Annotated in this window: 49 protein-coding genes and 1 riboswitch (1 of these 50 running past the window's edge); of the genes, 24 read left to right on the forward strand and 25 right to left on the reverse strand. The window is 67.2% G+C overall.

Annotated features, from left to right (window positions below; translation table 11 throughout):
- On the reverse strand, positions 1-314 hold a 314-nt coding region (locus tag A5747_RS02945; protein WP_139333049.1), incomplete at its 3' end, for an SDR family oxidoreductase.
- Between the two features lie 72 nt (positions 315-386).
- Positions 387-1,091 (reverse strand): histidine phosphatase family protein, encoded by a 705-nt coding sequence (locus A5747_RS02950; protein ID WP_076122183.1) that lies wholly within the window; start codon positions 1,089-1,091, stop codon positions 387-389.
- A gap of 94 nt (positions 1,092-1,185) precedes the next feature.
- Between A5747_RS02950 and A5747_RS02955 the strand changes: the two genes are divergently transcribed.
- Complete coding sequence (locus A5747_RS02955) at positions 1,186-2,058, forward strand: MaoC family dehydratase (protein WP_076122184.1); 873 nt, start codon at positions 1,186-1,188, stop codon at positions 2,056-2,058.
- 8 nt (positions 2,059-2,066) lie between these two features.
- On the opposite strand, the gene otsB is transcribed toward A5747_RS02955, so the two are convergent.
- Entirely contained in the window at positions 2,067-3,329 is a 1,263-nt protein-coding gene (otsB, locus tag A5747_RS02960; RefSeq protein ID WP_142245435.1) for a trehalose-phosphatase, read from the reverse strand.
- Between the two features lie 52 nt (positions 3,330-3,381).
- Between otsB and A5747_RS02965 the strand changes: the two genes are divergently transcribed.
- A complete protein-coding gene (locus tag A5747_RS02965; RefSeq protein ID WP_076122186.1) occupies positions 3,382-6,681 on the forward strand; it encodes an error-prone DNA polymerase in 3,300 nt (1,099 codons plus the stop codon).
- Between the two features lies 1 nt (position 6,682).
- On the opposite strand, the gene A5747_RS02970 is transcribed toward A5747_RS02965, so the two are convergent.
- Entirely contained in the window at positions 6,683-7,093 is a 411-nt protein-coding gene (locus A5747_RS02970) for a TIGR03667 family PPOX class F420-dependent oxidoreductase (RefSeq protein ID WP_076122187.1), read from the reverse strand.
- 33 nt (positions 7,094-7,126) lie between these two features.
- Here A5747_RS02970 and A5747_RS02975 point away from each other — a divergent pair, with 33 nt between their 5' ends.
- Positions 7,127-7,771 carry a nitroreductase family protein gene (locus A5747_RS02975; RefSeq protein ID WP_076122188.1) on the forward strand — a complete coding sequence of 215 codons (645 nt, stop codon included), beginning with the start codon at positions 7,127-7,129 and terminating at the stop codon, positions 7,769-7,771.
- A 23-nt stretch (positions 7,772-7,794) separates the two neighbouring features.
- On the opposite strand, the gene A5747_RS02980 is transcribed toward A5747_RS02975, so the two are convergent.
- Positions 7,795-8,739: an NADP-dependent oxidoreductase gene (locus A5747_RS02980; protein WP_076122189.1), complete on the reverse strand. Its 945-nt coding sequence runs from the start codon at positions 8,737-8,739 to the stop codon at positions 7,795-7,797.
- Between the two features lie 135 nt (positions 8,740-8,874).
- On the opposite strand from A5747_RS02980, the gene A5747_RS02985 reads away from it, so the two are divergent.
- Positions 8,875-9,360, forward strand: coding sequence for a MarR family winged helix-turn-helix transcriptional regulator (locus tag A5747_RS02985; protein WP_076122190.1), 486 nt, complete (start codon positions 8,875-8,877; stop codon positions 9,358-9,360).
- 10 nt (positions 9,361-9,370) lie between these two features.
- Here A5747_RS02985 and A5747_RS02990 read toward each other — a convergent pair whose 3' ends face one another.
- Positions 9,371-9,835, reverse strand: a complete 465-nt coding sequence (locus A5747_RS02990) for a tRNA (cytidine(34)-2'-O)-methyltransferase (protein ID WP_076122191.1) — start codon at positions 9,833-9,835, stop codon at positions 9,371-9,373.
- Positions 9,836-10,112: 277 nt separating this feature from the next.
- Here A5747_RS02990 and A5747_RS02995 point away from each other — a divergent pair, with 277 nt between their 5' ends.
- From A5747_RS02995 to A5747_RS03015, 5 genes are read left to right on the forward strand one after another with little or no spacing between them, the layout of a single operon-like run.
- Positions 10,113-13,034 (forward strand): sensor histidine kinase, encoded by a 2,922-nt coding sequence (locus A5747_RS02995; protein WP_076122234.1) that lies wholly within the window; start codon positions 10,113-10,115, stop codon positions 13,032-13,034.
- Positions 13,031-13,432: a serine protease inhibitor gene (locus A5747_RS03000; protein WP_076059635.1), complete on the forward strand. Its 402-nt coding sequence runs from the start codon at positions 13,031-13,033 to the stop codon at positions 13,430-13,432. The genes A5747_RS02995 and A5747_RS03000 overlap by 4 nt, the downstream gene beginning before the upstream one ends.
- A gap of 6 nt (positions 13,433-13,438) precedes the next feature.
- Positions 13,439-13,813 carry a DUF742 domain-containing protein gene (locus A5747_RS03005; protein WP_076122192.1) on the forward strand — a complete coding sequence of 125 codons (375 nt, stop codon included), beginning with the start codon at positions 13,439-13,441 and terminating at the stop codon, positions 13,811-13,813.
- Positions 13,794-14,393, forward strand: a complete 600-nt coding sequence (locus tag A5747_RS03010; RefSeq protein ID WP_076122193.1) for an ATP/GTP-binding protein — start codon at positions 13,794-13,796, stop codon at positions 14,391-14,393. The genes A5747_RS03005 and A5747_RS03010 overlap by 20 nt, the downstream gene beginning before the upstream one ends.
- A gap of 5 nt (positions 14,394-14,398) precedes the next feature.
- Positions 14,399-14,959, forward strand: coding sequence for a pentapeptide repeat-containing protein (locus A5747_RS03015; RefSeq protein WP_076122194.1), 561 nt, complete (start codon positions 14,399-14,401; stop codon positions 14,957-14,959).
- A 22-nt stretch (positions 14,960-14,981) separates the two neighbouring features.
- Here A5747_RS03015 and A5747_RS03020 read toward each other — a convergent pair whose 3' ends face one another.
- The 3 genes from A5747_RS03020 to A5747_RS03030 are packed head-to-tail and all read right to left on the reverse strand — an operon-like array spanning position 14,982 to position 21,386.
- On the reverse strand, positions 14,982-17,498 hold the full coding sequence (locus A5747_RS03020) for an ATP-binding cassette domain-containing protein (protein WP_076122195.1): 2,517 nt from the start codon (positions 17,496-17,498) through the stop codon (positions 14,982-14,984).
- A 7-nt stretch (positions 17,499-17,505) separates the two neighbouring features.
- Complete coding sequence (locus A5747_RS03025; RefSeq protein ID WP_076122235.1) at positions 17,506-20,151, reverse strand: FHA domain-containing protein; 2,646 nt, start codon at positions 20,149-20,151, stop codon at positions 17,506-17,508.
- A gap of 29 nt (positions 20,152-20,180) precedes the next feature.
- The gene (locus tag A5747_RS03030) at positions 20,181-21,386 is read right to left on the reverse strand and encodes an NADH:flavin oxidoreductase (RefSeq protein ID WP_076122236.1); all 1,206 of its coding nucleotides are present in this window, start codon (positions 21,384-21,386) and stop codon (positions 20,181-20,183) included.
- A gap of 39 nt (positions 21,387-21,425) precedes the next feature.
- Here A5747_RS03030 and A5747_RS03035 point away from each other — a divergent pair, with 39 nt between their 5' ends.
- Together A5747_RS03035 and A5747_RS03040 are read left to right on the forward strand one after the other, a co-directional pair.
- Positions 21,426-22,271, forward strand: a complete 846-nt coding sequence (locus A5747_RS03035) for a bifunctional methylenetetrahydrofolate dehydrogenase/methenyltetrahydrofolate cyclohydrolase (protein WP_076122196.1) — start codon at positions 21,426-21,428, stop codon at positions 22,269-22,271.
- Positions 22,268-22,549, forward strand: coding sequence for a DUF3017 domain-containing protein (locus A5747_RS03040; RefSeq protein WP_076122197.1), 282 nt, complete (start codon positions 22,268-22,270; stop codon positions 22,547-22,549). The genes A5747_RS03035 and A5747_RS03040 overlap by 4 nt, the downstream gene beginning before the upstream one ends.
- Here the strand turns inward: A5747_RS03040 and A5747_RS03045 are convergent.
- On the reverse strand, positions 22,546-23,043 hold the full coding sequence (locus tag A5747_RS03045) for a DUF732 domain-containing protein (RefSeq protein WP_175611151.1): 498 nt from the start codon (positions 23,041-23,043) through the stop codon (positions 22,546-22,548). The two genes, A5747_RS03040 and A5747_RS03045, sit on opposite strands and share 4 nt — an antisense overlap.
- Before the next feature lie 261 nt (positions 23,044-23,304).
- Here A5747_RS03045 and A5747_RS03050 point away from each other — a divergent pair, with 261 nt between their 5' ends.
- Positions 23,305-24,741 carry an FAD-binding oxidoreductase gene (locus A5747_RS03050; protein ID WP_076122237.1) on the forward strand — a complete coding sequence of 479 codons (1,437 nt, stop codon included), beginning with the start codon at positions 23,305-23,307 and terminating at the stop codon, positions 24,739-24,741.
- Between the two features lie 103 nt (positions 24,742-24,844).
- Positions 24,845-26,221 carry an HNH endonuclease signature motif containing protein gene (locus tag A5747_RS03055; RefSeq protein WP_076122199.1) on the forward strand — a complete coding sequence of 459 codons (1,377 nt, stop codon included), beginning with the start codon at positions 24,845-24,847 and terminating at the stop codon, positions 26,219-26,221.
- A gap of 4 nt (positions 26,222-26,225) precedes the next feature.
- Here A5747_RS03055 and A5747_RS03060 read toward each other — a convergent pair whose 3' ends face one another.
- From A5747_RS03060 to A5747_RS03080, 5 genes are all read right to left on the reverse strand, one after another.
- Complete coding sequence (locus A5747_RS03060; RefSeq protein ID WP_076122200.1) at positions 26,226-26,543, reverse strand: DUF3761 domain-containing protein; 318 nt, start codon at positions 26,541-26,543, stop codon at positions 26,226-26,228.
- A 120-nt stretch (positions 26,544-26,663) separates the two neighbouring features.
- Complete coding sequence (locus tag A5747_RS03065) at positions 26,664-27,398, reverse strand: class I SAM-dependent methyltransferase (protein WP_076122238.1); 735 nt, start codon at positions 27,396-27,398, stop codon at positions 26,664-26,666.
- 5 nt (positions 27,399-27,403) lie between these two features.
- Positions 27,404-28,543, reverse strand: coding sequence for a homoserine O-acetyltransferase (locus tag A5747_RS03070; RefSeq protein ID WP_369804982.1), 1,140 nt, complete (start codon positions 28,541-28,543; stop codon positions 27,404-27,406).
- A gap of 28 nt (positions 28,544-28,571) precedes the next feature.
- Positions 28,572-29,732 carry a homoserine O-acetyltransferase gene (locus A5747_RS03075; protein WP_076122201.1) on the reverse strand — a complete coding sequence of 387 codons (1,161 nt, stop codon included), beginning with the start codon at positions 29,730-29,732 and terminating at the stop codon, positions 28,572-28,574.
- An 11-nt stretch (positions 29,733-29,743) separates the two neighbouring features.
- The gene (locus tag A5747_RS03080) at positions 29,744-31,132 is read right to left on the reverse strand and encodes a bifunctional o-acetylhomoserine/o-acetylserine sulfhydrylase (RefSeq protein WP_076122202.1); all 1,389 of its coding nucleotides are present in this window, start codon (positions 31,130-31,132) and stop codon (positions 29,744-29,746) included.
- A gap of 37 nt (positions 31,133-31,169) precedes the next feature.
- A riboswitch (SAM riboswitch) is annotated at positions 31,170-31,289 on the reverse strand.
- A gap of 201 nt (positions 31,290-31,490) precedes the next feature.
- On the opposite strand from A5747_RS03080, the gene A5747_RS03085 reads away from it, so the two are divergent.
- A complete protein-coding gene (locus A5747_RS03085) occupies positions 31,491-33,737 on the forward strand; it encodes an NADP-dependent isocitrate dehydrogenase (protein WP_076122203.1) in 2,247 nt (748 codons plus the stop codon).
- 38 nt (positions 33,738-33,775) lie between these two features.
- On the forward strand, positions 33,776-35,017 hold the full coding sequence (locus A5747_RS03090; protein WP_076122204.1) for an NADP-dependent isocitrate dehydrogenase: 1,242 nt from the start codon (positions 33,776-33,778) through the stop codon (positions 35,015-35,017).
- Here A5747_RS03090 and A5747_RS03095 read toward each other — a convergent pair.
- Positions 35,014-35,814, reverse strand: a complete 801-nt coding sequence (locus tag A5747_RS03095; RefSeq protein ID WP_076122240.1) for an alpha/beta fold hydrolase — start codon at positions 35,812-35,814, stop codon at positions 35,014-35,016. The two genes, A5747_RS03090 and A5747_RS03095, sit on opposite strands and share 4 nt — an antisense overlap.
- A gap of 174 nt (positions 35,815-35,988) precedes the next feature.
- On the opposite strand from A5747_RS03095, the gene trpS reads away from it, so the two are divergent.
- Together trpS and yhjD are read left to right on the forward strand one after the other, a co-directional pair.
- A complete protein-coding gene (gene trpS, locus A5747_RS03100; RefSeq protein ID WP_076122205.1) occupies positions 35,989-37,008 on the forward strand; it encodes a tryptophan--tRNA ligase in 1,020 nt (339 codons plus the stop codon).
- Between the two features lie 4 nt (positions 37,009-37,012).
- Complete coding sequence (gene yhjD, locus A5747_RS03105) at positions 37,013-38,014, forward strand: inner membrane protein YhjD (protein WP_076122206.1); 1,002 nt, start codon at positions 37,013-37,015, stop codon at positions 38,012-38,014.
- Between the two features lie 4 nt (positions 38,015-38,018).
- Here the strand turns inward: yhjD and nagA are convergent, their stop codons facing one another.
- Entirely contained in the window at positions 38,019-39,152 is a 1,134-nt protein-coding gene (nagA, locus tag A5747_RS03110) for an N-acetylglucosamine-6-phosphate deacetylase (RefSeq protein WP_076122207.1), read from the reverse strand.
- Entirely contained in the window at positions 39,149-40,531 is a 1,383-nt protein-coding gene (locus A5747_RS03115; protein ID WP_076122208.1) for a sugar porter family MFS transporter, read from the reverse strand. Before A5747_RS03115 ends, nagA begins: the two co-directional genes overlap by 4 nt.
- Before the next feature lie 118 nt (positions 40,532-40,649).
- Here A5747_RS03115 and A5747_RS03120 point away from each other — a divergent pair, with 118 nt between their 5' ends.
- Positions 40,650-41,972 carry a hypothetical protein gene (locus tag A5747_RS03120; protein WP_076122209.1) on the forward strand — a complete coding sequence of 441 codons (1,323 nt, stop codon included), beginning with the start codon at positions 40,650-40,652 and terminating at the stop codon, positions 41,970-41,972.
- A gap of 8 nt (positions 41,973-41,980) precedes the next feature.
- Here the strand turns inward: A5747_RS03120 and A5747_RS03125 are convergent, their stop codons facing one another.
- From A5747_RS03125 to A5747_RS03135, 3 genes are all read right to left on the reverse strand, one after another.
- On the reverse strand, positions 41,981-44,884 hold the full coding sequence (locus tag A5747_RS03125) for an RND family transporter (protein ID WP_076122210.1): 2,904 nt from the start codon (positions 44,882-44,884) through the stop codon (positions 41,981-41,983).
- A complete protein-coding gene (locus A5747_RS03130) occupies positions 44,881-45,318 on the reverse strand; it encodes an MmpS family transport accessory protein (RefSeq protein ID WP_076122211.1) in 438 nt (145 codons plus the stop codon). Before A5747_RS03130 ends, A5747_RS03125 begins: the two co-directional genes overlap by 4 nt.
- Positions 45,319-45,451: 133 nt before the next feature.
- The gene (locus A5747_RS03135; RefSeq protein ID WP_076122212.1) at positions 45,452-46,699 is read right to left on the reverse strand and encodes a D-alanyl-D-alanine carboxypeptidase family protein; all 1,248 of its coding nucleotides are present in this window, start codon (positions 46,697-46,699) and stop codon (positions 45,452-45,454) included.
- 184 nt (positions 46,700-46,883) lie between these two features.
- Here A5747_RS03135 and A5747_RS03140 point away from each other — a divergent pair, with 184 nt between their 5' ends.
- Together A5747_RS03140 and A5747_RS03145 are read left to right on the forward strand one after the other, a co-directional pair.
- Positions 46,884-47,120, forward strand: a complete 237-nt coding sequence (locus A5747_RS03140; RefSeq protein WP_076122241.1) for a hypothetical protein — start codon at positions 46,884-46,886, stop codon at positions 47,118-47,120.
- 107 nt (positions 47,121-47,227) lie between these two features.
- Entirely contained in the window at positions 47,228-48,469 is a 1,242-nt protein-coding gene (locus A5747_RS03145) for a hypothetical protein (protein WP_076122213.1), read from the forward strand.
- Here the strand turns inward: A5747_RS03145 and A5747_RS03150 are convergent.
- A complete protein-coding gene (locus tag A5747_RS03150) occupies positions 48,466-51,363 on the reverse strand; it encodes an RND family transporter (RefSeq protein WP_076122214.1) in 2,898 nt (965 codons plus the stop codon). The two genes, A5747_RS03145 and A5747_RS03150, sit on opposite strands and share 4 nt — an antisense overlap.
- Before the next feature lie 85 nt (positions 51,364-51,448).
- A complete protein-coding gene (locus A5747_RS03155; RefSeq protein WP_076122215.1) occupies positions 51,449-52,777 on the reverse strand; it encodes an aspartate aminotransferase family protein in 1,329 nt (442 codons plus the stop codon).
- A 29-nt stretch (positions 52,778-52,806) separates the two neighbouring features.
- On the opposite strand from A5747_RS03155, the gene A5747_RS03160 reads away from it, so the two are divergent.
- Complete coding sequence (locus tag A5747_RS03160) at positions 52,807-53,721, forward strand: sigma-70 family RNA polymerase sigma factor (RefSeq protein WP_076122216.1); 915 nt, start codon at positions 52,807-52,809, stop codon at positions 53,719-53,721.
- A gap of 34 nt (positions 53,722-53,755) precedes the next feature.
- Positions 53,756-54,250, forward strand: a complete 495-nt coding sequence (locus tag A5747_RS03165) for a PPOX class F420-dependent oxidoreductase (protein ID WP_076122217.1) — start codon at positions 53,756-53,758, stop codon at positions 54,248-54,250.
- Here A5747_RS03165 and A5747_RS03170 read toward each other — a convergent pair.
- Positions 54,217-55,302, reverse strand: a complete 1,086-nt coding sequence (locus tag A5747_RS03170) for an alpha/beta hydrolase (protein ID WP_076122218.1) — start codon at positions 55,300-55,302, stop codon at positions 54,217-54,219. The genes A5747_RS03165 and A5747_RS03170 overlap by 34 nt on opposite strands.
- Before the next feature lie 66 nt (positions 55,303-55,368).
- Positions 55,369-56,124 (reverse strand): helix-turn-helix transcriptional regulator, encoded by a 756-nt coding sequence (locus A5747_RS03175; protein ID WP_083700063.1) that lies wholly within the window; start codon positions 56,122-56,124, stop codon positions 55,369-55,371.
- Between the two features lie 153 nt (positions 56,125-56,277).
- On the opposite strand from A5747_RS03175, the gene A5747_RS03180 reads away from it, so the two are divergent.
- Positions 56,278-57,396 (forward strand): PPE family protein, encoded by a 1,119-nt coding sequence (locus A5747_RS03180; RefSeq protein ID WP_076122220.1) that lies wholly within the window; start codon positions 56,278-56,280, stop codon positions 57,394-57,396.
- Between the two features lie 101 nt (positions 57,397-57,497).
- Positions 57,498-57,671, forward strand: partial view of a 6-carboxytetrahydropterin synthase QueD gene (queD, locus tag A5747_RS03185; RefSeq protein WP_255376688.1) — the 5' portion only. It continues 303 nt past the right edge of the window; only the first 174 of its 477 coding nucleotides appear in the window; the start codon lies at positions 57,498-57,500; the stop codon falls past the right edge of the window.

Below are 57,671 nucleotides of genomic sequence, written 5' to 3' on the forward strand. Positions count from 1 at the left end.
ACGGCGCGGGTTCCCTCCACGTTGGCGGCCCGCTGCGCGGCCTCGCCGGCGGTGAGGTCGTAGATCGCCGCGCAGTGCACGACGTGGGCGACTCGACCCAGCTCGGCCACGGTCTCGTCGCTGAGTGCCAGCTCCGGAAGCTCGCCGACCAGTGGTTTCGCCCGCTCCCCCCACTGCGCGGCGAGGCGCTCGAAGCGTCCCAGCGACTGGCGGCGGACCAGCACCCACACCTCGGCATCGGCGCGCTCGTCCAACAGGCGAGCTACGACGCGGCGACCAATAAACCCGGTACCGCCGGTAACGACATACCGCATGCAGCCATCGTGGCGGTTGGTGCGGCGCACGTCAACCGTGATCTGTACCGCTCTCGGGCGGCCAGGCGTCGCTCAGGCCGTGAAGTTGCGGATGCCGTCCCAGTCCACCAGCGTCCAGCCGTCCACCGGGTTGCCGGTGACGACCACGCGCCCGATGTTCGGCAGGGGATGGCTGCTCAGCAGGCTGGTCTTGGCGTTCTTCGTGTTCATCAGCGTCCAGACCATGATCGCCGTGCCCTGCGAGAACACCGCCGGGCTGTGGTGGCCGCTGTTGTAGATCTTCTGGATCGCGGCGGTGAACTGGTCGTTGAACTGTTTGCCGCTGACCGACCCCGGGATGCTGTTCTGCAGGTCGCCGTTGATCCAGTCCGCCGGCGCCAGCATGTACGTCGAGCTTGACATCGTTTCGGGTTTGCCGTTGTACCAGCCGGCATTGATCGACTGCAGGCCGTTCAGCACCTCGACCTGCTTGCCTAGTTCACTGGCCAGCGGCCCGGCGGTCTGCTGGGCTTCCGCCATCTCCGAGGCGTAGACGCTGTCGAACTGGTTGTGGCCGGCCTGGTGTACCAGTTGCTGGGCCTGCCCCTTGCCCTCGGCGGTGAGGCTGGGGCCGGGGATACCGGTGTCGATGACCCCGTCCGCATTCGCCTGGGACTGCGCGTTGCGGATGAAGGTCAGGGTGATGCTGTGCGCCTGCGCCGAGCCGCCGCAGGCACCGACGATTACCGTTGCGGCAAGCACGCTGGCCGCCTTCCAGATCATGCTGCGATTGCGCATGGCGATAGCCTGCCCTGCCCACCGTGTCGGTGGGAAGGGTTTGCGATGGTTGAGTGCAGAAAAAGGCCGAATTTCCACGGGAGAGGATGCTCGTATGGCGATTGATCCGAGTGCCGTCGGTGCGGTGACCGAACCGATGACCTTCGAATGGACGGACCGGGACACGTTGCTGTATGCCCTCGGCGTCGGTTGCGGGATCGACGACTTGTCGTTCACCACCGAGAACAGCCACGACACCCCCCAACAAGTGCTGCCCACCTATGCGGTGATCTGCTGCCCGGCGTTCGGGGCGGCGGGCAAGATCGGAAAGTTCAACTGGGCCATGCTTTTACACGGATCGCAGGGCATCCGGCTGCATGCGCCGCTGCCGGCGGCGGGAAAGCTGTCGGTGGTCTCCGAAGTCACCGACATTCAGGACAAGGGCGAGGGCAAGAACGCGGTCGTGATGCTGCGCTCTCGCGGTACGGACCCGGACTCGGGGACGCTGATCGCCGAAGCGTCGACCACCTTCGTCATCCGGGGCGCGGGCGGTTTCGGGGGGCAGCCGGGTCAGCGGCCAGTCGCGCCGGAATTTCCGGACCGCGAGCCCGACGCCCGGATCCCGCTGCCCACCCGCGAGGACCAGGCGCTGATCTATCGGCTGTCCGGTGACCGCAACCCCCTGCATAGCGACCCGTGGTTCGCCCGTGAGCTGGCCGGGTTCCCCAAGCCGATCCTGCACGGGCTGTGCAGCTACGGAGTGTCGGGCCGGGCGCTGGTCGCCGAGCTCGGCAAGGGCGTCGCCGCCAACGTCACCTCGATCGATGCGCGGTTCAGCTCGCCGGTGTTTCCCGGCGAGACGCTGACCACGCTGATCTGGCGGACCGAGCCGGGCAAGGCGGTGTTCCGCACCGAGGCGTCGGGCGCCGAAGGCAACCCGGCGCGCGTGGTGCTGGACGACGGCGCGGCGGAATACGTGGACGGCTAGCTGGTCGGCTAGCCCACGTGCGCGTCGCTGAGCTGACGCGCCAGCCGGTCGGTGAACTCGGTGACCCGCGCGGGGCTGTCCAGCGCGAACAGCGCCGCGGTGGCGCGGTCACCATCGTCGGTGTGCCGCACCACAATTGGGACGCCGTCGTGGCGCACCGCGTCGAACGCGTCCTCGTCGGTGATGTCGTCGCCGAGATAGATGGGCGTCAGGTTCGCGCCCGCGTGAGGCCCGGCGTGGCGCAGGTGGTCGATCACCCACCGAAGGGTTTTCCCCTTGTCCCAATCGATGTCCGGGCGCAACTCGATGACTTCGCGGCCGGTGGTCACGCGCAGGGCGTGGCGCTGACCCGCCGCGCGCACCGCCGCCGTCACCTCCCCGACGCGATCGCGGGCGGCGTTGCGATAGTGCACCGCCACGCCGAATCGCTTGTGCTCCACCACAACACCGGGAAGCGACCCGAGCTGGTCGCGCAGCTGGCCGGCGACGCGCTCCAGCACCGGTATGGCCGCCGCAGCCGCGTCGTTTTGGTGATGCGTTCCGTCGGGTGCGGTCAGCTCGAAACCGTGGCTGCCCGCATACCAGATGCCGGGCAGGCCGACCCGCTCGGTCACGTCGGCGAGGTCGCGGCCGGACAGCACCGCGACCGGGCAGTGCGCGGCCAATTTCCGCAGCGCCTCGGCCGCGCCGGCGGCCGGCCGGGCCGCGTCCGGATCGTCGACGATGTCCGACAGCGTGCCGTCGAAGTCGAAGAACACCGCCGGCTGCCGGGCGGTCAGGCCCGCGGCCAGGCCGAGGGCCTGCAGTGCGTCGGGAAGCTGCGAGAGCCGTCGGTCCCCGGTCCGCACGGTCACTTCCTGTAGCCCGGCCACGACCGCGTCGGCGCCCAACCGGCGTAGCTCGTCGCGGTGACCCGTGGGGTCGACCCCGATGACCAACGCGAATCCGCCGTCGCTCCCGGCCGTGACGCCGGCCGCGTCGTGCGCGACGACGACGCACCGACCGGGTCGCGCGCCCAGCTCGCCGGCCGCCTCGGCCGGGCCGCCCACGTGCACGTCACCCAGATCGCCGATCCCGGCCTTAGCCAGCGCGTCTCGGCGGTCGGGGTGGTGGGAAAAAACGGCGGTGCCGGCACCGATCTCGTGCAGCAGCCGGATCAGCGTCACCGCCGCGTCCGCCGCGCTGCCCTCGGCCGTCACCACCGCGTCGAGGTCGAACAGCACCGCGTCATGGCGGCGCGGGTCGATGATGACCTGCCCCAACTTGCGCACGACCAACCTTCTCACGGAGCGGTATCGAACATACATTCGATATACTCGGGGCGTGGGCTGGTTCAACGGGCCGCCGAGTTGGGCGGAAATGGAGCGGGTGCTCGATGGCAAGCCGCGCCGTGCGGGTGGCCCGGCCCCGGTCGAGCCGGCTTACGAAGCCGGGGGAGATGTCCCCACGTCGCGCAAGCGCGGGGCGTATGAGCCGCCGGACGACAACCGGAGGGTCCGCTCGTCCGTCGCCTACGCCGAGCTGCACGCGCATTCGGCGTACAGCTTCCTCGACGGGGCCAGCACGCCGGAGGAGCTGGTCGAGGAGGCGGCCCGGCTGGATCTGCGCGCTCTGGCATTGACCGACCACAACGGGCTGTACGGGGCGGTGCGGTTCGCCGAAGCGGCCGCGGAACTCGACGTGCGTACCGTCTTCGGCGCCGAACTGTCTTTCGCGCCCGTCGCCCGCACCGAGGAGCCCGATCCGCCCGGCCCGCATCTGCTGGTGCTGGCCCGTGGCCCGGAGGGCTACCGTCGGCTGTCGCGGCAGCTGGCCGCTGCGCATCTGGCCGGCGGCGAGAAGGGCAAGCTGCGCTACGACTTCGACGCGCTGACCGAGGCGGCGGGCGGGCACTGGCACATCCTGACCGGGTGCCGCAAAGGCCATGTGCGCCAAGCGCTTTCCGACGGCGGCCCGGACGCGGCGGCCAGCGCGCTGGCCGACCTGGTGGACCGGTTCGGCGCGGCGCGGGTCAGCATCGAGTTGACCCATCACGGTCATCCGCTCGACGACGAACGCAACGAAGCGCTGGCCGCACTCGCGCCGCGGTTCGGTGTCGGTGTCGTCGCCACCACCGGCGCGCACTTCGCGGGGCCGTCGCGGCGCCGGCTGGCCATGGCGATGGGGGCGATCCGGGCCCGGCAGTCGCTGGATTCCGCCGCGGGATGGCTGGCCCCGCTGGGTGGTTCGCATCTGCGCTCCGGCGAGGAGATGGCCCGGCTGTTCGCGCAGCGGCCCAAGGCGGTGACCGCCGCGGCCGAGCTTGGCGAGCAGTGTGCGTTCGGGCTGGCGCTCATCGCCCCGCAGCTGCCGCCGTTCGACGTGCCCGACGGGTACACCGAGGACAGCTGGCTGCGGCAGCTGGTGATGGCCGGGGCGCGCGACCGTTACGGACCGGCCGAAGCCGCGCCGCGGGCCTACTCCCAGATCGAGCACGAGCTGAAAGTCATTGCCCAACTGCAGTTTCCGGGGTACTTCCTGGTGGTGCACGACATCGCCCGGTTCTGCCGGGACAACAACATCCTGTGCCAGGGCAGGGGATCGGCGGCCAACTCCGCGGTCTGCTATGCCCTCGGCGTCACCGCGGTGGACCCGGTGACCAACGAGCTGTTGTTCGAGCGCTTCCTGTCGCTCGCCCGTGACGGTCCGCCCGACATCGACATGGACATCGAATCTGACCAGCGCGAAAAGGTCATCCAGTACGTCTACGACAAATATGGCCGGGACTACGCCGCACAGGTCGCCAACGTCATCACCTACCGGGGGCGAATCGCGGTGCGCGACATGGCCCGCGCCCTGGGTTTCTCGCAGGGACAGCAGGACGCGTGGAGCAAGCAGGTCAGCAGCTGGAACGGGCTGGCCGACTCGCCCGACATCGAAGACATTCCGCCGCAGGTGATCGACCTGGCCACCCAGATCCGGAACCTGCCGCGGCACATGGGAATCCACTCCGGGGGCATGGTGATCTGCGACCGTCCGATCGCCGACGTGTGCCCGGTGGAGTGGGCCCGCATGGAGAACCGCAGCGTTCTGCAATGGGACAAAGACGACTGCGCCGCAATCGGTTTGGTGAAGTTCGACCTGCTCGGGCTGGGCATGCTCTCGGCGCTGCACTATGCGAAGGACCTGGTGGCCGAGCACAAGGGCATCGAGGTCGATCTGGCCAGGCTCGATCTCTCCGAACCGGCGGTGTACGAGATGCTGGCGCGCGCCGATTCCGTCGGCGTGTTCCAGGTGGAGTCGCGGGCGCAGATGGCGACGTTGCCGCGGCTGCGGCCGCGTGAGTTCTACGACCTGGTGGTGGAGGTGGCGCTGATCCGTCCCGGGCCCATCCAGGGCGGGTCGGTACACCCCTACATCCGGCGGCGCAACGGCATCGACCCCGTCGTCTACGACCACCCCTCCATGGAACCGGCGCTGCGAAAGACGCTGGGGGTTCCGCTCTTTCAGGAGCAGCTGATGCAGCTCGCGGTCGACTGCGCCGGCTTCTCGGCCGCCGAGGCCGACCAGCTGCGGCGCGCCATGGGATCCAAGCGTTCGGCCGAGCGCATGCGACGCCTGCGCGGCCGGTTCTACGACGGCATGCGCGCGTTGCACGGCGCCACCGACGAAGTGATCGAGCGGACCTACGAAAAGCTGGAGGCATTCGCCAATTTCGGCTTCCCGGAAAGCCACGCGCTGTCCTTCGCGTCGCTGGTGTTCTACTCGTCGTGGTTCAAGCTGCACCACCCGGCGGCGTTCTGCGCGGCACTGCTGCGCGCACAGCCGATGGGTTTCTATTCCCCGCAGTCGCTGGTGGCCGATGCGCGCAGGCACGGGGTGGTGGTGCACGGTCCGTGTGTCAACGCCAGCCTGGCGCACGCCACGTGTGAGAACTCCGGGACGGAGGTGCGGCTGGGTTTGGGCGCCGTCCGTCATATCGGCGACGATCTCGCCGAACAGCTGGTCGAGGAGCGAAAAGCCCACGGCCCGTTCGCTTCTCTGCTGGATCTGACGGCCCGGCTCCAGCTATCCGTGCCGCAGACCGAAGCGCTGGCGACGGCCGGGGCGCTGGGCTGCTTCGGGATGTCCCGCCGCGAGGGTTTGTGGGCGGCCGGGGCGGCGGCCACTCAGCGGCCCGACCGGTTACCCGGCGTGGGGTCGTCGTCGCACATTCCGGCGCTGCCGGGGATGAGTGAGCTGGAGCTGTCGGCCGCCGACGTGTGGGCCACCGGGATCTCGCCGGACAGTTATCCGACGCAGTTCCTGCGGGATGATCTCGACGCGATGGGTGTGGTTCCCGCCGAGAGGCTGCTGAGCGTGCCCGACGGCGACCGCGTGCTGGTCGCCGGCGCGGTGACCCATCGGCAGCGACCCGCGACGGCCCAAGGGGTGACCTTCCTCAATCTCGAGGACGAGACCGGGATGGTCAACGTGCTCTGCACGCCGGGAGTGTGGGCCCGGCAGCGCAAGCTGGCCAATACGGCGCCGGCACTGCTGGTGCGCGGCCAAGTCCAAAACGCCAGTGGCGCAGTCACTGTCGTGGCCGAGCGGTTGGGCCGCATCACCTTGGCGGTCGGCTCGCGCTCGCGTGACTTCCGCTGATTCAGCCCGTTGGCGTCGTCCACACTTTGGTCGGGGTGATGGTCAGCCGGGTGCTGTAGGAGCCCATCGCCTCGGTCAGGCCGAACTTCGCGGCCTCCTCGCTGTACTTCGCCCAGTACGGCTCATCCTCGCGGCAGTCGACGTCGGTGGCGTCCACCGTGGCGACGCCGCCGACCACGATGATGCTGCCGCCGTTGCCGTCGGAATCCAGGTTGAGGCTCACCTTGGGGTGCGACTTGATATGTGCCACCTTGGCCGCCTGCGGCATGGAGTACACCGTCAGCGCGGCGCCGTCGAAGTAGAACCAGATCAGCCGCGGCACCGGTTGGCCCGATTTCGCGACGGTCGTCAGCCACCCGTAGTGGTCGGAGATAAGCCTGCTGGAAACCTCTTGTGTCAGTTCGACGCTCATGGCACGAATCTAGCCCGCAGGTAGTCTCCACCCATGACCCTCAACCTGTCCGTCGACGAAGTTCTCACCACCACCCGCTCGGTCCGCAAGCGCCTCGATTTCGACAAGCCAGTATCCCGCGAGGTGTTGATGGAATGCCTCGACTTGGCGCTGCAGGCGCCCACCGGCTCGAACTCGCAGGGCTGGCAGTGGGTCTTTGTCGAGGACGCCGAGAAGAAGAAGGCGATCGGCGACATCTACCTGAAAAATGCCCGCGGCTACCTCGCCTCGCCGTCACCCGAGTACGCCGAGGGGGATACCCGCGGTGAGCGGATGGGCAAGGTGAGGGATTCCGCGACCTATCTGGCCGAGCACATGCACGAGGCGCCGGTGCTGATGATTCCCTGCATCGAAGGCCGCGAGGACAAGACGCCGCTGGGCGGCGTGTCGTTCTGGGCGTCGCTGTTCCCGGCGGTGTGGAGCTTCTGCCTGGCGCTGCGCTCCCGCGGCCTGGGCTCCTGCTGGACGACGCTGCACCTGCTGCGCGATGGCGAAAAGCAGGCCGCCGAAGTGCTCGGCATCCCCTACGACCGGTACAGCCAGGGCGGGCTGTTCCCGATCGCCTACACCAAAGGCACCGACTTCCGGCGGGCCAAGCGGCTGCCCGCCGAGAGCCTCACGCACTGGAACAGCTGGTAGACCCCCGCGCGGGACTCATCGGGCTACTGGTCGGCCGGCAGGAGGATGGTCTTGCCGTGCAGGCGGCCGGCGTCGGAGTCGGTATGCACGGCCGCGGCCTGATCGAGAGGGCGCCGGTCGGCGACGTCGATGCGCAGTTGCCCGGCGTCGACGCGGCTGACCAGCCCGGCCAGCTGTGCGGCGTCGCTTCGGACGAAGACGCGCTGCGTGCGGACCTGGCGGCCGGGGTTTTCCGGCCCCGAGGTCATGGTGCCGACGTGGCAGCCGCCGTCGGCGACGACGCCGATGAGGGCTTCGGTCTCCTCCGGCGAGGTGCTGACCAGGTTGAGCACCACGTCGAACGGTGCACCATCGACGTCGATCGGCGAGTGCGTGTAGTCGATGTAATCGACGATCCGGTCGGCGCCCAGGGCGCGCAGACGTTCGGCGTCACGCGTCTTTGCGGTCGCGGTCACGACGGCACCGGCCTGCTTGGCCAACTGAATCGCATAGCCGCCGACCGCACCTGACGCGCCATTGATCAGGATCGTCCGCCCCGCCGTCAAACTGGCGATCTCGAACAGCGCTTGCCACGCCGTCAATGCGGGCTCCGGCAGCGCAGCCGCATCCGCTAGATCCACCGACTGCGGTGCGGCGGCCAGCGACTCGGCCGGCGCTATCGCGTACTCCGCGGCGGCGCCATCGGCATCCAGCGGCAGAAACGCCACGACCGCATCGCCGACGTTCCATCGCTGAACCCCGTCACCGAGTTCGGCGATTGTGCCCGCGACGTCGACGCCGGGGATGTGCGGGAAGCTGATTTCGTACACCTCGGACAGGTAGCCGCCGCGGATGCCGGCATCCACCGGATTGAACGAGGTGGCGGCCACTTTCACCAGCACCTGCCGCGGGCCCGGCACCGGTCGCGGCGCCTCCTCGTACCGCAGAACGTCGCTATCGCCGTATCGGTGGTATCGCACAGCCTTCATGAATTTCTCCTTCCTTGATTGCTTCGATGTTGAAGCAGTTATGCCTGGAGTAACTTGCTTCAATATCGAAGCAATTCCGAGGACGGCTGTGACGGTCGTCTCATTGCTTCGATGTTGAAACATTAAGATGACGGGATGGCCGCAGGCCTCAAGCCCGTGCAACTGCGCACTTACTTCGCCCTGACCGAGGCGACCAGCTTGCTCCAGTACGCCGTGCGACAGCAGTTGCAGGCCGAGGGCGGCCTCAGCTACGTGCAGTTCGAGGTCTTGGCCAAACTGGTCGACGCCGGCCAACCGCTCACCATGACTGAGCTCGCCGATGGCGTGGTCTATAGCCGCAGCGGCCTGACCCATCAGGCGGGACTGCTGGAAAAGGCGGGGCTCATCACCCGCCAAGTCAGTACCCATGACAAGCGCGCCACGGGCGTCGAGATCACCGAGGCGGGTCGAGCCCTTGTCGCCAAGGTTCTACCCGGCCACATCCAGGTCGTGCGCGACCTCCTGTACGGCTCACTGTCCGATCAGGACGCGCAGATCCTCGGCGAGCTCATGAGTCGCGTCCGCGATCACATGCGTGGTCGGCCCCCCCGCTCGGCCGCTCCGCGCAAACGCACCGGCTGATCGACCGCGTCTAGACCGCGCCCGAGTAGCCGTGCTGCCGCCAGGCCTCGTACACGGCGATCGCGGCCGCGTTGGCAAGGTTCAGGGAGCGCCGGCCGGCCAGCATGGGAATACGCACCTGCTGCGTGACGTGGGGGTCGGCCAGGGTCGCCGCGTCCAGTCCGTCGGGTTCCGGCCCGAACATCAGCACGTCGCCGGGCCGGTAACCGATGTCGGCGAACGAGGTGCTCGCGTGCGCGGTGAACGCGACCACCCGCGCCGGCAGCAGCGCGTCCCACGCCGCCGGCAGCGACGGGTGCACGGTGACCGACGCCAGGTCGTGGTAATCCAGCCCGGCCCGCCGCAGCTTGGGCTCGGACAGATCGAAACCCAGCGGCTCGACCAGGTGCAATTCGGTGCCGGTGGCGGCCGCCGTCCGGATGGCGTTGCCGGTGTTGGGGGCGATGCGGGGGCTATAGAACAGCAGCCGAAACATCTGCCGATCATTGCAAAACCGTCCGCGCCGCTGACCCGCCGTGTTTGCCAGATTTGCTCGCCGGTGTAGGCAGAAACCTTAAAGGGCTCTGTCTGCTCAGTAACAATTCTGGTGACCTGAGGCTTGGGCTGTCATACTCGTCGGATTGCCAGGCGTTCTCCGCTCGCGCCTTTCTGTGCGGGGTGGGTGCGAATAAAGCAGGAAGTTTCATGAGGCTCTTTTGTTCAGCGCTGAATGTCAGCGCAGCGGCCCTTCGTGCGGCCGCGATCACGTGACCATGTTCGCCCGCCCGGCCGACTCGGTCGAGGCGGTTCCCCCCGAGTTCGCCGACGCCCCCGCCGCCGCGGCGCCGGTCAAGCGTCCGCCGGCCTGGTCGCTGACCAACTGGCCGGTGCGGTGGAAAGTCCTGGCGATCGTGCTGGTCCCGCTGGTTTTGGCGTCGCTTTTCGCCGCGTTGCGCGTCAACGCCGCGATGGCCAACTCCAGCGGCCTGCGGCTGGCCGCGGCCCGGGCCGACGTCCTACCGGCGATCACCAAGTACATGTCCGCGCTCGACGTCGCGCTGATGGCGAGCTCGGCCAACCGCGACCAGGAAGGCGCGAAGAAGAACTTCGAGGCCCGCAAGGGCGAGCTCGCGGCGCGGCTGGCCGACACCGATGTGACTCCCGACGTCCGGTCGGCGGTGACCAACCTGCTCAACGGCGGGCAGGCGCTGTTGAGCAAGGTGGCCGACAACAGCATCGGTTTGCGGGAGCGAGTGACGACCTATGCGCCGCTGCTGTTGACGGCCGAGGACGTCATCAACGCGTCGGTCCGGGTCGACGACGAGAAGATCCGCGCCGAGGCACAGGGCCTGAGCCGCGCGGTCGGGGCCCGCGGGCAGATGACCATGCAGGAGATGCTGGTCACCCGGGGCGCGGACCTGCCCGAGCCGCAATTGCGCACCTCGATGATCACCCTGGCGGGTACCGAGCCGTCGACGCTGTTCGGGATGAGCGAAGTGCTGGGTGCGGGCTCGCCGGAAGCCAAGACACTGCAGCAGCAAATGGTGACCCGGATGGCGATGATGTCCGACCCCGCCAGCGCGCTGGTCGACAATCCCGAGCTGCTGCGTTCGATACGGACCACCGACGGGATCGCCGAACAGGTCATCAAGGACGCCACCGCGTCGGTGACCAAGTCGGTGCACGCCCAGGCCGATGATCGGCGCCGCGCCGCCATCCTCGACAGCATCCTGGTGCTGGCCGCCATCGTGGTCGCGCTGGCCATCGTCTTGCTGGTGGCGCGCGCGCTCGTCGTGCCGCTGCGGGTGCTGCGCGACGCCGCCCTCAAAGTCGCGCACACCGACCTCGAGGAAGAGGTCGCGCTGGTCAAAGGCGGTGGCGCCGAGCCGATCCCGCAGCCGTTGCCGGTGTACACCACCGAGGAAATCGGCCAGGTCGCCCACGCCGTCGACGAACTGCACACCCAGGCCCTTTTGCTCGCCGGCGACGAGGCGCGCCTGCGGCTGCTGGTCAACGACATGTTCGAGACCATGTCGCGGCGCAGCCGGTCGCTGGTCGACCAGCAGCTGCAGCTCATCGACCGACTGGAACGCAACGAGGAGGATCCCGACCGCCTCGACAGCCTCTTCCGGCTGGACCACCTGGCCGCCCGGCTGCGCCGCAACAGCGCCAACCTGCTGGTGCTGGCGGGCGCGCAGCTGGCGCGCGACCAGCGCGAGCCGGTGCCGCTCGCGACGGTCATCAACGCCGCCGTTTCCGAGGTCGAGGACTACCGCCGCGTCGAAATCGCCCGCGTACCCGAGTCCACGCTGATCGGTGCGGCCGCCGGTGGTGCCATCCATCTGTTCGCCGAGCTGATCGACAACGCCCTGCGCTACTCGCCGCCGACGACGTCGGTGCGGATCTCCGGGGCGCCCGGCGGCGACGGCGGGGTGCTGGTGCGGATCGCCGACGCGGGTTTGGGCATGAACGACGCGGATCGGCGCATCGCCAACATGCGGCTGCAGGCCGGCGGCGAGGTCACCCCCGACAATGCCCGCCACATGGGGCTGTTCGTGGTCGGCCGGATCGCCGCCCGGCACGGCATCCGGGTCGGGCTGCGCGGTCCAGGTCCCAACGAGGCGGCGACCGGTACGACGGCGGAGATCTACCTACCGGCGACGGTGCTCGTGGGGGCCGCCTCGCGGGCGGCCGCAGCGCGAGCGCGGGCCCGGGGCGTGTCCTCCCCGAGCACCCAACTCGCCAACGCGATGGCGACGACGGACCCCGGCGGCGAGGCCGCCCTGCGGGACGCCGACGTGGCGACGACGTCCACCCACAACGGCGCTCACACGGCTGTCCCACCGGATTCCCACACGCCGGTTCCGCCGATCACCCTGTTGCCGCGCCGCGACCCGGGTTCCAGCGGCATCACCGAAGTTCCCGCCCAACCTCCCGAGAAGCCGCGCCGGCACCGGCGCGAGCTGGCCACCCCCTGGTGGGAGACCCAGAAGCAGCCGGAGCCGAAACCGGCGCCGCCCGCGGAGCCCGAAACCCCGGCCGCGGCGGTGTCGGACACCTCGGCATTCTTCGCCGCCCGGTCGCGGGAGGTCATTGAGCCCGAGGAGACGCCGACCGCCGAAGCGGACAGCGTGCAAGCCGACGCGTCCGTCACCCCGATCCGGTCGGTCCCGTCAATCCCGTCGATCCCCGAGGCGGCAGAGGCTCCGGATGCCGCGGAGACCCCGAGCGAGGACGACGTGATCTACCGGCGGATGCTCTCGGAGATGCTGGGCGACCCGCACGACCTGGTCAACAGCGCCGACCTGGATTGGCAGTCGGTGTGGGACCGTGGCTGGTCGTTGGCCGCCGAGGCCGAGGACAAGCCCGTCGAGTCGCACACCGCCGAGCACGGCCTGCCGGTGCGGACCCCCGGCGCCCGGCTGGTGCCGGGGGCGGCCAACGGTGTCGGCCTCGCCGCGCACGACCGGCCGGACGAGGACGGCCCCGACGAGGACCGCCCCGGCCAGGACGAAGGCTCCCTCGTAGGATCGAATGGCGGATCCGGTTCCAGCCGGTCCGAGCGGCGGCCGCAACATGCGGCCGCGGTGCGCGATCCCGACGCGGTTCGCGCCTCCTTCAGCAGCCATTTCGGTGGCGTGCGCACCGGCCGCTCGCATGCCCGTGAATCGAATCAAGGACCCGATCAGGAATGACGTCACCGGATAACTCACTGGACTGGCTGGTGACGAACTTCGCCCGCGAGGTCCCCGGGGTGGCGCACGCGCTGCTGGTGTCCGTCGACGGGCTGCCCATAGCCGCCAGCGAGCATTTGCCCCGCGAGCGGGCCGACCAGTTGGCCGCGGTGGCCTCCGGGCTCGCGAGCCTCGCGACCGGGGCCGCGCAGCTGTTCGAGGGCGGGCAGGTGCTGCAATCCGTGGTCGAGATGCAGAACGGCTATCTCTTGCTGATGCGCGTCGGTGACGGCTCACACCTGGCCACACTGGCGGTGACGTCGTGTGACATCGGTCAGATCGGTTACGAGATGGCCATCCTTGTCGAACGGGTGGGCGGCGTCGTGCAGTCCTCCCGCCGATCCGCTGCACACTCGTGAGCCGCGATGGACAAGCGCGAGTCCTGGCCGCCCTCACGTGAGGCGAGCCTCGTCCGTCCGTACACCCTGACGTCCGGACGGACCGGAACCAAAGTCGACCTTCCGCTGGAAGCGCCGATTCAAGCGTTGCAGGCCGGACTGGCGCACCGATGGCCGCCCAACGACGCGAGAGGCAAGATCATCCAACTGTGCGTCAAAAGCCTGTCCGTCGCGGAAATCTCCGCCCGGCTCGATTTGCCGGTCGGTGTCACGCGCGTCTTGATCGGCGATCTGGTGCTATCCGAATACGTTCGGGTACATCGAACGTTGACCGAGCGTTCGACCCGCGATGAGCGCCACGATCTCATAGGAAGGACGCTGCGTGCCCTACGCGCACTCTGAGCCGCACCCCGATGCGCACTCCGATGAGGGAGCCACCGCGTCGACGAAAATCGTCATCGCGGGTGGGTTCGGCGCCGGCAAGACGACGTTCGTCGGGGCGGTCTCGGAGATCATGCCGCTGCGCACCGAGGAGATGGTCACCGACGCCTCGGCCGGCGTCGACATGCTCGAGGCCACTCCCAACAAGCGGACCACCACGGTCGCGATGGACTTCGGCCGGATCACCCTGGAAGAGGACCTGGTGCTCTACCTGTTCGGCACCCCGGGCCAGCGCAGGTTCTGGTTCATGTGGGACGACCTGGTCCGCGGCGCCATCGGGGCGATCGTCCTGGTTGACTGCCGGCGGCTGCAGGACAGCTTTGCCGCTGTCGACTTCTTCGAGCACCGCAACCTGCCGTTCTTGATCGCGGTCAACGAATTCGAAGGCGCGCCACGCTATCCCGTCGACGAGGTGCGCGAGGCGCTGACCCTGCCCCGCCACATCCCGGTGATCTCCGTCGACGCACGGGATCGCAGATCGGCGACCGACGCCCTGATCGCGGTCAGCGAGTACGCACTGGAAACGCTGGCCGCGAGCTGACCGCTTTGCAGCCCTGGGTCGACTGCGAATTCTCCGGCAGGGATTTTCGCGACGAGGACCTCAGCCGGTTGCGCACCGAACGGGCCGTGTTCACCGAATGCAATTTCAGCGGCGCCAACCTGGCCGAATCGCAGCACCGCGGATCCGCCTTTCGCAACTGCACGTTCGAACGAACACTGTTGTGGCACAGTACATTTGCGCAGTGCAGCATGCTGGGTTCGGTCTTTGTGCAATGCCGGCTGCGGCCCATGACCTTCGACGAGGTGGACTTCACACTCGCGGTGCTGGGCGGCAACGACCTGCGCGGTGTCGACCTGAGCGGCTGCCGGCTGCGCGAGACCAGCCTGGTGGAAACCGACCTGCGCAAGGCCGTGCTGCGTGGCACCGACCTGTCCGGGGCGCGGACCGCCGGCACCCGGCTCGACGACGCCGACCTGCGCGGCGCGACTGTCGACCCGTCGTTGTGGAGAACCGCCACGCTGGCCGGGGCGCGTGTCGACGTCGGCCAGGCCGTCGCCTTCGCGGCCGCCCACGGGCTGCGGTTGGACGGGGGCCCGGACGGCTGAGCCGTCGCTATCGCTCGAGCCGCTATCGCTTGAGCCGCATGCGCCACCACACGACGCCGGTATAGAACGCCGACAACGCCGCGAGCATGGCCATGTCGAAGAGCCAGGTGCCGGACGTGTGCTGGAAGTGACGGTCGCGGGGACTCTGCGGACCGGGGGCCACCGTCCACAAATCCACCGTCGATCCCGACGCCGCGTACCCCCACCGGGAGGGCACCACCCAGGACAGCTGATCGAGAAAGATCCGGTTCGTGATCGGAACCATGCCGCCGGAGAGCACCATCTGCATCATCAACGACACCACGAGCAGCGGCATGATCTGCTCATTCGAGCGGGCCAGCGACGACAGCAGCAGGCCGAGCATCGCCGAAGCCACACAGGTCGCCGCGACGGTGACGTACAACTCGAAGGTGGCATTGCCGAGCAGCACGGCCGGCCGCGTCGGCGCGCCCTTGCCCACTATCACGATGGTGGTCGCGATCACCGCCTGGACGATGGCGAACACGCAGAACACGACGACCTTGGCGCCCAGATAGGCCCCGGTCGACAGACCGACCGCCTGCTCTCGCCGGAAGATCGCGCGCTCGCCGATGAGGTCGCGCAGCGTCAGCGCCGTACCCATGAAGGCGGCGGCCATGGTCAGCAGCATCAAGATCGTCGCGGCCTCGCCGGCGGAGGCGCTCGTCGGGTCGGCGATGCCGAAACCGGTGTCGCCGGGAACGGTCAGCGACAGCGCACCCATGACGAACGGCAACAGCGCCAGGAACACGAAATACGCACGGTCGGACACGATCAGGCGAACCTGGCGCCGCGCGATCGTGGAGAACTGACGGCGCACGCTGGTGTGTGCCGAGTCGCCGAGTTCGGCCGCGGGCGCTTCGGCTTCCGGCGGCGGCGGGGGTTTGTTCTGGGCGAGGAACCGGCGATTGGCCTCGTCCGGGTCGGCACCCACCTTCGCGAAAATGTGGGCCCAGTTGGTGGTCCCCATGACCTCGCCGATCTGGTCGGGTGCGCCCAGGAACGCGGTTTTGCCGCCGGGGGCCATCAGCAGCACCTGATCGCAGATGTCCAGATACGTCAGCGAGTGGGTGACCACCAGCACCACGCGGCCGGCGTCGGCCAGTTGCCGCAGCATCGTCATGACTTGCAGGTCCAGCGCGGGGTCAAGGCCCGAGGTCGGTTCGTCGAGGATCAGCAGCGACGGCCCGGTGAGCAGCTCGAGCGCGACCGACGCGCGTTTGCGCTGGCCGCCGGAGAGCTTGTCGACCCGGGTGTCCGCGTGCTGCGTCAGCCCCAGCTCGTCGAGGACCTGCGCGACGACCTCTTCGCGGTCGGCCTTGCTGGTATCCGGCGGCAGGCGCAGCTCGGCGGCGTAGCCGAGCGCCTGGTTGACGGTCAGCTGGCGGTGCACGACGTCGTCTTGGGGCACCATCCCGATCCTGGTGCGCAGCGTCGCGTAGGCGGTGTGGATGTTGTGGCCCTCAAACGTGACGGTGCCGGCTGTGGGGGTGGCGTACCCGGCGATCAGCCGCGACAGCGTGCTCTTGCCGGCGCCGGATCCGCCGATGATGGCGGTCAGGGTGCCGGGCCTGGCGGTCAGCGAGATCTTCTCGAGCAGGCTCTTGCCGTCGACGCTGAAGTCGACGTGTCGGACCTCCAGGCCGCCGGTGCGCGTCGCCGCTTCCTGGCGGCGCAGCAGGACGCCGCCGGTGAAGACCAGGTCGACGTTGCCGATGGTGACGACGTCGCCCTCGGACAGCAGCGCGGACCCGACCCGGAGCCCGTTGACGAACGTCCCGTTGATGCTATTGGCGTCGCGGATCTCGGTGCCGATCGGCGTCGGGGCCAGGAAGGCGTGATAGCGCGACGCCAGCACGTCGTGGATGACGATGTCGTTGTCGATCGCGCGGCCGATCCGGGCGGCGCCGGCGACGGGTGCCGCCCCCGATTCGGGCCCCAGGGGTTTGATCGTTCTGGTCGGGGCGTCGGGCCCGGGCCCGGCCGTGGGCGGCGGCACCTGGTGGGTTTGTGCTTTGGGCGCGACGATCGGCACCGGCTGCGGCGCGCCGGGCTGGTAGCGGCGCGCGACCGGTGCCTGGGCCGGTGATTGGCGGGGCACGGGCTGCGAGCGCGACGCCGGGCTGCGTATGGCACCCGACGGCGGCCCCTCGGGTGGCGCGATCGTCGGGATCACCTGCGTCGTCCGCGGTAGCGAGCCGACGCTGCCCCGGTGATGTCCGACCTCGAAGGTGATCCGCGGCCCGTCGGGCTTGCCGATGTTGATGCTCTGCCCGTCTTGGATGTCGACGGTGGGCACGCGCTGGCCGTTGACGAACACACCGTTGAGCGAGTTGTTGTCGACCGCCACCCAGCGGCCCTGGTCGAAGCGCAACAGCACGTGCGCGCGGGCGACCAGCGGATGAGCCACTCGCAGGTCGGCGCGCAGGTCGCTGCCGACCACCACGTCACCGCCCGGGGCGAAGCTGCCCTGGGATCGGTTGGACCGAACGGTCAGCACGGGCTGCGCAGGGCGATTCATTGGGTGATCAGTGCCGCTTGAGCCGGATCTTCCACCACACGATGGCGCTGTAGAGCACGCTCAACAGTGCGAGCATCGCCATGTCGAACAGCAGAATGTGTTTGGAGTGCTGCCAGACCGGGTCGTTGGTCGGGATCTGTTTGACCTTCACCAGTGACGGAAAGTCGATCGAGGACGCACCCCCGGCGTAGCCCCAGCGGGCGGGTGTCAGCCATGCGAGCTGCTCGAGACCGACGCGTTGGTAGACCGGGATCATCCCGCCGGACAACACCAGCTGCGACATGATCGACACCACGAGCAGCGGCATGATCTGCTCGTTGGACTGCGCCAGCGACGACAGCAGCAGGCCGAGCATCGCCGAAGCAACACAGGTGCCCGCGACGGTGACGAAAAGCGAGAACGTCGAGTTGCCAAAGAAGGGCGGGTCTGCGGTCGGCGCGCCCTTGCCCAGCCGCACGATGAACGTTGCGATCGCTGCCTGCGCGGTCGCGAAGACGCAGAACACCACGATCTTGGCCAGCAGATACGCCGTGGTGGACAGGCCGACGGCCTGCTCCCGGCGGAAGATGGCGCGCTCGCCGATGAGGTCGCGGATGGTCAGCGCGGTGCCCATGAAGACGGCGCCGATGTTCAACAGCACCATGATGTACTGCGGCTGAGTGGGCGCGAGACCGAGCGGGTCGGCGGGGCCGAGGCCGGGTTTTGGACCTTTCACGGTCAGCGACAACGCGCCGATGAGGAACGGCAAGATCGCCAGGAAGATCGTGTAACCGCGGTCGGACACGACGAGGCGAACCTGACGGCGGGCGATCGTCGATAGCTGCCGCCACAGGTCGGTTTGGGGTGGTTCGCCCAGATCCGCCGGGCTCTCGGGAGCCGGCGCTTGCGACGACGGCTGGTTGCGTTCCTTGAAACGGCGGTTGGCCTCGTCGGGATCGGCGCCCACCTTGGCGAAGATGTCGGCCCAGTTGCGGGTCCCCATGGCCGCCTCGACCTGGTCGGGCGGCCCGCAGAACGCGGTCTTACCGCCGGGCGCGACCAGCAGGATCTGATCGCAGACGTCGAGATAGGACACGGAGTGGGTGACCACCAACACCACGCGGCCGGCGTCGGCGAGCTGACGCAGCATCAGCATGACCTGACGGTCCAGCGCCGGGTCCAGCCCGGACGTCGGCTCGTCCAGGAGCAGCAGCGATGGTTGGGTCAGTAGCTCCAGCGCCACCGAGGCGCGTTTGCGCTGGCCGCCGGAGAGCTTGTCGACCCGGGTGTCTGCGTGTTTGGTCAGCTCGAGTTCCTCGAGCACCTGAGCGACGACCTGGGCACGTTCCTCTTTGCTGGTGTCGGGCGGCAGGCGCAGCTCGGCGGCGTAGCCAAGGGCCTGGTTGACGGTCAGCTGGCGGTGCACCACGTCGTCCTGCGGGACCATCCCGATCCTGCTGCGCATGGACGCATATTCGGTATGGATGTTGTGACCCTCGAAGGTCACCGAGCCCGACGTCGGGGTGGTGTAGCCGACGATCAGCCGCGACAGGGTCGTCTTGCCGGCGCCGGAACCACCGATGATGGCGGTGAGCGTCCCGGGCCGGGCGGTCAGCGAGATGTGGTCCAGAAGTTGCTTGCCGTGGTCGACGGTGAAGCAGACCGAGTTCACCTCCAGGCCGCCGGTGCGCGTCGCCGCTTCGGTGCGCCGGACCAGGGTGTCGCGGGTGAACACCAGGTCGACGTTGCCGATGGTGACCACGTCTCCTTCGGTGAGCACCGCAGACCCGACCCGCACACCGTTGACGAAGGTCCCGTTGACGCTGTGCGCGTCGCGGATTTCGGTGCCCAGCGGCGTCTGAGTCAGGAACGCGTGATGGCGTGACGCCAGCACGTCCTGGATGACGACGTCGTTGTCGGTGGCACGGCCGATCGTGATCGAGCCGACCGGCTTCTGTATCGCCCCGGACCGAGACGGCATCAGCGCCTGGAACATCTTCGTCGCGAGGTTGCCCACCTCCGGTTGCTTGGGGGCGGTGCGTGATATCTCGGTGTGCGGCGCGGCCGGCGCCGACGCCGCGGATCCCACACTCGGCATCTGCGGCGGCGGGAAGCTGGGTGGCGGTGGCGGCGCGCCGGGCGGAAACGCGGTCGGCCGGGCCGGTGGTGGCCCCGGCGGTGGGCCCGGATGCGGTCGACGCAACGGGGGCGCGGCGCGGTTCGGCGGGCGCCCCGGCGGGCCGGGCGGCGCGGGTGGAGGGCCCGGCTGACCCGGGGCCGGCGAGGGCGGCCACGCCGTTCCCGCGTGCGCCGCCACCGGGATGCCCATCGACTCGGTGCGGGGCGGGCGACCCGCCATCCCTTGGTAGTGACCGATTTCGAAGGTCAGCTGCGGCCCGTCGGGATTGCCGATGTTGACGGTCTGGCCGTCGTGGATGTCGACCACCGGCACCCGGCGGCCGTTGACGAAAGTCCCATTGAGCGAACCGTTGTCGATCGCCAGCCACCTGCCCTGGTCGAAGCGCAGTAGTAGATGGGCACGCGAAATCAACGGGTGTGTGATGCGCATGTCGGCGCGGAGATCGCGACCGACCACCACGTCATGGCCCGCCGCGAAAGTCCGTTCCGACCCGTCGTGTCGAACGGTTAGCGCTGGCGGGGGTGCGGCGGTCATCGCCACAACTCTAGCTGGTGCAACTGCCGTCAGCCTGCAATGTCAGGCGCCCCGGTAACCACGCAGTGCGTCCGGCTGTAGACCGTGGGCATGCAGCGATTGCAGTGCGTGCACGCCGAGTGCACGCCGTGCGCGGCGCCGTCGGCCGCGATCCGATTGACCAGGTCCGGCTCGGCCAGCAGCGCCCGGGCCATCGCGACGAATTGGAATCCCTCCGCCATCGCCAGGTCCATCGTTTCCCGGTTCGTGATGCCACCGAGCAGGATCAGCGGCATCGTCAGCTCGGCGCGGAACAGCTTGGCGTGGCGCAAGAGATAGGCCTCGCGGTAGGGATACTCGCGAAGGAATTTCTTTCCCGTCATGCGGATGCCCCAGCGCAGCGGCGGCTTGAAGGCGCCGGCGAACTCCTTGACCGGTGCCTCGCCGTGAAACAGATACATCGGGTTGACCAGCGAGCTGCCGGCGGTGAGTTCGATCGCGTCCAGCCCGCCGTCGTCCTGCAGCCATTTGGCGGTGGTCAGCGATTCCTCGGTGCTGATGCCGCCGCGCACACCGTCGGCCATGTTGAGCTTCGCGGTCACCGCGATCGGCGTCCCCTCTTTTTCCACCGCGCGCCGGACAGCCATCACCATGCCGCGGGCCAGCTTCGCCCGGTTCTCCAGCGATCCACCGAACTCGTCGTCGCGGCGGTTGATCAGCGGCGACAGGAATGCGCTTGCCAAATAGTTGTGACCCAAATGGATTTCGACCGCGTCGAAGCCCGCCTCGATGGCCAGGCGCGCGGCGTTGGCGTGCCCTTCGATGACGTCGTCGATGTCCTCGCGGGTTGCCTTCTTCGCGAACCGCATCCCGATCGGGTTGAAGAACCGCACCGGCGCCAGGGCGGTGGCCTTGTTGGAGCGGGCGTTGGCCACCGGGCCGGCGTGGCCGATCTGTGCGCTCACCGCCGCGCCCTCGGCGTGGATCGCATCGGTCAGCCGCCGCAGTCCCGGCACCGCCTCGGGGCGCATCCATAGGCCGTTGCCCTCGGTGCGGCCGCCGGGCGAGACGGCGCAATACGCGACGGTGGTCATGCCCACCCCGCCGGCGGCCGGCAGCCGGTGGTATTCGATCAAGTCGTCGCTCACCAGCGCGCCGGGTGTGCGCGCCTCGAACGTCGCGGCCTTGATGATCCGGTTGCGGAGCGTGACCGGGCCCAGCTTGGCCGGCGAGAACACGTCTGGGGTCTCGGGCATGTGGGCAGCGTAAACCTTGGCCATGGAACACTGTCAGGCGTGGGCGCAATCACGCTGGACGGCAAGGCCACCCGTGACGAGATCTTCGTAGACCTGAAGAAGCGCGTCGCCGAGTTGAGCGCCGCGGGTCGCACGCCCGGGCTGGGTACCATCCTGGTCGGGGACGACCCGGGCTCGCAGGCCTACGTCCGCGGTAAGCACGCCGATTGCGCCAAGGTGGGCATCAACTCGATCCGCCGCGACCTGCCCGCCGACATCAGCGCGGCCGTGCTCGACGAGACGATCGACGAGTTGAACGGCAATCCCGATTGCACCGGTTACATCGTGCAGTTGCCGCTGCCCAAGCACCTCGACGAGAACGCGGCGCTGGAGCGCGTCGACCCCGACAAGGACGCCGACGGACTGCACCCGACCAACCTGGGCCGGCTGGTACTGAACAAGTCCGCGCCGCTGCCGTGCACCCCGCGCGGCATCGTGCATTTGTTGCGCCGCTACGACGTCGAGATCGCCGGGGCGCACGTGGTCGTCATCGGCCGGGGTGTCACGGTTGGCCGCCCGCTGGGCCTGCTGCTGACCCGTCGCTCCGAGAACGCCACGGTGACGTTGTGCCACACCGCAACTCGCGACTTGCCCGCGTTGACCAAGCAGGCGGACATCATCGTGGCCGCCGTGGGAGTGCCGCACCTGCTGACCGCCGACATGGTGCGGCCCGGTGCCGCGGTGCTCGACGTGGGCGTCAGCCGGGTGGACGGCAAGCTCGTCGGTGACGTGCATCCGGACGTGTGGGACGTCGCCGGTCACGTGTCTCCGAATCCCGGCGGCATCGGCCCGCTGACTCGGGCGTTCCTGCTGACCAACGTCGTCGAGCTGGCCGAGCGGCGATGACCGCCAGGACCGTCCTGCGGGCGCAATGGCCGATTCTGTCGGTCGGGCTGATTTTCGCCGCGGCTTTGGTGTTGGTCGGGGCCAACTTCTGGCGCCGCGGTTCGCTGCTGATCGGCATCGGCGTCGGGGCCGCGGCGGCGCTGCGGTTGGTGTTGTCCGAAGACCGTGCCGGCCTGCTGGTGGTGCGCAGCAAGGGCACTGACTTCATGACGACCGCGATGGTCGGGGCCGCGATGATCTACATCGCGTCGACCATCGATCCGCTGGGGACGCGTTAGATCCCCGGCGTGTAGTTGCCTGGGATGCCGGGCATGCCCCCAGGCACACCCGGCATCCCTCCCGGCATGCCCGGCATCCCCCCCGGCATGCCCGGGACCTGCGGCACACCAGATAGGTTGCCGTTGGCTATGTTTGCCATTTCGGTCGGGCAGTACGTCTGTATCGCGATCGTGGTGAACATCTGGGCCATTCCCGGCGATAGGCCGGCGCCCCGCACGCGCTGCACGGCCGCGGCCATGCTCCCGCCCGGCTGGGCGAGCATCGGGCAGATGGATTCGCCGACAGCCATCGCGTTGCCGGGTTGGCCGAAGTCGACGCCGGCGTGGTTCAGCGCGTCGATGAAGGCGTCGTCGGTCCCCGGGTCGGCCTCGGCGGGCGCCGAAAAGGCCGCGGCCATCGTGAGCAGGGCGGCCGTCGCCGCCAGCAGGCGGATCGTCAGGGGCTGACGGCGAAACACCCACAGCCAGTCCTGAGTTCGTGCCAGAGCCTTCAACAGCTTCCCCATCCGTCCCGAGTGCGCTCAGGGCACTCAAATCACTTTGGAAACTTTGGTCTACTACTGTCACATTTACAACACGGGGAGATAAAGGTTTGCACACTATGCGTTTCGTGAACGCGACGTGCGCGAGACTTCGGTTATTGGAGCGGCTGTAGGTCGGCACGCGCCGACACGCGCGTCGACACCCGACTTTCGGGGCGAAATGGTCCAGAATCTGGCATGACGACGAATCGCAGCCGTCCGTCTGACCCCGTGATCTCCCGTGTTATCTCCCGTCAGGCTTTGCTCCGCGGCGCCGTCGGAGCGTTGTTGAACGGGGCGGTGTTCGGCGGCACGCGTGCGGCGGCCGACCCGGACCCCGGGTGGGACGGTCTGGCCTCGTCGATCGGCGGTGCTGTTCTGTTGCCCGCCAACGGAACTCAGTTCGTGACGGGCAAGCAAATCTTCAATTCGTTCTACGACAACTCCAATCCCGCTGCGGTGGTGAGGGTCTTGTCGCAAGCCGATGTGCAGAAGGCGTTGTCGTTCGCCACGGCGCACAACCTGAGGGTCGCGCCGCGTGGGGGAGGGCATTCGTATGTCGGCGCGTCCAGCGCCACCGACACGATGGTGCTCGACCTGCGCGGGCTACCGGGGGGAGCGAACTTCGACGGCGGTAGCGGCAACGTCACGGTGACGCCGGCGACGAATCTCTATGCGGTCCACCAGGCGTGCGCCGCCGCCGGCCAGGCGATCCCCACCGGGAGCTGTCCGACGGTCGGCGTCGCGGGGCTGGCGCTCGGCGGCGGGATTGGGGCCGATTCCCGGCACGCGGGCCTGACGTGTGACGCGCTGAAGTCCGCCACCGTGGTGCTGCCGAGCGGCGATGTGGTCACCGCCTCGGCTAGTGACCATCCGGATCTGTTCTGGGCCCTTTGTGGCGGTGGCGGGGGCAATTTCGGTGTGACCACGTCGATGACCTTCGGAACGTTCGCTACCGCCGACAGCGACGTGGTCCGGCTCGATTTCCCGCCGGCGTCGGCCGTTCAGGTGCTCGTCGGCTGGCAGTCGTGGCTGACCGGCGCGGACCGAAACACCGGCGGAATCGTCGATCTCGCCATCGGCGCGACTCCGAGGTGCCATATCCTGGCGACCTGTCCGGCCGGCGCGGGATCCGGGGTGGCCGATGCCATCAAATCGGCGGTCGGCGTGGCGCCCACCGCGGTGCAGACCAAGACGATGAGCCACATGGATCTGGTGATGTTCCTGGCCGGCGGCAGTTCGGCGCCTCCGCCGCGCGGGTTCGTCGCCGGATCCGACGTCATCGGTTCGGTGGATTCGGCTGCGGCCCATGCCATTGCCACCGCGATCGGGCAGTGGCCCTCTTCGGCGGGGCAGGCGTCGGTGCTCGTCGACCCGTTGGGCGGCGCGGTGGGCGATGTGGCCGCCGGAGACACCGCATTTCCCTGGCGTCAGCAGTCCGCGGTGCTGCAATGGTACGTGGAGCCGGCCGCAAGTCAGGTGTCCGCAGCCAATCAGTGGCTGAATTCCGCACACCAAGCGGTGCAACAGTTTTCGGTTGGCGGCTACGTCAATTACCTCGAGGTCAACACCCCCGCGGCCCGCTACTTCGGGCCGAACCTGTCGCGGCTGACGACCGTCCGGCAGAAGTACGACCCGAACCGGATCATGTTCTCCGGATTGAACTTCTGACGCCTTCCGGTCGGTCCACCGTCGTTCAAATTTCTTGCGCCACTTTGGTTTCAGTAGTCACAAACTAACGATTCTTGTCGGTGCGCTTGGATAGCTTCGCATTATGAATTCCGGCGGGGTGGTCGACCGAGAGGCGATGACGGCTGCTTTTGATGCGTTGGACGCCGCACTCGACGTGGTCGCCGCGCTGGACTTCGATCCGCTGACCACGCCCGAACGCTTCCGTTTCTTGGAGCGCTGCGAACGGGTGCGTCGCCGGTTGCCGGCGGTGGAGCATCCGCTGATCAATCAGCTTGGCCGCCAGGCCACTCCGGAGGAGATGGGCGGCAAGCTCTCGCATGCGATGGCCGAGTGGACACTGATCAGCCGCGCCGAGGCGTCCCGGCGCATCCGCGAAGCCGCCGATCTGGGACCCCGACAAGCATTGACGGGAGAACCCCTCCCTCCTGTGCTGCCGGGCGCCGCCGCCGGGCAGCGCGATGGGACGTTGGGCCCCGGGCAAGTCGCGGTGATCCGCCGCTTCTATCACCAGCTGCCCGGCTGGATAGATGATTCCACGCGCGACCAGGCCGAAGCCCAATTGGCCAAGCAGGGCAGCCAGTTTCGTCCGGAACAACTGGCCGGGCTCGCCGACACGCTGGCCGACTGCCTCAACCCCGACGGAACCTACACCGACGAGGAACGAGCCCGGCGCCGCGGCCTGACCCTGGGCACCCAGGGCTCGGATGGAATGTCGCAGCTGCGCGGCTGGCTGACACCGGAGGCCCGCGCCACCCTGGAGGCGGTGCTGGCCAAGCTCGCCGCACCCGGGATGTGCAATCCTCTCGATGAAGCCCCAACGGTGGATGGGCCGCCCCCGCAAGAGGCCATCGACAACGACGCCCGCTCGGCGGGCCAGCGCAACCATGACGGGCTCAATGCCGCCCTGCGCGCCCTGTTGGCGTCGGGCGAGCTCGGTCAGCACAACGGACTACCGGCCTCCATCATCGTCACCACCACCCTGGCCGAACTGGAAGCCGCGGCCGGACGCGGACTCACCGGCGGGGGCACCATCTTGCCCATGAGCGACGTGATCCGCCTGGCGCGGCATGCCCGGCACTACTTGGCGATCTTCGACAAGGGCAAGGCCCTTGCGCTCTATCACGCGAAACGGCTCGCAAACCCCGCCCAGCGGATTGTGTTGTACGCCAAGGACCGCGGCTGCTCGGCGCCCGGCTGCGACGTGCCCGGGTACTACAGCGAAGTCCACCACGTCACCGATTACGCGAAGTGCCGCACCACCGACGTCAATGACCTCACCTTCGGCTGTGGACCCCACCACCGACTGCTGCGACCCGGCGGCTGGACGACGCGAAAACGCGCCAACGGCGACACCGAATGGATCCCGCCCACGCACTTGGATCGCGGCCAACCGCGAACCAACACCTTCCATCACCCCGAGAACCTGCTGCGCTACGACGAGGACGATGACGAGTGGTAACTGCTCAGCTTGTCAGCCATTGGCGTACGCCGCCGTGGCCCGAGCATGTGCCCGTGTGGTGGGTGCTGAATGAATAGTCGCCATCGCGGCAGATCGCGGTGGCTCCGGAAGGTGGCCCACCACCTACGAGGCCGGGGGCACCGCCAGGGGGCAGACCCGACGATGGCCGAGGGATACATTGTCCGTCCGAGTTTTGGTAATAACCGCTGCTACAACTGGCCAAGACCGCCGTCGGACTGCCGGCGACAACGGTTGACGCAATGCCTAAGGCTGACGCTCCAATCGCTGACGCGACGACGAGCACCCTAATCTGAACGCGCATATCGAACCCCGTACAAAACTGCGTTGATTGTCAGGCACCCGAAGCCTGCGGGAGAGCCTAACGTTTCTGTGACTCCGTCACATGAATTCGAGCAACAAAGTTCGGCGGGCTGACTCGGCCCTACTCGGCCAGCGTCGCGCGGATGCAGACGGTGACGTAGGGCATCGCCAGGCCGGTGGAATTCGCCAGTGCCGGATGGGTGGCCAGCAACTCGCGCACCTGGTCAAGCGTCCTGGTGCGGACCTCGGTGGGGGAGGTAATGCAGTAACTGCGGGAAGCCACCAGGTCGATCAGCGCTTGCGGGGTAAGGTAATTCGTCCATTCGACTTGATGGCGCTCCGACTCGGCGAATGGCGCGGGCAACCCGACGTCGAATCGACCCCTGTCGCCATCGCTGCCGATGATCTCGCCCAATTCGCGTACCCAGCCGAGCCTTTCGTCACGGGTGTTCCACACCAGGCCCAACCGGCCGCCAGGCCGCAGCACCCGGGCCACCTCCGGAATAGCGCGCTCGGGATCCACCCAATGCCACGCCTGGGCGACCAGGACCGCGTCAACGCTGTTGTCCTCCAACGGAATCTCCTCGGCGGTGCCCAGCACCGCGCGAGTCTCCGGCAGCGAACTACGCAGCACCTCCAGCATGTCCGGAATCGGGTCGACGGCCACCACGTCCAGGCCCCGCTCCACCAGGCGTGTGGTCAGCTTGCCGGTACCCGCACCGAGGTCGAGCACGTGGCGCGCGCCGCGCGGCAACAACCAGTCGATCGCCTCGGGCGGATACGACGGACGGCCACGCTCATAGGCAGCAGCTGCTGAGCCGAACGACAGCGAGCGGTCGTGCCTGGGGCGGGTCACCTTTGTCACGCGCCTTCGTTCCCGGCCAATTCCAGTGTCTTGCGGATCAAGTCGTTGACCGCCTCGGCTTCGATCAGGAAGCCATCGTGGCCGTAGGGGGACTCGAGCACGTGCAGGCCGGTGCAGCCCGGTAGCAGCTCGGCCAGTTCCTCCTGCAACCGCAGTGGGTAGAGCCGGTCACTGGTGATGCCGCCGACCACGACCGGTACCGGGCACCCGCGCAGCGCTTTTCGCACCCCACCGCGGCCGCGGCCGACGTCGTGGCTGCTGCACGACGCACTCAACGCCACGTAGGTGCCGGCGTCAAAGCGGTCCACCAGCTTGTCGCCCTGGTGCTCCAGGTAGCTCTGTACCGCGTAGCGGCCGCCGGTCAACGGGTCCTCATCGCCCTGGCTGTCGTTGGCGAACCGGGTGTCGAGCTCGGCCTCGCCGCGGTAGGTCAGGTGGGCGAAGCGACGGGCGATGGACATCCCGAAATCGGGCTTGCGTCCGGTGTCGTAGTAGTCGCCGCCCTGCCAGTCGGGGTCGCCCTTGATGACCGAAATCTGGGTCTCCAGATGACCGATCAGGTCAGCGGAGCTGCGGGCGCTCATCGCCAACAGCAGTGCGGCCCGGACCTGGTCCGGGCGGCTCACCATCCACTCCAAAGCCCTTAGGCCGCCCATCGATCCGCCGATGACGGCGGCAACCTGCTTGATACCCAGTGCGGCGAGCGCGGCGACATCCGCCTCGACCTGATCCCGCACGGAAATCCGTGGAAACCTGGAGCCCCACGGCTTTCCGTCCGGGGCAAGCGAGCTCGGCCCGGTGGAGCCACGGCAACCGCCCAGCACATTCGTGGCCACCGCGCACCAGCGGTTGGTGTCGATCGGCGCACCAGGCCCGGCCACCCCGTCCCACCATCCGGCCGTGGGATGCTCGGGTCCGGCGGGTCCCGTGATGTGCGAATCGCCGGTGAGCGCGTGCATCACGACCACCACGTTGTCACGTGTTGGCGACAATTCACCCCAGCGTTGGACGGCTATCCGGACATCGTCGATCACCGCACCGCTTTCGAGCGTCAGCGAGCCGATGTCGACCAGGCCGATTTCGCCTTCGGGGGGCAGCGTCTGGGCGGGAGTCTGGCGTGAAATGTCGGACGTCATCATCTCAGAGTTCATCACAACGCTGCCGTCACGCGCTTTCGTTCTGGGCCAATTCGTTGTGGGCCAATTCGCGCTGGGCCAGTTCGAGGGTCTTGCGGATCATGTCGCTGACCGCCTCGAATTCCAGTAGGAAGCCGTCGTGCCCGTAGGGAGAGTCGACCACCTGCAGGCCGGCACAGCCGGGCAGCAGCTCGGCCAGTTCCTCCTGCAACCGCAGCGGGTACAGCCGGTCGGACGTGATGCCACCGACTACCACCGGTACCGGGCACCCGCGCAGCGCCTCGCGCACCCCGCCGCGGCCACGGCCGACGTCGTGGCTGTTCAGCGCCTCGGTCAGCACCACATAGCTGCCGGCGTCGAACCGGCCCACCAGCTTGTCGCCCTGGTATTCCAGGTAGCTCTGCACCGCGTAGCGGCCGCCATTCAGTGGGTCCTCATCGCCCTGGCCGCCGTTGGCGAACCGGGTGTCGAGCTCGACCTCGCCGCGGTAGGTCAGGTGCGCAAAGCGACGGGCAATCGCCAGCCCGGCATCCGGTGTTCGCCCGCTGTCGTAGTAATCGCCACCCTGCCAGTTCGGGTCGGTCTCGATGGCGGCGATCTGAGTGGACTGGGTTCCGATCTGGTTGGCGGTGGCGCGCGCGCCGACCGCCAGCAGGAGCCCGGCCCCAACATCGTCGGGGTGGCCGACTATCCATTCCAAAGCCCTTGCGCCGCCCATGGATCCGCCGACGACGGCGGCAACCCGCTCGATACCCAGCGCCGCCAGCGCCGCGACGTCCGCTTCCACCTGATCCCGCACGGAAATGTGCGGAAACCTCGATCCCCACGGCTTTCCGTCCCTGGCAAGGGAACTCGGCCCCGTAGAGCCGCTACAACCACCCAGCACATTGGTGGCCACCGCGCACCACCGGTTGGTGTCGATCGGGGCGCCCGGCCCGGCCACGCCGTCCCACCATCCGGCCGTGGGGTGCCCGGGCCCGGCCGGTCCGGTGATGTGCGAATCCCCGGTGAGCGCATGCAGTACCACCACCACGTTGTCACGCGTTGGCGACAATTCACCCCAGCGCTGGATGGCGATGTAGACGTCGTCGAGCACCGCACCGTTCTCGAGGGTGAGGGAACCGATGTCGACCAGGCCGATTTCGCCTTCGGCGGGCAGCGTTTGGGCGGGAATTTCGAAAATCGTCACGTCGGGGTTCCTTAGAACGCCGCCACCGTCTGCGGGTCGCCGGCTTGAGCGGACCCCGCCGCCGGCGCACCGAATTTCCGCGCCGCGGCGAAGCCGAGCTCCAGGTCGGCGAGGATGTCGTCGATGCCCTCGATGCCGACGGCCAACCGCACCAGCCCCGGGCTGACGCCGGTGCTCAGCTGCTCGGCGGGGCTCAGCTGGGCATGCGTGGTCGACGCGGGATGAATCACCAGGGAGCGCACGTCGCCGATGTTGGCGACGTGACTGTGCAGTTGCAGCGCGTTGACGAACGCTTTCCCGGCCTCGACACCGCCCGCCAGCTCGAACGCCAGAACGGCACCGGTTCCCTTGGGCGCCAGCTTCTTTGCGCGCTCATGCCACGGCGAGTCGGGCAGCCCCGCGTAGTTGACCGACAGCACATCGTCACGCGCGGCCAGGAACTCGGCGACGCGTTGCGCATTGGCGACGTGGCGCTCCACGCGCAGGCTCAGCGTCTCCAGACCCAGCGCGACCAGGAACGCGTTGAACGGCGCCGCCGCCGACCCGTAGTCGCGCAGCAGTTGCACGCGGGCCTTGACCGCAAACGCCGGCGGTCCCAGCTCGGCGTACACCACGCCGTGGTAACTCGGATCGGGTGTGGTGAACCCGGGGAAGCGGCCCTGCGTCCAGTCGAACGTGCCGCCGTCGACGATGACGCCGGCGATCGCCGCGCCGTGCCCGCCCAGATATTTGGTGGCCGAGTGCACGACGATGTCGGCACCCTGCGTCAGCGGTTGAATCAAATACGGTGTGGCGATGGTGTTGTCGACGATCAGCGGTACACCGTTGGCGTGGGCCACCCCGGAAACCCCTGGGGTGTCCAGGATGTCGATCTGCGGGTTGGAGATGGTTTCGCCGAAGAACGCCTTGGTGTTCGGCCGCACCGCCGCCTGCCAGGAATCCAGATCGTCGGGATCCTCGACGAAGCTGACGTCGATGCCAAGCTTCGGCAGCGAATAGTGGAACAGGTTATAAGTGCCGCCGTAGAGGCGCGGGCTGGAGACGATGTGATCCCCGGCACTCGCGAGGTTCAATATGGCGAACGTCTCAGCGGCCTGTCCCGAGGACAGGAAGAGCGCGGCCACGCCGCCCTCGAGCGCGGCGATCCGCTGCTCGACCACGTCGGTGGTGGGGTTGCCGATGCGGGTGTAGATGTTGCCCGGGACCTCGAGCCCGAACAGCGCGGCGGCGTGGCTGGTGTCGTTGAAGGTGTAGGACGTGGTCTGGTAAATCGGCAGGGCACGGGCACTGGTCGCCGGGTCGGGACTCTGGCCGGCGTGAACCTGCTTCGTCTCGAACGACCAGGTTTCGGACGAGCCATGTGCAGTCGGATCGGCCTCGGGACCGGTGTCGTCGCTCATGGAAAGCTTCCCCTCTAGTCAGGGGCCCGTCATGGCGGACCCGCGCTTGCCGGATAGCCGGTTGTGGCTACTCAACCTGGTCATCACCCGGGGCACCCCACCGCGGTTGGAGGGTTGCCGGCCAGCAAGCCGGGGCTTGTCGCTGGCGCTCATGACCGATACGAAGCCTAGCTTATTGTGCGGAGCGGGCGCCAATGGGCCGCTGCGGTGCCAATCGGTGGGCCATCGGTGCCGCGGTGTGCGGCCTGGCCTGCGGGTCGACACCTGTCCAAATCCCCTTGATAACGTGGCAAGCAGAACGCCGAGCCCTATCCATATCTGACCCCAATCTGACCCAACGCCGGGAGATGGACCAACCGTGTGCGCCGAACAGCCGACCGTCATCTACACGCTGACCGACGAGGCGCCGCTGCTGGCGACCTACGCGTTCCTGCCGATCCTGCGAACGTTCGCCGAGCCGGCAGGCATCAAGATCGAGACGCGTGACATCTCCGTGGCCGCCCGGATCCTTGCCGAGTTCGCCGATTACCTCACCGAAGAGCAGCGGGTGCCAGACGACCTGGCGGAACTGGCCGCGCTGACGAAGCGACCCGACACCAACATCATCAAGTTGCCCAACATCAGCGCCTCGGTGCCCCAGTTGGTCGCCGCGATCAAGGAGCTGCAAGGCAAGGGGTACAAGATTCCGGACTTTCCGCAGAGTCCGAAGACCGACGAGGACAAGGCAATTCGCGAGCGATACGCCAAATGCCTTGGCAGCGCGGTCAACCCGGTACTGCGTGAGGGCAACTCGGACCGACGCGCGCCCAAGGCCGTCAAGGAGTACGCGCGCAAGCACCCGCACAGCATGGGTGAGTTCTCGCCGGCGGCGCGCACCCACGTCGCGACCATGCGCCACGGCGACTTCTATCACGGCGAGAAGTCGATGACGCTGGATCGCGCGCGCAACGTGAAGATGGTGCTGGAAACCAAAAGCGGGCAGACCCTCGAGCTCAAACCCAAAGTCGAGCTGCGCGACGGCGACGTCATCGACAGCATGTTCATGAGCAAGAAAGCGCTCTGCGAGTTCTACGAGGAGCAGATGCAGGACGCCTACGAAACCGGCGTGATGTTCTCACTCCACGTCAAGGCGACCATGATGAAGGTTTCCCACCCGATCGTCTTCGGCCACGCCGTGAAGGTCTTCTACAAGGAAGCATTCGCCAAGCACCAGGCGCTGTTCGACGAACTCGGGGTCAACGTCAACAACGGACTGGTCGATCTCTACGACAAGATCGAGTCGTTGCCGGCGTCGCTGCGCGAGGAGATCATCCGCGACATACACGCCTGCCACGAACACCGTCCCGAGCTGGCGATGGTCGATTCGGCCAAGGGCATCACCAACTTCCATTCGCCCAGCGACGTGATCGTGGACGCGTCGATGCCGGCGATGATCCGCGCCGGCGGCAAGATGTGGGGCGCCGACGGGCGGCAGAAGGACACCAAGGCCGTCAACCCCGAGTCGACCTTCGCGCGCATCTACCAGGAGATCATCAACTTCTGTAAAACCCACGGGCAGTTCGACCCGACGACGATGGGCACCGTGCCCAACGTCGGCCTGATGGCGCAGCAGGCCGAGGAGTACGGCTCGCACGACAAGACGTTCGAAATCCCCGAGGACGGCGTCGCCAACATCGTCGACCTCGACACCGGGGAAGTCCTGCTCACCCAGAACGTGGAAGAAGGCGACATCTGGCGGATGCCCATCGTCACCGACGAAGCGATCCGCGACTGGGTCAAGCTGGCCGTCACGCGGGCCCGGAACTCGGGCATGACGGTGGTGTTCTGGCTCGACACCGAACGGCCGCACGAGGTCGAGCTGCGCAAGAAGGTCAAGGCCTACCTGAAGGAGCACGACACCGAGGGCCTGCACATCCAGATCATGCCGCAGGTGTGGGCCATGAGGTACACGCTGGAGCGCCTGATGCGCGGGCAGGACACCATCGCCGCGACCGGAAACATCCTGCGCGACTACCTCACCGACCTGTTCCCCATCCTGGAGCTCGGGACCAGCGCCAAGATGCTGTCCATCGTGCCGCTGATGTCCGGCGGCGGAATGTATGAAACCGGAGCGGGCGGTTCGGCGCCCAAGCACGTCCACCAACTCGTCGAGGAGAATCATCTGCGCTGGGATTCCCTCGGTGAGTTCCTCGCTCTGGGAGCGTGTTTCGAAGACATCGGTATCAAGACCGGCAACGAGCGCGCCAAGATTCTGGGCAAGACGCTGGACGCGGCGATCGGCAAGCTGTTGGACAACAACAAGAGTCCGTCGCGCAAGCCGGGCGAACTCGACAACCGCGGCAGCCAGTTCTACTTGGCGCTGTACTGGGCCGAGCAACTTGCCGCGCAATCCGACGACGAAGAGTTGCGCGCGCACTTCGCCGCGCTGGCCGAGGAGCTGAGCCGCAATGAGGACGCCATCGTGGCCGAGCTCGCGCAGGCGCAGGGCGACGCGGTCGACATCGGCGGCTACTATCGCCCGGACACCGAGAAGACGACTGCAGTGATGCGGCCGAGCAAAACGTTCAACGAAGCGCTAGCCGCTTCGCAAGCCTCCCAAGGCTAGGTCCGCAAGGACGCGGCAAAAAGAAAGTCGAACTCGATATGTCAGGCGAATCCAGAGGCGAATCCAAGATCAAGGTCAAGGGCCCGGTAGTCGAGCTCGACGGCGACGAGATGACCCGCGTCATCTGGAAGCTCATCAAGGACATGCTGATCCTGCCCCATCTCGACATCAACCTGGACTACTACGACCTGGGCATGGAGCACCGCGACCGCACCGACGACCAGGTGACGATCGACGCGGCCTATGCCATCAAGAAGCACGGCGTCGGCGTCAAGTGCGCGACCATCACCCCCGACGAGGCGCGCGTCCAGGAGTTCAACCTGAAGAAGATGTGGCTGTCGCCCAACGGAACGATCCGAAACATCTTGGGCGGCACCATTTTCCGAGAGCCGATTGTGATCTCCAATGTCCCACGGCTGGTTCCGGGCTGGACCAAGCCAATCGTCATCGGCCGTCACGCCTTCGGTGATCAGTACCGGGCCACCAACTTCAAGGTCGACCAGCCCGGAACAGTGACATTGACTTTCACGCCCGCCGACGGCAGCGAGCCGATGGTGCACGAGATGGTGTCCATCCCCGAGGACGGCGGTGTCGTGATGGGGATGTACAACTTCAAGGAATCCATCCGCGATTTCGCCCGCGCGTCATTCGCGTACGGCCTGAACGCCAAGTGGCCGGTGTATCTGTCGACGAAGAACACCATCCTGAAGGCCTACGACGGCATGTTCAAGGACGAGTTCGAGCGCATTTACGAAGAGGAATTCAAGGACAAGTTCGAGGCCGAAGGGCTGACCTACGAGCACCGGCTGATCGACGACATGGTCGCGGCCTGCCTCAAGTGGGAGGGCGGCTACGTGTGGGCGTGCAAGAACTACGACGGCGACGTCCAGTCGGACACCGTCGCGCAGGGCTACGGATCCCTGGGGTTGATGACGTCGGTGCTGATGACCGCGGACGGCAAGACGGTCGAGGCGGAGGCCGCACACGGCACGGTCACCAGGCATTTCCGCCAGTACCAGGCCGGCAAGCCGACGTCGACCAACCCGATCGCCTCGATCTTCGCCTGGACGCGGGGGCTGCAGCACCGCGGAAAGCTGGACGACACGCCTGAGGTGATCGAGTTCGCCCAGAAGCTCGAGGACGTCGTCATCGGCACCGTCGAGGGCGGCAAGATGACCAAGGACCTCGCCATCCTCATCGGCCCTGAGCAGGAGTGGCAGAACAGCGAGGACTTCCTCAACTCGATCGCCGAGAACCTGGAAAAGGAACTGGCTAACTAACTCGCCGGCGGGTTTTCGGCCGCCCGCAGCGGCGGGCTGCACTCGTCGATGAACTCGGAGATGACCTGGGTGACCCGCTCGGGCGCCTCGAACATCGGAACGTGCCCGACGCCGTCGAGCTTGGTGATCTTCGTTCCTTCGGGCAGGTGATCGGTGAAGTGCCGGCTGAATCTGCGCGGCGGGACCACGCGGTCCTTCTCGCACAGCACCAGCTGGACGGGCACCGCCGTCTCGGCCAACTCGAGCAACCCCGGCTGCATCAGCGACTTGAAAAGCAGCTGGAAATAGGCCGGGCAATGGGCGGCGTCGTCGATGACGCCGGACAGTTCGCGTTCGCTGACCCCGTCCGGCGACGCGCTCAGCGGCAGGGTCGCCAGCCGGCGGCTGAACGGCAGCTGCAGGGTCCGTTGACCGAGCAATCGCGCCAGGACCAGCAGCGGCATGCCCGAGAGGAACTTGCTGATCACCTCGAATTTGACCGGGCTCCAGCGCGTCCAGCCCCCCGCGGCGCCGATGCCGGTGACGCTGCGCGCCCGCCCGCGCCGCTCGAGTTCGAACGCCACCCAGCCGCCCAGCGAGTTGCCCACCATGTGGGCGTTGTCCCAGCCGAGTTCGTCGAGCTGCCGCTCGACGTGGTCGGCCAGCACCGACGAGCTCAGCAGCCAGGTGCCGGCGTACGGTCCGCCGTTGTGCCCGGCCATGGTCGGGGCGAACACCTCGTAGCGGCCGGTGTCGGCCAGCCGCGGCGCCACCCCGTCCCACACCGTCTGCGACATGAGGAACCCGTGCAGGAGCAGGACCGGCTCTCGGGAACCGTCCCTGGTGCCCTGAGTAGAACCAAGGTGGATCGGCGGGCGAGTCGTCATGCTGCCGACACTAAAGGCGATACCGCCGGTACCGCAAGCAAGGCGCGGTCTGGTAACGGCCGTGGGCCCGCACGAAAACCGGGGCGTGAAAAGATCGGGGGCATCATGAGCACCGCTACCGGACCCAGCCGCATCTTTTCGGGCGTGCAGCCCACGTCCGATTCGCTTCACCTCGGCAACGCGTTGGGCGCCGTGACCCAATGGGTCGCGCTGCAGGACGACCACGACTCGTTCTTCTGCGTCGTCGACCTGCACGCCATCACCGTCCCGCAGGATCCCGAGGCGCTGCGACGCCGGACCCTGGTGACCGCCGCGCAGTACCTGGCGCTGGGCATCGATCCGGCGCGCAGCACCGTCTTCGTGCAGAGTCAGGTTCCCGCCCACACGCAGTTGGCATGGGTGCTGGGCTGCTTCACCGGCTTCGGGCAGGCGTCGCGGATGACGCAGTTCAAGGACAAGTCGCTGCGCCAGGGCAGCGACTCCACCACCGTCGGCCTGTTCACCTATCCCGTCCTGCAGGCCGCCGACGTGCTGGCGTACGACACCGACCTGGTGCCCGTCGGCGAGGATCAGCGCCAGCACCTCGAGTTGGCGCGCGATGTCGCGCAGCGGTTCAACGCCCGCTTCCCGGACACCTTCGTGGTTCCCGACGTGCTCATCCCTAAGGTCACCGCGAAGATCTACGACCTGGGCGATCCGACGTCGAAGATGAGCAAGTCGGCGGCCACCGATGCCGGCTTGATCAACCTGCTGGACGATCCGGCGTTGTCCGCCAAGAAGATTCGCTCGGCCGTGACCGACAGCGAGCGCGAGATTCGTTACGACACCGAGGCGAAGGCGGGCGTGTCGAACCTGCTGACCATCCAATCGGCGGTCACGGGTGTCGGCATCGACAAGCTCGTCGAGGGCTACGCCGGGCGCGGTTATGGCGATCTGAAGAAGGACACGGCCGACGCCGTCGTCGAGTTCGTCAGGCCGATCAAGACGCGGGTCGACGAATTGCTGGCCGATCGCACCGAATTGGAGGCCGTGCTGGCCGCCGGCGCGGAGCGCGCCCAGGATGTGGCCGGGAAAACGGTACAGCGGGTTTACGATCGGCTGGGGTTCCTTCTCCAACGGAAGTAGATTCATGGATCGGCTGCGGGCCCGGTTCGGATGGTTCGATCACGTGATGCGCGCCTATGGGCGCTTCGACGACCGCAACGGCAGCTTCTTCGCGGCGGGCTTGAGCTACTACACGATCTTCGCGTTATTTCCCTTGCTGATGGTGGGTTTCGCGATCGTCGGATTCACGTTGTCCCGCCGCCCCCAGCTGCTGGACACGATTCAGAACCATATCCACGCCTCGGTGCCCGGCTCGCTGGGGCAGCAGCTGGTCCAATTGATGAACTCGGCGATCGACGCGCGGGCATCCGTCGGTGTGATCGGTCTGGCGACCGCGGCCTGGGCCGGCCTGGGCTGGATGTCACACCTGCGGCAGGCGCTGACCGAGATGTGGTGGGACCAACGCATCGACTCGCCGGGCTTCGTGCGCAACAAGTTATCCGATCTGCTGGCGATGCTGGCGACGTTCTTGGTGTTGATGGCCACCGTCGCGTTGAGCGCGCTCGCCCACGCCGCGCCGATGTCGGCCATGTTGAGGTGGTTTGGGATACCCCAGTATTCGGTGTTCGACCTGATCTTCAGGATCGTTTCGCTGGTGGTGTCCTGGCTGGTTTCCTGGCTGCTGTTCACCTGGATGATCGCCCGGCTGCCGCGTGAAAAGGTGAGCCTCGTCGCCTCGATGCGGGGCGGGTTGATGGCGGCGATCGGCTTCGAACTCTTCAAACAGGTGGGATCGATCTACTTGCAGACCGTGCTGCGCAGTCCGGCGGGCGCCGTGTTCGGTCCGGTGTTGGGCCTGATGGTGTTCGCCTACATCACCGGCTTTCTCGTCCTGTTCGCCGCCGCATGGGCCGCCACCGCGTCCACCGATCCGCGCGCCAAGCCCGTCGAGCCGCCGACGCCCGCGATCATCGCCCCGCGGGTACAGCTGCGCGAGGGGCCCAGCGCGCGTCAGACCCTGGCCGCGATGGCCGCGGGAGCCGTTGGTGCGCTGGCCTTTTCCCGCCTGACCCGCCGCAGGCGGTGACTGACTAGCCGGCCCGCCAGTCGCCGCGCACCATGACTGCGCGGACCCGCAAATCGCGGTCCAGCACAACAAGATTGGCGTCATAGCCCGCCCGCAGGCTGCCCACCCGCTGCAGGCCCAGCGCACCGGCCGGCGTCGCCGAGGTCATCTGGACCGCGGCGGCCAGTCCCGCATCGGCGGCCACGGTGCGAAAAAGCCGATCCATGGTGGCGGTGCTGCCGGCGATCGTCGAGGTTCCGCGCACCCGCGCCACGCCGGACTCCACGTCGATCGCCACCGAGCCGAGCGCAAACGCCCCGTCGTCGCAACCGGCCGCGGCGATCGCGTCGGTGATCAGGGCGACCCGGTCGGGCCCGGCCGCCCCGATCACCGCGCGTGTCATCGCGGGGTGGACGTGCACGCCGTCGGCGATGAGCTCCACGGTGACCCGCGGGTTCTGCAGCAGGGCGAGTGCCGGGCCGGGCTCGCGATGGTGCAACGGCGGCATCGCGTTGAACAGATGCGTGCCGACGGTGGCGCCCAGCGCGAGCGCGCGGTTGGTCTGCTCGTAGGTCGCATCCGTATGGCCCACGGCGACAACCACATCCGCGTCCAGAAAGCGCCGGATCGCGTCGTCACTCCCGGCCCGCTCGGGCGCCAGCGTGACCATCCGGATCGTTCCGGCGCCCGCGGCGAGCACGGCGTCGATCTCGGCGGGGTCTGGGTCGCGCATCTGGGCAGGGTCGAGCGCTCCGCAACGAGCCGCGCTCAGCCACGGCCCCTCCAGGTGGATGCCGGCGACGACGCCCTGCCGGGTCGCGTCGGCCAGTGCCCGCACGCCGGCGATCAGCTCCGCGGGCGGGGCGGTGACCAGGCTGGCCAGCGTCGTCGTCGTGCCATGCGCCAGGTGGAACCCGGCGGCCTTGGCGATCTCCCCGGTCTGCAGGTAGGACGTGTACGACGCCCCGCCGCCGCCGTGCACGTGCATGTCGATAAACCCCGGCACCACAACGCAACCGGGAAAATCGCGGTCCGCGGGCCGCCTGGACTGATCCGGTGGCGGGCCGGCACCGCAGGCGACGATCTGCGCGCCCGACGTCTCGATCCATCCCGGTCGGCACACCTCACCGTCGAGTACTACGGTGCCCGCACTGATCATGGGCCCGGGTTTTCCCAACGGCCACCGTTTTCCCAGAAGTGGCTTATCTCCTCGAGTTGGCGTCCCTTGGTCTCGGGAGCCGACCGGTGCACAAAGCCGAAGGCGGCCACCGCGAGGGTCGCGAACACCGCGAAAGTCCCCGCGCCGCCCAGGGAATGCAGCATCGTCAGAAAGACGGCGGCAACGATCGCGTTGGCCACCAGGTTGGAGGTGAGCATCGCGCTCGAACCGATGGACCGTAGCCGGGACGGGAAGCTTTCACTCGCGTACACCCACCCCAGGGAGCCGAAACCCAGGGTGTAGCCGATGATGAACAACAGCACGCCGGCGAACCCGAAAAACAATCCGGCGCCGCCGAGATGGCCCTGGGCGAACACGGCGATCAGGACGACATCGGCGACGATCATCATCGCGATGCCGGACAACAGGATTGGGCGGCGCCCCACCCGGTCGACGAGAAGCAGCGCGGTGCACACCGCCGCCAAGCCGGCGACCTGAACCAGTGCGGGCAGGGCCAGCAGCGCGAAATTGCCTTTGAAGCCCATGGCTTCGAATATTCGGGGGCTGTAGTAGATGATCGCGTTGATGCCGGTGATCTGGATCAGGAAACCGAGCGTGACCACGAAGGTGGTGGCCCGCAGATAGGGCCTGCGAAGCATCTCCAGCAGCATTTCGCGCAGCCCCCCGCCGCTTTCTTCCCGTATGGCAATGGCGATTTCGGCGAGTTCGTCGTCGGCCTGTGCGCTGGCCTCCACGCCCAGCAGCGCTCGGCGGGCGTCGTCGGCCCGGCCCTTCAGCAGATACCACCGAGCGGTGTCGGGCAGCCGAGCCAGCAGCGGCAGGAGGAGCACCGCGGGTACGGCGGCGAGGCCCAGCATCCACCTCCAGCTGTGGGTGCCCGCCAACAGGTAACCGGTCAGGTAGCCGATGATCAGCGCGCTGACGATGGCCAGTTGATAGGCCGTCAGCAGCGACCCACGCACCGCCGCCGGGGCCGATTCCGCGATGTATACCGGGACGACCACCACCATCACGCCGATGGTCAGACCGAGCACGAATCGCGCCGCCAACAGCATCGGTAGCGATACCGAGAACGCACCGACAAGCGCGAACACCGTGTAACCGGCGGCGATCAGGATCATCGACTTCTTGCGCCCGATCGCGTTGGCCAGTACTCCGCCACCGAGCGCCCCGGCGATCTGGCCGACCACAACCATCGTCGTCAGGAGTTCTTGTTGCCGGGTCGTGAGTCCGAAGTCCTCGGTGATGAACAGTTGCGCGGCGGCGATGATCGACAGGTCGTATCCGAAGATGATGCCGAGGCTGGCCGCGGTGAGCCCAACCCGCAGGCCCCGCCGCGATGGGGGGGCTTGAGTCATTTCGGTGAGTCTAATGTTGCGGCATCGCGTGTCCCCCTATCGGGGGACACGCGAATTCCACCCGCGCTGCCCGATCGGCGGATACTTCTGTGAGCTCAGCCACCATAAATTTGTCAGCATGCCCGCAGCCCTGGTACCCACCGCCCCGGCACAGCCGCGCGTGTTCGGTCGCCTGCTTTCCCAGGGCACCTTCTACAACGCAGGCATGCAACTCAGCAACGGCAGCGTGGTGCTGGCGTTCGTCTGCGCGCACCAGGGTCTCAGCTGGGTGGCCGCGCTGCTCTTTCCGGCCTACAGCCTCGGCGATATCGTCGGGAACTCGGTGTCTCCGGTGGTGCTGCAGCGGGTGGGTCTGATGCGGCACCGGCTGCTGGCGGCGTTGGTGGCGAGCGTGGCTGCACTGATCTTGTGCGACGCGTTCGTTCCTTGGAACGGCGGTCTCGCCGCGCCGGTGTTTCTGTTGACTTGCGGGGCAGCCGGAGTCCTCCTCGGGATCGCCGGCGTCGCGTACCCCGACCTGATCTCCAGCAAGCTATCCGCGGCGGGGCGTGGCGAGCTGTTGCTGTTCCAGGGTGCCACCGGGTCGGTGCTGGCCACCCTGGTCACGTTGTTCGTCGTTCCGGTACTGGCCCACGGCGACGAGATGATGTATCGCCGCGATCTGCTGTGGCTGGGCGCAGCCGGACTGGTCGTCTCGGCCATCGCGGCGCTGTCCGTCGGCCCGGTGCGGTCCGTCTCGAACACCACCCGGATGTCCGCGCGGCAGACCTACCGGCAGGGCTTCGCGGTCGCGCGCTCCCAGCCATGGTTTCGCCGGTATGTAACCGCGTGCCTGTTGTTCGCTCCGGTCACCCTTGGCACCACGTTCTATGCGCTGCGCACCGCCCACCACAACAGCAGCTTGCATGTGCTGGTGATCCTGTCGAGCATCGGATTGGTTTTCGGGTCGCCGCTGTGGCGCAAGGTTTTCCGGCTCTTCGGGGTGCGCGGCATGATGCTGGGCAGTGCCCTGCTCAGCATCGCCGCCGCCACGCTGACCGTGGTTGCCGAGGCGTGCGGCCAGTGGTTCCACATCTGGGCGTACGGCACGGTGTTCCTGCTGGCGACGGTGGCGGGCCAGGCTGTCTTCGCCGCGGCGATTTCGTGGCTCAGCGCGGTGGCCGACGAGTCGCACCGCGGGACACTGATCGCGTTCAGCTCGACGCTGGTTGCTATCGAGGCCATGGCGCTCGCATTCGTGCTCGGCAGCATCGCGCAGAACCACACCGCGATCTGGCCGGACGTCGTGGTGCTGGTGCTGGCCGTCGCCGCGGCCATTGCGGCGCTGGGAGCACCGAAGTCGGAGACGCGACCGGCACCCGCCGATCGCGAGCGCACGGTGGCGTTCGCGCCCCGGTCCTTCGCGAGGGTCGCGCCGCCGGTGAGCCTTCAGGCCGCCTAGGTCAGGGCCTAGGTCAGGGGCCGTTCCGGCGACTTGTCGGCGGGCGTCTGCAACAGCGCGCGCACCAGACGACGGGCCGCGTAGGGCCGAAGCATCTGGCTGGCCGGGCGTGGGCGCACCCGTTGGGGCCACCAGAACCAGCGGCCGAGCAGCGCGGCGATGGACGGCGTCATGAACGAGCGCACGATCAGCGTGTCGAAGAGCAAGCCCAATCCGATGGTGGTGCCGATCTGTCCGATGATCCGCAAGTCGCTGAAGATAAAGAGCGACATGGTGACGGCGAAGACCATGCCGGCAGCGGTCACCACCCCTCCGGTGCCCGCCATCGCGCGGATGATCCCCGTATTCAAACCCGAATTGACTTCCTCTTTGAGGCGGGAGATCAGCAACAGGTTGTAGTCCGATCCCACCGCCAACAGCAGGATCACCGACATCGCCATGACCAGCCAATACAAATCGACGTGAAGCAGGTCCTGCCAGACGAGGACCGACAGGCCGAAGGATGAGCCCAGGGAGAGGAGCACCGTCCCTACGATGACCGCGGCGGCAATCACGCTTCGGGTGACGATCATCATGATGATCAGAATGAGGCTGATCGCAGCCACTCCGGCGATCAGCAGATCGTAGGTGGCGCCCTCTTGGATGTCGCGGAACATCGCGGCGGTGCCGCCGAGAGATATCGCGGCGCCCTGCAAGGGAGTTCCCTTGATGGCTTCTCTTGCCGCCTGCTGGATCGGCTCCACCCGGCCGATGCCCGCGGGCGACTCGGGCTCTCCCTCGAGGGCAATGATGAAGCGGGCCGCCTTGCCATCGGGCGACAAGAACATCTTGAGGCCGCGCCTGAAATCCGGGTTGTCGAGGGCGGACTGGGGCAGATAGAACGAATCGTCGACCTGGGCGGCGTCAAAGACCCGGCCCATGGCCCCGGGGTCTTTCGTATTCATCTCTTGCTGCTTGTAGAACGACAAGAGTGTGCCGTGCCAGACGACCATCATGTCTCGCATGATCGTCATCGTCGACAGCATCGGCAGCATCTGCGCGCGCATCTCCGGCAAAAGCTTGACGAGGATATCCAGATCCTTGGCGAGGAATGCCAGCTTCTCGCTCAGCTGGTCCACATTGTCGAACGTGTCGAATACTGCTCGGATCGCCCAGCAGGCCGGGATATCGAAACAATGCTTCTCCCAGTAGAAATAGCTACCGATCGGGCGAAGGAAATCCGAGAGGTCCGCGAGGTGATCGCGAATTGTATCCGTGATATTCGACATGTCATGGGTCAGGCTGTCCATGTCGTTCGTATTGTCGATGATCTTGCCCATGATGTCGTACATGCGATGCATGGTTTCGATCGATACATCCATCGCCTGCACCTGGACCAGCATGTCGTCCAATCGGTCCTTCATGAATCCCATGTTTTCCGCATTCGTGACGCCTTGCATGCTGATGAGGAATGGAATCGACGTGTGCTTGATGGACGTTCCCAGCGGCCTGGTTATCGATTTCACCTGTGCGATTCCGGGGCTGTGAAATATCGTCTTGGCCACCTTGTCCAGCACCAGCATGTCAACCGACGTGCGCATGTCGTGATCGCTCTCGAGCAACAGCACCTCGGGGTTGAGCCGTGCCAGCGAAAAGTGTCGGGCCGCGGCCCTATCCCCGACATTGGACGGCATACCGGCCGGCATGTATTTGCCCAGCGCGTAAGTAGTCCGATAAGTCGGCAGTGCCAGCAGGCCGATCGACGCGATCAGGCACGTCGCGAAGAGCACCGGGCCCGGCCAGCGGACGATCGCGGTGCCCACTCGGCGCCAGCGCCGAGTATTGAGCCGTCGCCTGGGGTCGAACAGCTCGAAGAAGCTGGCGACGGTCAGCACGGCTGGGCCGAGTGTGATCGCGGCGAGGACGGCAACCAACATGCCGATCGCACAGGGAGCGCCGAGCGAGTGGAAGTACGGGAGTCGCGCAAAGCTGAGGCAACACATGGCGCCTGCGATGGTCAGGCCCGAGCCCAAAATCACGTGAACCGTGCCGTGAATCATGGTGAAGAAAGCGGTTTTTCGATCCTCGCCCGCGTAGCGCGCCTCGTGGTAGCGGCCGAGCATGAATATCGCATAGTCGGTGCTGGCGGCGATGGCCAACAGGGTGAGCAGGTTGACCGCGAAGGTCGAAAGGCCAAAGACGTTGTGAGCGGCCAGAAATGCCACGGTCCCGCGAATCGCCCCCAGCTCGATCCCGACCATGGCCAGGACCAGGGCCATGGTGACCACGGATCGGTAGATGAACAGCAACATCACCGCGATCACCACACCGGTAATCAGGGTGACCCTGCCGATGCTTTTGTCCCCGGCCACCGATTGGTCGGCGATCTGCGCTGTCGGACCGGTGACGTAGGCCCTGATCCCCGGCGGCGCCGGGGTGCTATCCACGATGTGCCGGACGGCGAAAACCGCGTTGTACGCCTCCGTCTCGCTTTTGCCGGCGAGATAGACCACGACGTACGCGGCCTTGTCATCCGCGCTTTGCGATCCCGTGGCGGTGAGCGGATCATTCCAGAAGTCCTGGATGTGCGCGACGTGGCGAGTATCGGCTGAAAGCCTGTGCAGCAGCTCGTTATAGAACCGGTGAGCGGCATCCGCGAGTGGTTTGTCGCCTTCCAGCACCACGGTGACCGCGTTCTCGGAATCAAACTCGCCGAACACCTTGCCGATTCGTTTTATCGCCTGAATCGACGCGCCACCCTTGGGACTCATGGATACCGAGTGCGCTTTTCCGACCGCTTCCAGTTGCGGGACAGCGATATTGAGAAGGGCCGTGAGCACCACCCACAACAGGACGATGGGCGCCGCAAACCGGCGGATCAGCCGCGGGAAGAGCGGCGGGTTGGAATCCGGGGCGGCGTCCGTTTCGCTCATCCGCCCGCCACTTCGCAATAAGTCAGGGCCTTTGGTCCGGTCACGGACCTCTCGTCTTTAATCGCGCCGTTCACGGTGATTCGGCAGCCGAGCATGTCGCCACTGCTCTGTGCCTCAAGGTTGACCGTGATCGCGGTCAGCGTCGTCGTCACCGTTTGGGACCAGGGGAGCGGCGCATTTTCCAGTTGCTGCACCCTGGCATCGGGATCCAAATAGGCGATTCTTGCGGACGTCGCGGGTCCGAAGATTTCATAGGTGACCTGTTTTGGGTTGTACGGCGGGATATCGCGATCGGCCTTAACCCTCACAACGGGGTGCCCGTGAACGCCAAACATCCCGTGCAGACGATAGATGCCGAATCCCGCGACGCTGGCCACCGCGAGGACTGCCAGCAATAACCACATTCGTTTGACGAACCTGGTAACCCGAATCATCTTTTCCCTCGTGTTGTGCCACCGGGTCGAAATATCGCGTGTCGCGTCATTGCCGCGTCGTCGCATTAGCGACGAAAACGCTACCGCGAATGGACCGCAGCATCCTTGAGTTTCCGCGAATTGTTATGTGCGGCTAGTGCTGCGGGCGGCGGTTCATCGAGCGCGCGACCATGATCAACGCGAACACGATGATGGCGCCGATGACGGCCACGCCCACCCGCACCGGCAGCGCGTCTGCCGACGGCAGGATTCCGCCCGCCTGGGCGTCGTTGGTCTGCCGGTCGGCCCCCGCGTCCGGCTTCGCGGCCATCAGCGAGCGGTCGGGTTCGATCAGGTTGCCGACTTGGGTGCCCGTCGGGGTGCTGAAGCCGTAGTCCAGCAGGTGCGCGGCCTGCTCCCACGGGGCGATCGGCTGCCGGGTTCCGTGCAGCAGCACCGCCATCAGGCGTCGCCCGTCGTGGTTGGCCGCGCCGACGAAGGTCTGCCCGGCGTCGTCGGTGTAGCCGGTCTTGCCGCCCAACGCGCCCGGGTATTTGAACAGCAACTGGTTGTCGTTTTCCAGCTCGTAGCCGGGATGGTCGCCGTGGCCGGGGAAGTCGAACGTCCGGGTGGCCACGATGTCGGCGAAGGTGGGGTTCTGCCACGCGTACCGGTAGAACAACCCGATGTCGTAGGCCGACGTGCTCATGCCGGGTCCGTCCAGTCCCGACGGTGTCACCACCCGGGTGTCCTGGCCGCCGAGCTTGGCGGCCAGGATGTTGATCTTCTCCAGCGCCTGCTGCATCCCGCCCAGCTGCATGGACAGCGCGTGCGCGGCGTCGTTGCCGGAGTGCATCAGCAGCCCGTGCAGCAATTGGTTGACGGTGTAGGTACCGCCGTCGTCCACACCCACTTTGGTGCCTTCGGCGGCCGCGTCGTCGGGGGTGCCGACGACGGACTTGTTGAGCGGCAGCGCGTTCAGGGACGCCATCGCCACCAGCACCTTGATGATGCTGGCCGGGCGGTGACGGCCGTGTGGGTCCTTGGCGGCGACGACGGCGCCGCTGTCCAGGTCCGCGACCAGCCAGGCGTCGGCGGAGACGTCGTTCGGCAGCGGCGGGGTGCCCGGCGCGGCGACGATGCCGCAGCCGCCGAGCGCGTCGCCGCCGACCGGCTTGGGCGGCACCGCCAGCGGGACCGGCGCGTCACCGGCTTGCGGCACCTCCGACGAATCCACCGCGGGCGGAGTGTTCACCTGGTACGGGCAGTTGGCGGGACCGGCGTTGGGTCCGGGGGTGGGCTCGGCGTTAGCAAACGCCGGCACAGCAACCGGCACAGCGATTGGGGCGCCGGCCATAAAAACGGCCGCTGCCAGGCATGACGCGGAACGTAACAGGCTCATTGTTTCAGCAGACTAGGCGATCGGGAGGTCAATTCCCGGGAGCCGCGCTGTGACTGATGGGGCAGATGTTACAAACTCGCCGATGCGGGCGCGGACGGCGCCGAAGCACTACGCTGACACCATTCAAAACAACCGATTTTGGTCCAGGTGGCGGCGCGACGGTGACGATTCCGCGCCGCGATCGCTGGAACAGTTGCTCAAGCAGGTCGAGAAGGGGACGCAGGTTCGCAGCTCCGGGGCCGACGGTGTGTTGGACGACCTGAAGCAGCATCGCGACAGCACCACCAACGCCGACCTGCGTTCGGCGCTCGCCTGGCTCTGCAACGCGCAATCGCGGATGGCGAGCAGCCCGTCGCCGGCGCATTCCAGGGATGTGTTGCTGGCCGCGTACGAAGTCAAACGGGTCCTCGCCATCGGCTAAGCCGCTGCCGGGTCTGGCTGTTCCCCCGATCGGGGGACATGCGATTCGTCCGGCCGTATCCGATCGGAGGATAGTTCTGCCTGCTCAGCGCCCATAGTGTCGGTGTCATGGCCGGATCGCTGGACGGGGTTTCCGTACACACGAACCCGTTCCCGCGCCTGCCATCCCAGGGCGCGTTCTACACCGCCGGGATGCAGTTCAGCAACGGCGCGGTGGTGTTGCCGTTCATCTGCGCACACCTGGGGCTCACCTGGCTGGCCGCGCTGCTGTTTCCGGCGTACGGGCTTGGCTCCATCGTGGGGAACTCGGTGTCTCCCGCGGTCCTGCGGCGAGTGGGCCAGGTGCGGCACCTGCTGCTGGCGGCGATGGCGGCGAGTGCGGCCGCGCTGATCTTGTGTGGGGCTGTGATCCGTTGGAGTGGCGTGCTCGCCGGGGCGGTATTTCTGCTGATGAGCGCCGGGGGCGGAGTCCTCGTCGCGGTATCCAATGTCGCCTACCCGGACATGCCGCCCAGCAAGCTGTCCGCGCTGAGGCTGCTGATGGTCCAGGGGGCCATCGCGTCGGTGGTGGCCACCGTTGCCGCACTGTTCCTGGTGCCCGGGTTCGCCACCGGTGACAAGGCGACGTTGCACCGCGATCTGCTGTGCCTGGGCGCATTCGGCCTGGCCGCCGCCGGATTCGCGGCCCTGTTCGTCGGCCCGGCGAGGTCCACGTCGACCGCCCCGAGGATCTCCGTCCGCGACACCTGCCGGCAGGGCTTCGGGGTCGCCCGCACCCAGCCCTGGTTTCGCCGATACGTGATCACGTGCCTGTTGTTCGCCCCGCTCTCGCTGGGCACCACCTTCTACGCCCTGCGTACCGCGCACGAGAGCGGCACGCTGCGTGTGTTGGTGGCCCTGTCCAGCGTCGCACTGGTCATCGGTTCCGCGCTGTGGCGCAAGGTCTACCAACTGTTCGGCGTTCGCGGCATGCTGCTGGGCAGTGCCCTGCTCAGCGCCGCCGCCGGCGTGCTGTCCATCGCGGCAGAGGCGCGCGGCCAGTGGGTTCACATCTGGGCCTACGGCAGCGTGTTCCTGCTGGCGACGGTGGCCGCCCTGGCCGTCTTCGCCGCGGCGATTTCGTGGATCGGCGTGGTCGCCGCCGAACCCCACCGCGGGATACTGATCGGGTTTTGCTCGATGCTGCTCGCCATCGAAACCACGGCCCTGGGAGGCGCCCTCGGCGGCATCGCACAAAACCACGCCACGATCTGGCCGGTCGCCGTCGTGCTGATCCTGGCCGTCGCCGCCGCCGTCGCGGCACTGGGCGCACCCGCGTCGCAGCCGCGCGTCGCCGCGGAGCCGGCCTAGCGCCGGGTCGGCTGCGCCGGCTTTTCGGTGGGCGTCTGCAACAGGGCGCGCACCACGCGACGCGGTCCAGACGGCCGAAGCATGTGGCTGGCGGGGCGCGGGCGCACCCGTTGGGGCCACCAGAACCAGCGCCCGAGCAGCGCGGCGATGGACGGCGTCATGAACGAGCGCACGATCAGCGTGTCGAAGAGCAAGCCCAGCCCGATGGTGGTGCCGATCTGTCCGATGATCCGCAAGTCGCTGAAGATAAAGAGCGACATGGTGACGGCGAAGACCATGCCGGCGGCCGTCACCACCCCTCCGGTGCCCGCCATCGCGCGGATGATCCCCGTATTCAGACCGGCACCGATTTCCTCTTTGAGCCGGGAGACCAGCAACAGGTTGTAATCCGATCCCACCGCCAAGAGCAGCATCACCGACATCGCCAACACGAGCCAATACAGATCGATGCCGAGCAAGTCCTGCCAGACGAGCACCGATAGGCCGAACGAGGAGCCCAGCGAGAGCAGCACCGTGCCCACGATGACCGCGGCGGCAACCACGCTTCGGGTGACGATCATCATGATGATCACGATGAGGCTGATCGCAGCCACTCCGGCGATCAGCAGATCGTAGGTGGCGCCCTCTTGTAGGTCTTTGAACGTCGCGGCGACGCCGCCCATCGAGATCACGGCGCCCTGCAGCGGAGTTCCCTTGATGGCTTCTCTTGCCGCCTGCTGGATCGGCTCGACACGGGAAATGCCCTCAGGCGTGTCGGGCTCCCCCTCGAGGGCAATGATGAAGCGGGCCGCCTTGCCATCGGGCGACAAGAACATCTTGAGGCCGCGCCTGAAATCCGCGTTGTCAAAGGCGGATTGGGGCAGATAGAACGAATCGTCGACCTGGGCGGCGTCGAAGGCTCGCCCCATGGCGCCGGGGTCTTTGCTATTCATCTCCTGCTCGTTGTCGAGAGACGCAAGTGTGCTGTGCCAGACCAGCATCATGTCCCGCATGATTTTCATCGTCGATAGCATCGGCAGCATCTGCGCTCGCATATCCGGCAAGAGCCGGATGAGAACGTCCAGATCCTTGGTGAGAAAGCGCAGCTTCTCGCTGAGCTGGTCGACATTGTCGAACGTGTCGAATACCGATCGAATCGCCCAGCAGACCGGGATATCGAAACAATGTTTCTCCCAGTAGAAATAGCTACCGATCGGGCGAAGGAAATCCGAGAGATCCGCAAGGTGATCCCTTATCAAGTCGGTGGTGTCCGACATGTCGTGGGTGAGGTGATCCATGTCGACGGTGTCGTCGACAACTCCGCCCATGAGCTGATACATGCGCTGCATCGCTTCGATCGACACATCCATCGCGTGTACCTGGATCAGCATGTCGTTCAATCGATCCTTCATGAAACCCATGTTTTCGGCGTTCACTACGCCTTGCATGCTGATGATGAACGGAATCGACGTGTGCTTGATGGACGTTCCCAGCGGCCGGGTTATCGATTTCACCTGCGCGACGCCGGGGCTGTGAAAGATCGCCTTCGCTACCTTGTCCAACACCAGCGTGTCCACCGGATCGCGCATGTCGTGATCGGATTCGAGCAACAGCACCTCGGGGTTGAGCCGCGCCTGCGAAAAGTGTCGACCCGCGGCCGCATCCCCGACATTGGACGGCATGCTAGGAGACATGAATTTGCGTAGGTCGTAAGTCGCCTTGTAAGTCGGCAACGCGAGCAGGCCAATAGACGCAACCAGACATGTCGTCACGAGTACTGGGCCGGGCCAGCGGACGATTGCGGTGCCCACTCGGCGCCAGCGCCGGGTGTTGAGCCTTCGCTTGGGATCGAAGAGCTTGAAGATGCTGCCAACGGCCAGCACCGCCGGCCCGAGCGTGAGTGCGGCGAGGACCGCAATCAACATGCCGATGGCACACGGAGCGCCGAGCGTCTTGAAATACGGAAGCCGGGCAAGGCTCAGGCAATACATGGCGCCGGCGATGGTCAACCCCGAGCCCAAAATCACATGGGCGGTCCCGCGAAACATCGTGTAAAAGGCCGTTTTTCGGTCCTCGCCTGCATAGCGCGCCTCGTGGTAGCGGCCCAGCATGAAGATCGTGTAGTCCGTGCTGGCGGCAATGGCCAACAGGGTGAGCAAGTTGGTTGCGAACGTCGAAAGACCGAAAACGTTGTGGTAAGCCAGAAACGCGACGGTCCCGCGGATTGCCCCCAGGTCGACCACGACCATGACCAGGACGAGAACCATGGTGACCACGGACCGGTAGATGAAGAGCAACATCACCGCGATCACCGAGGCGGTGATCAGCGTGACCTTGGCGACGCTCCTGTCACCAGCCTCCGTCTGATCGGCGATCAGCGCGTACGGGCCGGTGACGTAGGCCTTGACCCCGCGCGGCGCCGGGGTGCCATTCACGATATGCCGGACGGCGTGAACGGAGTTGTACGCCTGCGTTTCGTTGTTGCCGACGAGGTACACCACGACGTACGCGGCCTTGTCGTCCGCGCTTTGCGATCCGCCCGCCGTCAGGGGATCACTCCAGAAGTCCTGGATGTGCGCGACGTGACGGGTGTCCGCCGAAAGCTTGCGCATCAGGTCGTCGTAGAACCGGTGCGCAGTGTCGTCGAGTGGCTTGTCGCCTTCCAGCACAATCGTCACCCGGCTGTTGGAATCAAACTCGCCGAATACCTGACCCACATGCTTGATCGCCTGAACCGCGGGCGCGTCCTTCGGGCTCAGCGATACGGAGCGTGCTTTTCCGACGACTTCCAGCTGTGGGACGGCAATATTGAGAATGGCTGTGAGCCCTAGCCATAACAGGACGATCGGCACCGCAAAGCGGGTGATCATCCGCGGCATGAACGGCGCTTTGGGGGGCCGGCTGAGAGCGCCCATCGCGCAGAACGTACACCTGCGACGGGCAAGCGCGACTTGTATTTCAGCTAATCGTTATGTTTGCCGGCGTTCAATCTACGGCAATTCAGGCCGACTCCACCTCGCGGAGCACGGTGCGCAGGATGGATTCGATCGTGTCGAACTCAGCCTGGCCGCTGATCAGCGGTGGGGCCAGCTGGATGACGGAATCGCCGCGGTCGTCGGTGCGGCAATACAGCCCGGCCTCGAACAGCGCCGCCGAGACGCGGCCCAGCAGCGCTCGGCGTTCGTCGTCGCTGAAGGTCTGCTTGGTCGCCTGATCCTTGACCAGTTCGACGCCGTAGAAGTATCCGTCGCCGCGCACATCGCCCACGATGGGCAGGTCGTACAACTTCTCCAGGGTGGCGCGAAATGCCGGCGCGTGCGTCTTGACGTGGTCGTTGAGACCCTCCCGCTCGAAGATGTCGAGGTTGGCCAGCGCCACCGCGGCCGACACCGGATGCCCGCCGAACGTGTAGCCGTGCGGAAACATCGTCTTGCCGTCGTCGAAGGGCTCGAACAACTTCTCGCTGGCGATCATCGCGCCAATCGGTGAGTAGCCCGACGTCATGCCCTTGGCGCAGGTGATCATGTCGGGCACGTAACCGAAGTCGTCGCAGGCGAACATCGAGCCGATCCGGCCGAACGCACAGATCACCTCGTCGGAGACCAGCAGCACGTCGTACTCATTGCAGATCTCGCGGACCCGTTCGAAATAACCCGGGGGCGGCGGGATGGAGCCGCCGGCGTTCTGCACGGGTTCCAGGAACACCGCCGCGACGGTCTGCGGGCCCTCGAACTCGATGGCCTCGGCGATCCGGTCGGCGGCCCACTGCCCGAAGGCTTTCGGGTCGGTGTCGAACGGTTCGGGTGCGCGGTAGAAGTTGGTGTTGGGCACGCGGAAACCGCCCGGCGTCACCGGCTCGAATGGCGCCTTGTACAACGGCAGCCCGGTGATCGCCAGCGCGCCCTGGGTGGTGCCGTGGTAGGCGACCGACCGCGAAATCACCTTGTGTTTCCCGGGTTTGCCGGTGAGTTTGAAGTACTGCTTGGCCACTTTCCACGCGGTCTCGACGGCCTCGGTGCCCCCGGTGGTGAAGAACACCCGGTTGAGGTCGCCCGGCGCGTAGCGCGCGAGGCGTTCGGCGAGCTCGATTGCGGGCGGGGTGGCATAGCCCCACAGCGGGAAGAACGCCAGGGTGCTGGCCTGCCGGGCGGCGACCTCGGCGAGTTCAGCGCGGCCGTGGCCGACCTGCACGGTGAACAGACCGGACAGCGCGTCGAGGTAGCTCTTGCCGCGGTCGTCGAAGATGGTCACGCCCTCGCCGCGGGTGATGATCGGCGGCGTGAAGTTGGGGCCGTGCCGGGTGAAATGCAGCCAGAGGTGTTCGGTCATCGCCGCGAGCGTAACGCTAGGCTCGCGATATGACCGCAGCGCAGCAGGTCAGCGAGTTCGAAGAGCTGCGGCCGCATCTCCTGTCGGTCGCCTACCGGCTGACGGGAACGGTGGCCGACGCGGAGGACATCGTCCAGGACGCCTGGTTGCGCTGGGATTCCGCGGAGACCGCGGGCGCGATCACCGACCTGCGCGCGTGGCTGACCACCGTGGTGAGCCGGCTCGGGCTGGACCGGTTGCGCTCCGCCGCGCATCGCCGCGAAACCTACACCGGCAATTGGCTGCCCGAGCCGGTGGTCACGGGTTTTGACGAGCCCGATCCGCTGGCCGCGGTCGTGGCCGCCGAGGACGCCCGGTTCGCGGCGATGGTGGTGCTCGAACGGCTCACTCCCGATCAGCGGGTCGCGTTCGTGTTGCACGACGGGTTCGGCATGCCCTTCGCGGAAGTGGCCGAGGTGTTGGGGATCAACGAGGCCGCCGCCCGTCAGCTGGCTTCGCGGGCCCGCAAGGCCGTGGCCGCCGAACCGCCCCCGGAGCCCGACCCGTCGCACAACGAGGTGGTTGGCCAGCTGATGGCCGCAATGTCCGCCGGCGATGTGGAGGCCGTGGTGGCGCTGTTGCATCCGGACGTGACGTTCACCGGCGATTCGAATGGCAAGGCGCCCACCGCAGTTCACGTCATCCACGGACCGGAGAAGGTGGTCCGGTTCATGCTCGGCCTGGCCCGCCGCTACGGCCCCGATTTTTACACGGCCTATCAGCTGGGGCTGGTCAACGGCGAGCTGGGCATCTACACGGCCGGCTTCCCCGCCAGCGACGGGTACCGCGAGATGTGTCCGCGGGTGATGGCGATGACGGTGCGCGACGGAAAGGTTTGCGCCCTATGGGATATCGCCAACCCCGACAAGTTCACCGGTTCTCCGCTGCGGCGTGAGCGGCCGTAAGTCAATCGAGTCAAGAGGGGATTGGAGAGAGTACATGGCCGGCAGCGTCGCCGAAGCGATGGGCAAGTTGATGTTCCGCGCCATGGATAAGATGCGGCACCGCGGCGCCTTTGACGTCGGCGCCAGGACCCCGCAAGGTACGGACTTCAGCGGTTTCGAGAAGACGCGGCAGATCCTGTTGGTGACGTTCAAGCGTTCCGGCGAGGCGATGCCGAGCCCGATCAATCACGGTGTCGCCGGCGGGAAGATCTACGTGCGCACGGATGGCTCCACCGGAAAGGTCAAGCGGATCAAGAACAATCCGCGCGTCGTGGTGGTGCCGAGCAGCCTTCGCGGCAAGCCGAGAGGGCAAGCTGTGGCCGGGGTGGCCAGGATTCTGCCCGAGTCCGAACATCAGCACGCGGACAAGGTGATCGCGGCAAACTGGAGCCTGCCGATGAAGTTGTTCGAGCGCAGTCTGGACAAGGGCAGCGCCGCGTTCGACATCCCGACCACCTACATCGAGATCGCACCCGCGCCCGAGGCTTGATCAGCGCGCATCGTTTCCAGCCCGACCCGCAGCGCACCCGCTGCCTCGCTGGCCGCCTCGGCGAACCGGCCGCCGAGGCTGACGAAGTTGAGGTATGCGTGGGGCAGGTCAGCCTGACGTGTGAATGCGACCGGGATTCCGTTGGCGCGCAGCGTTTTCGCGTATGCCTCGCCCTCGTCGCGGATCGGATCGAAACCGGCGCTGGCGACATAGGCGGGCGGCAAGCCGGTGACGTCGCCGTGCAGCGGTGACAGTCGCGGATCGGCGCGATCGGTTCCCGGCGGTATGTAGTTCGCCAGCGCCCACTCGAGGTTCGCGTCGCTGAAGGTGGAGCCCCGGGCGAACAGGTCGCGCGACGGACGGCGCGTGCTGAGGTCTGTCGGCGGATACATCAGCAGCTGAAACGCCGGCACCGGACCGCCCCGCCGCACCGCCTGCTGCGCGGTGACAGCCGCGAGATTGCCTCCGGCGCTGTCGCCGCCGACCGCGATGCGGCCGGGGTCCGCGCCCAGATCGGTGGCGTGGCGGTGCGCGTGCGCGAATGCGGCGACGGCGTCGTCGACGGCCGCGGGGAACCGGTGCTCGGGCGCCCGCCGGTACTCGACCGACAGCACGCGCACGCCGGCGTGGCTCGCGAGGTACCGGGCGACGGGGTCGTGGCTCAGGCGTGAGCCGACGGAGAAGCCGCCGCCGTGGAAATACACCAGCAGCCCCGACGGCTCGGGCACGTCCGCGGGCGTGTACAGGGTGGCCGGGACGCCGCCGTGCTCGGCGGGGATGGTGATTTCCCGCGTCGCGATGGGGACCGGCGATTCGTACGGCATGATTCGCGAGAGTTGGTCATAGCGCGCGCGGGCGTTGTCGACGGGGTCGGTGAAAACGTCGGAGCCCGAGAGGTTTTTGAGCCGGATCACCAATTGCGCGTCGAGGGTGAGTTCCTGCCCGTCGATGCGGACCGGAGGGCCGGCCAACAACCGTCGGACCGGTCTGGGCAACGCGAAGAGGGCCCGGATGACGGCGGCCTTCGTCTGGGTACCTAACGGTGCTGTCATGGGATTTGTCCGTTCGCCATGTCCCAAGCGTGGGTCAGCGGCGAACGGGGCGCTTGTATGGATCCGTCAGATCTCGCGAACCGCTTGCGCGAAGGAGCGCGGGGCTGCGCCGGTCATCTCCCAGCACACCTTGTTGGCGTGCGAGCCGTCGGCGAATCCGGCCAGGTGGGCGGCATCGGTCACGGAGTGCCCGTCGAGGAGGTGGCCGACGGCGGTCACCAGCCGCTGCCAACGGATCGTGGCCGACAACGAGACGCCGGTCTGTTGTCGGCATAGCCGCCCGAGGTAATCGGGCGACAGCGCAACGGCATTCGCGACCGAGGCCACGTCGACGTGGGCGGGAACCTGGCTCGACACGACGTCCATCGCCCGCCGCAGCTGTGGGTGAACGGACGGCGGTTCGCCCGGGCGCCGGTCGTGTGTCCCGCACAGCTCGTCGACGAGTAAGTCCGCCGCGGCGCGTGGGCCGTCGGTGGCCAGTGACGCCGCGGCCGCCTCGGCCAGTCGTTGCCCGTCGTCCACGATCCAGACTCCGTGCCGGCCGCGGCTGTGACCCAGCGTGTTCAGCGCGAAGCCCTGCGGTGTCTGCAACCCGAAATACAGCGTCAACGCCCCGGATCCCGAATCCGACCGCACGGCGTGGCGTGCTCCGCTGGCGACGACTACCAGCCGGCACACGTCCTGCGCAGCGCCGTCGCGCGTGACCATAACGGGACCCTGCGCACCGACTGTGACCTGAACTGCGGGGTGGTGGTGGACGGCGAGGTCGGAGAATCCGCCGCCCGCAATGAGCCGCCCCGGCTGCACATCCCAGACGCGCATGCCGCCACTTTAGCGCCGGCCCGCGGTACGGGATCCGTCGATTGGGGGGCAGGGACCCGTACTGGGTTCTGCCCAGTCAGCCGATACGAATGTCGAAATCGGCTGGGCACCGTAGCTATGTGGTTCGCATTACACCGGCAAGACGGTCGAGCGATGGATTTCGCAGCACTACCGCCGGAAATTAACTCCGCCAGGATGTATGCCGGGCCGGGGCTGGGTCCGATGCTGGCGGCCGCGGCCGCCTGGCATGGATTGGCCGCCGACTTGCATGAGACGGCAGCGTCGTATGCCTCGGTCATCTCCGGACTGACCGGCGGGCCGTGGCAAGGCTCCGCGTCGGTATCGATGGCATCGGCGGCCACACACTACTTCGCGTGGATGAGTGCCACCGCCGCCCAGGCGGCGCAAGCGGGCACCCAGGCCCAGGCCGCCGCCGGCGCGTATGAGGCAGCGTTCGCGATGACGGTTCCTCCATCCGTGATCGCGGCCAACCGGGCCGCGCTGATGGCGCTGATTGCTACCAACGTCGTCGGGCAGAACACCCCTGCGATCGCGGCCACCGAGGCGCTCTATGCCGAGATGTGGGCCCAGGACGCCGCTGCCATGTATGGCTACGCCGCCGCGTCGGCAGCAGCCGCGACGTTGACACCGTTCACCCCGCCGCCGCCGGTCACCCACCCCACGGGCCCGCTGGCGGGAACCCGCGCGCAGACGGTCATGTCGAAGGCCTCGCGAGTAATCTCTGCGGTCCCGCACGCGCTTCAGCGGCTCGCGTCGCCCGACCCGACGAATCACCCCCTTTACTACCTTGTCGACATCGTGGCCAACATCGGTGTGGTTGCCGCATCGGCTTCGTCGGTTCTGAGCTCATGCATGGCGACAATCGGCACCATGGGCGGGCTCGCGAACGGCCCGGCGCCGGTCGCGGGTGCCCCGGCTACCGCAGCTCCGGGAGGCCTGCCTTCCGTCGCGGGCGTTGCGGGATCGGCGGGTCTGGGGGTCGGCGCGGGTGCGGCGTCGGCGGGTCTGGGTCGGGCGACATCGATTGGCCCGCTCTCGGTGCCGCCGAGCTGGACCACGTCGTCTGCGACAAGCCCTATGGCCTTGGCTTTGGGCAGCACCCCCTTCACCGCACCTCCGAGTAGCGGGCCCCCGGGCGTGCCCGCAATGCCGATAACGGGCCTGGCGGCGAACGCCAACGGCAACGGCAACGTCGTTCCAAAATATGGGTTCCGCCCCACGGTGGTCATTCGCACGCCGGCCGCCGGCTAACAAAAAGCTGTGCGCTCCACCGATCGCAGGAGCCGCCTTCCACCGCCCAAACCCGCAACGGTTGGATTGTCCAGACCGGAAGCGGGCCTTACGTTCTCGGTATGCCAAAGACGTCGTCCCTTGCGGACATAGCTCATCCGTCAAGCCAAATGGGAAATAACCCATCAGTCCGTGCCAGCGCAGTACATCCGACGTTGGCGGATGGGCAAGTCCCTACGAGCAGTGCGATCGAGGTGTTCAAAGTTTTCACTTTCGAGGCCGCGCATTTTCTGCCG

It is taken from the genome of Mycobacterium sp. IS-836 (assembly GCF_001954275.1).
Classification (GTDB): domain Bacteria; phylum Actinomycetota; class Actinomycetes; order Mycobacteriales; family Mycobacteriaceae; genus Mycobacterium.

Bases quoted from the DNA above. Each gene is read 5' to 3' on its own strand.
- A5747_RS03135 (WP_076122212.1), bottom strand. From the start codon at position 46,699: ATGAGCCTGTTACGTTCCGCGTCATGCCTGGCAGCGGCCGTTTTTATG.
- A5747_RS02995 (WP_076122234.1), top strand. From the start codon at position 10,113: ATGTTCGCCCGCCCGGCCGACTCGGTCGAGGCGGTTCCCCCCGAGTTC.
- A5747_RS03025 (WP_076122235.1), bottom strand. From the start codon at position 20,151: ATGACCGCCGCACCCCCGCCAGCGCTAACCGTTCGACACGACGGGTCG.
- A5747_RS03145 (WP_076122213.1), top strand. From the start codon at position 47,228: ATGGCCGGATCGCTGGACGGGGTTTCCGTACACACGAACCCGTTCCCG.
- A5747_RS03155 (WP_076122215.1), bottom strand. From the start codon at position 52,777: ATGACCGAACACCTCTGGCTGCATTTCACCCGGCACGGCCCCAACTTC.
- A5747_RS03120 (WP_076122209.1), top strand. From the start codon at position 40,650: ATGCCCGCAGCCCTGGTACCCACCGCCCCGGCACAGCCGCGCGTGTTC.
- A5747_RS02955 (WP_076122184.1), top strand. From the start codon at position 1,186: ATGGCGATTGATCCGAGTGCCGTCGGTGCGGTGACCGAACCGATGACC.
- A5747_RS03030 (WP_076122236.1), bottom strand. From the start codon at position 21,386: ATGCCCGAGACCCCAGACGTGTTCTCGCCGGCCAAGCTGGGCCCGGTC.
- A5747_RS02980 (WP_076122189.1), bottom strand. From the start codon at position 8,739: ATGAAGGCTGTGCGATACCACCGATACGGCGATAGCGACGTTCTGCGG.
- A5747_RS02950 (WP_076122183.1), bottom strand. From the start codon at position 1,091: ATGCGCAATCGCAGCATGATCTGGAAGGCGGCCAGCGTGCTTGCCGCA.
- A5747_RS03070 (WP_369804982.1), bottom strand. From the start codon at position 28,543: ATGACGTCCGACATTTCACGCCAGACTCCCGCCCAGACGCTGCCCCCC.
- A5747_RS03170 (WP_076122218.1), bottom strand. From the start codon at position 55,302: ATGACAGCACCGTTAGGTACCCAGACGAAGGCCGCCGTCATCCGGGCC.
- A5747_RS03160 (WP_076122216.1), top strand. From the start codon at position 52,807: ATGACCGCAGCGCAGCAGGTCAGCGAGTTCGAAGAGCTGCGGCCGCAT.
- A5747_RS03175 (WP_083700063.1), bottom strand. From the start codon at position 56,124: ATGCGCGTCTGGGATGTGCAGCCGGGGCGGCTCATTGCGGGCGGCGGA.
- A5747_RS03125 (WP_076122210.1), bottom strand. From the start codon at position 44,884: ATGAGCGAAACGGACGCCGCCCCGGATTCCAACCCGCCGCTCTTCCCG.
- A5747_RS03055 (WP_076122199.1), top strand. From the start codon at position 24,845: ATGAATTCCGGCGGGGTGGTCGACCGAGAGGCGATGACGGCTGCTTTT.
- A5747_RS03040 (WP_076122197.1), top strand. From the start codon at position 22,268: ATGACCGCCAGGACCGTCCTGCGGGCGCAATGGCCGATTCTGTCGGTC.
- A5747_RS03060 (WP_076122200.1), bottom strand. From the start codon at position 26,543: ATGCGCGTTCAGATTAGGGTGCTCGTCGTCGCGTCAGCGATTGGAGCG.
- A5747_RS03180 (WP_076122220.1), top strand. From the start codon at position 56,278: ATGGATTTCGCAGCACTACCGCCGGAAATTAACTCCGCCAGGATGTAT.
- A5747_RS02975 (WP_076122188.1), top strand. From the start codon at position 7,127: ATGACCCTCAACCTGTCCGTCGACGAAGTTCTCACCACCACCCGCTCG.
- A5747_RS03020 (WP_076122195.1), bottom strand. From the start codon at position 17,498: ATGAATCGCCCTGCGCAGCCCGTGCTGACCGTTCGGTCCAACCGATCC.
- A5747_RS03005 (WP_076122192.1), top strand. From the start codon at position 13,439: ATGGACAAGCGCGAGTCCTGGCCGCCCTCACGTGAGGCGAGCCTCGTC.
- A5747_RS03000 (WP_076059635.1), top strand. From the start codon at position 13,031: ATGACGTCACCGGATAACTCACTGGACTGGCTGGTGACGAACTTCGCC.
- trpS (WP_076122205.1), top strand. From the start codon at position 35,989: ATGAGCACCGCTACCGGACCCAGCCGCATCTTTTCGGGCGTGCAGCCC.
- nagA (WP_076122207.1), bottom strand. From the start codon at position 39,152: ATGATCAGTGCGGGCACCGTAGTACTCGACGGTGAGGTGTGCCGACCG.
- A5747_RS03080 (WP_076122202.1), bottom strand. From the start codon at position 31,132: ATGAGCGACGACACCGGTCCCGAGGCCGATCCGACTGCACATGGCTCG.
- A5747_RS03165 (WP_076122217.1), top strand. From the start codon at position 53,756: ATGGCCGGCAGCGTCGCCGAAGCGATGGGCAAGTTGATGTTCCGCGCC.
- A5747_RS03115 (WP_076122208.1), bottom strand. From the start codon at position 40,531: ATGACTCAAGCCCCCCCATCGCGGCGGGGCCTGCGGGTTGGGCTCACC.
- A5747_RS03150 (WP_076122214.1), bottom strand. From the start codon at position 51,363: ATGGGCGCTCTCAGCCGGCCCCCCAAAGCGCCGTTCATGCCGCGGATG.
- A5747_RS02970 (WP_076122187.1), bottom strand. From the start codon at position 7,093: ATGAGCGTCGAACTGACACAAGAGGTTTCCAGCAGGCTTATCTCCGAC.
- A5747_RS03090 (WP_076122204.1), top strand. From the start codon at position 33,776: ATGTCAGGCGAATCCAGAGGCGAATCCAAGATCAAGGTCAAGGGCCCG.
- yhjD (WP_076122206.1), top strand. From the start codon at position 37,013: ATGGATCGGCTGCGGGCCCGGTTCGGATGGTTCGATCACGTGATGCGC.
- A5747_RS02985 (WP_076122190.1), top strand. From the start codon at position 8,875: ATGGCCGCAGGCCTCAAGCCCGTGCAACTGCGCACTTACTTCGCCCTG.
- A5747_RS02990 (WP_076122191.1), bottom strand. From the start codon at position 9,835: ATGTTTCGGCTGCTGTTCTATAGCCCCCGCATCGCCCCCAACACCGGC.
- A5747_RS03130 (WP_076122211.1), bottom strand. From the start codon at position 45,318: ATGATTCGGGTTACCAGGTTCGTCAAACGAATGTGGTTATTGCTGGCA.